Consider the following 57,671-nt stretch of genomic DNA (forward strand, 5'->3'; position numbering starts at 1 on the left):
AAAGCTGCAGGTGGATTGACCAATACATTCCGTTACAAAGCATTTGAACTGACTGTAGGGCTTGCATTCAACCTCGGAGCCAAAGCGCTGGTACAACCATTCTACGAAAACAGCTACAACAGAGGTCTCAACACCAACAGGGAAATCCTGAACAGATGGACACCAAAGAATCCAAAATCACAAATGCCTGGGCTGTTGTTCAACGAAGGTGATTTCACACCAGAACAAATGGCGATGTATGGCTGGTTCAATACCACACCAAGCGATTACCGTGGCCTGGATCTCTTTGTACGCGATGCAAGTTACATGCGAGTACGCAATATCAGATTTGCCTGGAACCTCCCTCAGAAATTCGTTTCAGGAATCGGCATCAACAATGCACGATTCGCACTCGAAGCACGTAATCTCTTCGTATTTGCGAAGAACTACGATGGTTACTTCGATCCGGAATCACTGGGTTCTTTAAGCGTACAACCCATTCCAAGATCAGTAACAGCAACCATCAGCATCGGGTTCCGCTAAACCAGATTCATAGCTATTCAAAAAGAACATCATGAAATCAACTTCCATCAATATCAAAAATATCATGAACGCATGGCGTCTCTCGCAGCTCGCCTTCGTACTGATCGCAATAGCATTGCTTCCGGGATGCAAAAAATACCTGGACATCACTCCCGTAGGAAGAGTAATGCCGCAAACACTGAAAGATTACCGGGCCATCATGACCGAGGCCTATGCAAGCGCCAACAAAGAGCGAAGCATCACAGCATATCGTTCAGATGAAATACAGGTTGATAACCCGGACAGCTACGATCTGGAAATGATCAACAATCCGTTCACCTGGAACGAAAACGGGATTGAATTCAATTCCACTCAGCACGACTGGCGCGGCATGTACAAGATCATTTTCTATTCCAACGTTGTTATCCGCGATGGAATAAATGCCAAAGAAGGATCAAAAACTGATATCAATCAGCTCGTAGGCGAAGCCTATTTACTGAGAGCATATACTTATTTCCTGCTGGTGAATATCTATGGCGCTCCTTACAATGCAGCCACTGCCGCATCAGACAAGGCAGTACCGCTGGTAACTGCCATCGATCTGGAAAAAGTATCGGAAAGAAATACCGTGAAGGAAATCTATGATTTCATTCTTTCAGATATCAGCGAAGGAAAGAAATTGCTGAACCTGGATTCTTACGAGAACAAATACAGTTATCGATTCACTACTGTTGCAGGTGATGCACTCGAAGCACGAGTACAACTGTATATGAAGAACTATCAGGCATCGCTGGATGCAGCTAAAAGAGTGCTCGCAAAAAAATCTGCACTGGTAGACCTGAATGCAGCCAACAGTCTGCTTCCCAACGATTACACTTCATCGGAGAATATCCTTGCACTGGAAAAACTCTTCCCTTCCGGCCTCAACAATCCTATGCGTGTATCAGAAGAGCTGAAAGCACTCTATGGTGCAACTGATTTGCGAAAAGCGGCTTACTACACGCCAGCAGGCAGTTTCCTGAGCGTGAAAAAAGTTGCCAACGACAAATACCGCAGCAGCATCAGAACAGGCGAGATCTATCTCATTGCATCGGAAGCAAGTGCAGGAGTGAATAACTACGCAGCAGCAAAAACATACCTGAATCAACTGAAGAAAGTAAGATTCACACCGGATGGATATACAGCCGAAGAAAGCAGAATCAACCAATTGCCCGATGCAGAACTCGCTGCCGAAATAGCCAATGAGCGCGCACGCGAACTGGCATTCGAGGGCCATCGCTGGTTCGATCTGAGAAGAACAACACAACCACGCATTGTTCACAAGCTGGGAGCAAAAGAATATGTATTGAATGCAGGAGACAGCAGATACACCATCCTCATTCCACGTGATGCAATTCAGAACAACAGCCTGTTGCTGAAGTAAAACATTCATCACCCCTGCACCATTTTTTTCAGGACCTATTTAACAGAACAATGAACAGACAATTGAATTGGAGTACAAAAGGAAAGCGCAGTTTAATCATCGGAACCTGTCTGGCACTCTGCCTCACCAGTGCAACTGCAAATGCACAGAAAGGCGGACCATTCGGATTGTTCAAAAAGAAAGCGCCGGCCGCTGATACCGTAAAGCCGGTGAAACCGGTTGATAAGAACGGCCTCAAACCATATAGCGAAGTGATCACCAGTGCCGCCATTACCCAGAAAGGAGTAATTACGGTACATCGCGTGAAGAACGATTATTTTTTTGAAGTGCCTCTTCGCCTGATGGGCAGACAATTTCTGGTTGTAAACAAACTGTCTAAAGTTGCTGAGAAACTGAATGAGGCAGGGGTGAATAAAGGAATGAACTTCGACAACCTGGTAATATCCTTTGAGCTGGATACTGCTCTGGGAAAGGTTTTCCTGAGAAAAGACAATCCTTTCTACACTGCACCTGCAGGCGATGCCATCGCAGCATCAGTTGCAGACAACTTCCTTCCTGCCCTGATCGACAATTTCAAGATCGAAGCATGGAGCAAGGATAGTTCAGCAGTAGTGCTGAAAGTGAACAAAACTTTCGACGGCACCAGCAGCAGCCTCAACAAAGTGTTCGACGCACTCAGCCTGATGTCCAGTGCAGACAAGGAGCTTTCACGCATCGTGAACATGAAGTCGTTCGAGAATAACCTGGTGATCAAATCAGAACTTACAACCAAGGTTACTGGTGTAGAGTTGTCGCTGGAAGTTACTTCAAACATCGTATTGCTTTCACCAAACCCAATGACACCGCGCTTCTCCGATACAAGAGTTGGTTTCTTCTCCACACCCCGCTGGTACTTCTCCGATAAACAGCAGGAGCTGGAAAAACGCGAGCTGGTAACAAGATGGAAGCTCGAACCCAAAGCATCAGAAAGAGAAAAATATTTCAGAGGCGAGCTGGTGGAGCCGGAGAAACCAATCATTTATTATATCGATCCTGCCACTCCACCACAATGGCGTACATGGATCAAAAAAGGAATTGAAGACTGGCAAGTTGCATTTGAAGCAGCTGGTTTCAAAAATGCCATCATCGCGAAAGATGCGCCTACCAATGATCCTAACTTCGATCCGGACAACACTTCTTATTCGGTGGTTACCTATGCAGCATCAGCTCAGGCCAATGCCATGGGACCATCAGTGGTAGATCCGAGATCGGGTGAGATCATTGAAGCAGACATCATCTGGTGGCATAATGTTATGACGATCATCCAAAGCTGGATGCGCGTACAGACAGGCATTATCGATCCTTCAGCCAGAGGCAATGTATTCAGTGATGAACTGATGGGAAGCGCTATCAGATTTGTATCGTCTCACGAAGTAGGGCATACACTGGGACTGAAACACAATATGGCTGCTTCTTATTCCTTCCCTGTAGATTCACTTCGTTCACCATCTTTCACCAGTCGTATGGGTGGTACTGCGCCTTCCATTATGGACTATGCACGATTCAATTACATCGCGCAGCCGGGAGATGGCGTAACACAAATCACTCCTGTAATCGGAGAATACGACAAGTACGCTATTGCATGGGCTTACCGCTATCTCGGTAAGGACGATCCACGTGAAGAATTGAAAACATTGAACGAATGGATACTCAGCAAATCGAACAACCCCATCTATCGTTATGGTGAGCAGCAGGAAATGAGAAACGGAATCGATCCTTCTGCGCAATCTGAAGATCTCGGTGATGATGCCATGAAGGCTGGAAAGTACGGCATCATGAATCTGAAACGCATCATGCCTCTGATCACCAAATGGACGCAGGAAGAAGGTACATCCTACCGTCAGGCAGGCAGATTGTATTCAGCTGTGGTGAACCAATGGTATATGTACAACTATCATGTGCTCACCAATGTTGGCGGCATCTATCTCAATCAGGTGGTATTCGGAGAGAACAAAGACTCTTACCGTCATGTTGAAAAAGAAAAGCAGCAACGTGCCGTTCAGTACCTGATCAATGAAGCATTCAAAACACCGGAATGGCTTTTCAAGGACACTCTCATCCGTAAGGCGTATCTGGTGAAGGAAAGTCCGGTTGGACCAATGGAGTACACTTCTATCGCTATGCTCACCGGATCGCAGTCATACATCTATTACGATCTGCTGCGCGAAGAGCGGATGAACAGAATGGCGGAGAACGAAGCCATCAACGGAGTTAAGAATGCTTATACCATTTCAGAATTGCTGAACGATCTTCAGCACGGGGTATTCGCAACTACGCTTGCACATAAGCTTCCGGATATCAACGATCGCAATAGTCAGAAAGGATATGTCGATGCGCTTATCGTCAGCATTCAGAAAGTAACGGAGAACAGCAGTTCGAAGAAATCTGATATGCTGCTGCCAACTTCGCCTTTGTCGGTGCTTTGCGGACATGAGCATGCAGCTGCAAGCGGCGACAGATCATTCGGAGATCGCAATATGGTGTTCAACCAGGTGAAAAGAGTATCGGATGGTATCTCTGCAAAACGCGGAGCATTGAAGCGAATCATGCAGCTGCTGCAGACTGCGATCCCATCAACAAAAGATCAGATGGTGAAAGATCATTACGCTGATCTGGTGATGAGGATCAAAGATGCATTGAATGAAAAATAAACCAGCATTAATCGCTGAGTGATCAGCGACAAAAATAACCGGGGCCTGAAAGAGCGAAAATCGTTTCGTTCTTTCAGGCCCCGAACTTTTAAGCAGAGGCTGCTATTTTTTGAACATCAAAAATCTCAATCAGCCATCGACTGGATTCTTGTTATTTTGATACCATTAAAGCAGTCGTCGGCGCAACTCAGTTCCCTGTAACCACAGGTGGAGATCATGCCATTATTTTTAGCTTCAAAAGTAATTTCAGTATTGTCCCGTCGGATCAGCCAATCTTTTTGAGCCTTGTCGTATACCTCATCGAGCGTAATTGCGGCAGCGCCCTTGTTCTTGTGAGAATTGATTTCATTTTCATTTTCGATCCATTCCATTTCAGAAGGTGGGATATACATGGTTGATCCTATTTGGGTTACTTTGTAATGGCGTTGAATAACTTTACTATTCCTCACCCAGATAACCGTTTTACTCGCGAAGCCTGTCCAAGAACTGGTCTCAACATCATATTTGTAATGATCTCCTGATGTTTTCTTGAACGATAACCAGCTCGAGTAGCTCTTCCTGAATTCAATATCGTTTTGACTTTCTTTTTTACAGGCAAAAAGTGCTACCGCCAATAGTAGCAGAAAGAAACTTTGTTTCATTACAGCAATTGTTTGGAATGATATTAAAAAATGAAGGCTGGTACAGTATGACCATTAATTTTTTCACACCGTTGCACAGACGTAAAATTTCATATCTATCGATTCCGATTGCCAGAAATAAGAAAAGGCAAACCCAATGGAGGCTTGCCTTTTCTTATCACAGTTAACCGATGTGAGGAATTATTTTAAGATTGGAAATCTGCAAAATCCAGCAAGGATTGTTTTTTCCGTACCTACGCGTCGATCAGTGAGAAAGTTTTTTAACGGCCTGCCTGGCAATGAGTTTCCAACCGGTTTCAGCTTTGCTCCAAACGAGCAGTACGTATAGGTGGGCTTCACCTGCTTTGCCTTCGTCGTTGGTTTTTGCATCGAGTTCGTGACGAACGATCGCAAAATTACCTGTCTCTGTGATGGTTTGGGCAGTCAGCTCCATTGTAAGGAAACTGTAAGTGCCATCACTGATTTTGTCGATAAAATCGTTTTTTCCTTCTACATGCCCATCGGAATGGCCATAGCTCAATTCATCGGCTAACAACTCCCGGAGTTGCGGGGCGTCAGATTCGAGAACTGCGTTTCTAAATTGCTGTACTGTTGTGGTGATGTTTTGCATATATGATTGTACCAGAATAATTAATGTTCCAAAGTACAAAATTTTCCCGCAACCGGTTGGCAGAAAGAAAACTTACCGGGCAATCACTGCAGAATGTCAATAAAGGTTGTTGAGTAATTTCCTGAACAAGAGTAAATAACTGATCCTTTATTTGTTATAAAAAAGAACATATAACAATTATGTATAGGTGCATTTTTTTATTTCCATTCAATGACGGGACCGTTGATTTTTTTGTTTGCAGAAACAACTATTGATTTGCTAAGAGTTACTACCTAAATTTCAGAATACGATCTGTGTATTTTTTTCCACACTTTATTTTTTCGACGAAACCCGCACCTGCATTCACTTCCACCAACTCCTAAACAACTATGTATGATCTGTTTAGATTGAATTGTTTTTGCATTAAGGAAAGCGTTCATGTAAATATATGATGAGGTAACAGTGCAACACATGCGAATTTCATTCTACCACTGAAGCAGCTATTTCGCTCTCCCGGTTGCCTGATTATTGTTATTTATCAAACATAATGCTAACTTTAAAAAAGGCCACGAAGGAGCGTTTAGTACAGATCAGTGCAGCCTTTCAACACCCTCTCACCCTTTCTCCGGAGCAGACCCCGACATAAGTACCCTGGTAAACAGGCTTTAGCTTTTACGACACCAATTTGACTATACCTGAACAGGTTGGCAATCATTTCTTTATTTCTTCATTACAAAAACTAACACATGAGACAATCATTGAGGGCACGTCATTGCCTGCTATTGCTACTATTGAGTCTTCTATTTTCGGGTACCATCTTCGCCCAATCCAGAAACGTTTCAGGAAAAATCAGCGACAAAAACGGAAAAGCAGTCCCCTTTGCATCGATTCAGATCAAAGGAAAAGGAACCGGCGTATCGGCCGGAGACGATGGCAGTTTTTCCATCATGGCAGCAAAAGGCGACGTGCTGGTAGTTTCTGCCATGGGTTTCACTACACAAGAGTTAACAGTAACAGATGCAAATGCTTATACCATCACACTTAGTTTGGGAGATGGTGCACTGAGCGAAGTGGTGGTCACCGCTCTGGGTATTTCACGCGAAAAAAAATCATTGGGTTATGCTTCTCAACAGGTAACAGGCGCCGAGCTTAACTCCCGGCCTACCAACAACTTCCTGAACAACCTCTCCGGTAAAGTAGCCGGCCTGGATATCAAAACCAATTCGAACTTTGGAGGTTCTACCAACATTATCCTTCGTGGTACAAAAAGTATTTCGTACAACAACCAGGCGCTGATTGTTATCGATGGCGTGGCCATCAGTAACATTAACCTGAACAATAACTTAACTACCAATGGAACGGATGGTGTCGACTTCGGTAACTCTGCCGCCGATATCGATCCCAATAACATTGAATCCATCAACGTACTGAAAGGTGCTGCTGCAACAGCGCTGTATGGCAGCCAGGCATCGAATGGCGCCCTGATCATTACCACTAAAAAAGGAAAGAGAAATCAGAAAACAAGTGTTACACTCAACTCAACAACTTCCGTTGGTGCCATCGACAAAAAAACATTCCCTACTTACCAGAAAGAGTATGGCGGCGGTTATGGTGAACTCGGAACAGAAGATGTTGATGGAGATGGCACACCAGATCTCGTGGCGCCATTTGGTGATGATGCTTCTTACGGTACCAAATTCGATCCCAACAAACTGGTTTATCAGTGGAATGCATTTGCTCCCGGAAATCCAAACTTCGGCAAAGCAACTCCATGGGTAGGTGCAAAAAATGATCCCAGCACATTTTTCAAGAAAGCATTCAGTGCTGTGAACAGTGTAAACATCAACGGCGGTGATGATAAGAATTCTTTCAACTTCACTTACACCAACCACTACGAAACAGGGGTATTTCCCAATTCCCGCATCACAAAGAATACATTGAACGGAAGCTTTTCCAGAAATATCAACGACGACCTGAAAGCCACTGCCTTTGCGATGTACATGAATCAGGGAACCATCGGCAGAAATACTGTTGGTTACAACAATAACATCTTAACCGGTTTCCGTCAATGGTGGGCAACAAGTGTAGACATTCAGGAGCTGAAAAGAGAATACTTCAGAAACCGTGAGAATATCACCTGGAATATGAACGATCCTATCAATGGTGATCTGTCTCCTGCATACTGGAACAATCCATACTGGTCTGTATACGAGAACTTTCCTTCAGATCAAAGAACCAGAGTGCTTACCGGAGCAAATCTCAGCTGGGATATCGCACCGGGCTTGAATCTTTTAGGACGCGTTACCGTTGATTATACCGATGCCAAATTAGAACAGAAACTGGCTAAGGGAAGTCACGCAGAATCGTTTGGTCTCGCACAATTGAATGAAAGCTCCGGTTACTGGTTAGTTACGAATAAACTGATGCAACAAACCTACGATCTCATCGCAACTTACAGATGGAAGGTTAGTCCTGATTTCTCCGCCAACTTCCTCGCTGGTGGAACTTTCATCAAATCACAACAACAGGGTATTGAAGCATCAACAACCGGAGGCCTGCTCGAACCGAAGAAATACACACTCACCAACTCTGCAGGATATTTTCCTCCAACAACAACCGATATAGATTTTGAAAAAACCGGATTCTATGCACAGGCTGCCGGTGATTACAAAAAACTGATATTCCTCGAACTCACAGGAAGAAGAGATGAATCTTCAGCGCTTCCCAAGAACAACAGAGATTATTTCTATTACTCCATCAGTTCGAGCTTTGCATTCTCCGAGTTGCTGAAAAAAAGCACTTCATGGGACTGGCTCGACAATGCCAAATTTCGTGTGAGCTATGCTGAAGTAGGTAACGATTTGCCAGCAGGAAGATTGGGATTTCTTCAGGCCACAGGCATCATCAATGGTGTGCACATGATTGGAAATACCAATACCTATGTTGATTTCAATTCACTGAAACCCGAAAGGCAAAAAAGCTGGGAAGCAGGTCTGGAAGCCAGTTTCCTGAACCGCAGGATCACCCTGGACCTTTCCGTTTACAAAACCAATGTACAGGATCTTCTGTTCAACATTCCGCAATCACCTGCTTCGGGATATAGCTTTGGACTGGCCAATGCAGGTGAAACAGAAAACAAAGGTATAGAAGTAGCGCTGGGAGTAACACCGGTAAGAACCAACGACTTTGAATGGAGTGTAAACCTTAACTGGGCGAAAAACAGAAACAATGTAATAGCACTTAATGAAGGACGTGAGAACCTTCAGCTTGCCCGCTTCGGTACAGGTGTTACCCTCAATGCAACCAAAGGTCAGCCTTATGGTACCTTCAGAGGATTAGGATATGTATACAAAGACGGACAACCAGTATTGAAAGATGGAGAATACCTCAACGAATCGGATAAAGTAATCGGAAACATTCAACCCGATTGGATCGGCGGTATCAACAACAAGCTTAGCTATAAGAACTTCTCTTTAAGTTTCCTCGTGGATATCAAACAAGGCGGAGACCTGTTCTCACTCGATCAGGCATATGGCCAGAACTCAGGTATCTACCCTATCACAGCCGGACTCAATGATTTGGGCAACCCCAAAAGAAATCCGCTCGATCAGGGTGGTGGCATCATTCGCCCAGGTGTAACAGAAGATGGCAAACCCAACACTTTCAGAACTGATGTAAGCGAACATGGAGCTACCGGTTATGAAGGTTATCCTTCTCAGGAATTCATCTATGATGCGTCGTACGTTAAGTTGAGAGAAGCAAGTGTTTCATATACCGTTCCTGACAAATGGCTTAAAGGAGGTAAAAACATTTTGAAAGGACTCACATTAAGTGTAGTAGGGAACAACCTGTGGATCATTCATAAAAATGTTCCGTTCTCTGACCCGGAAGCTGGTTTATCATCCGGCAACGTGCAGGGATATCAAACAGGTGTAATGCCAACAGTAAGAGTATTTTCTTTCAACGCTAAATTCAACTTCTAAATCGAAATACTATGAAATCGATTCATAATAAATATATCGCCATTGTTCTCCTGACGGTAGTGCTGGGCACTTCGTCCTGTTTAAAAGATTCCGCAGACCTGAACGACGACAAAGGCAAAGTGTATGATGGTTCACCTGAGTTCTTCCTGAACACAGCTCAGGGCAAACTGGCAGATAAGATGTCGACCATTGAAGTGAACTTCGGTGCGTTCTTTTTTCTGCAACATTATCTGACGATGACCACCTATGCTTCGGATGCCAGATTTGATTTCAACAAAAGAGTGGTGCCAGACAATCACTGGCTTCGTCTTTACACCGAAATAATCGGGAACCTTACTTCAGGAAAAGCTGCCATATCCAAATTGCAAAAGCCTGCAAGCATCTCTCAACAGGCCTGGGATAAACAGCAAGGCAATAAGACTGCCATCCTCGATGTGCTGCAGGTATATGCGTTTCAGGTTCTCGTAGATTGCTTTGGTGATGTTCCTTATACAGATGCACTTCCAACAGTTGCGCTTCCTAAATACGACGATGATGCAGCCATATATCCAAAATTATTAGAACGAATGGATAAGAATATTGCACAGTTGGATGCTGACTACCCTGCATTTGATGGTAATGGAGATTATATGCTGAAAAGCAATGTAGCCAAATGGAAACTGTTTGCAGCTTCCTTAAAACTGAAAATAGCCATCAACCTTGCCGATGCAAATCCTTCACTGGCCAAATCGGCAGCAGAGTCTGCTTACAACGCCGGTGTAATTACACAAAACACGCAGAATATCTCTTACAAGTACAGCACTATTGCCCCGGCATTCAGTCCTATGTACTCAGTGATCAATACCATCGGAAGCGGACGGAGAGATTATATCGTCGAAGAAACCATTATCAACATGATGAATGGCCTCGCAGATCCCCGTCGCGAAAAATTCTTTACTCCAATAGAAGGCGGAACCTATCGTGGTGCAGTGTTAGGTAAAGGCGGTCAGGTGTTTGCCGACTTCTCTCATGTGGCGGATGCATTGATCACTCCGGACGCGACATTCCAATATGCAACAGCAGCTGAAGTGAATTTCTATCTCGCAGAAGCAGCGGCCAGAGGATATTCCGTAGGTAAATCAGCAGAAGAATACTACAAAGCTGCTATCACTGCATCTTTTGATCTGGCGGGAATACCAGAAAAAGCAGCTGCATATCTGGCGCAGCCTAATGTGGCTTATGCATCAGCAGCTGGTGACTGGAAACAGAAGATAGGTCGTCAGGCATATATTGCGATGTTCCAGCAGCCGTTTGAAGGATGGAATTTTTCAAGGAGACTGGATTATCCGGTAATGCCTTCGCCATATGCGGTGGCAGCTGCGGAAGGGAAAACGCCGACAAGGTTAACGTATCCGATCAATGAGCAGACTGTGAATGGAGCGAATTGGAGAGCGGCGAGCAGTACGATTGGTGGAGATAAGCTTACGACGAGGGTTTTCTGGGATAAGCAATAACTAAGAATAGATTGATATGATAGATGGGGTATGTTTCTGAGGAGGCATGCCCCATTCTTTGTCCATAAATGATTGTTTCATTAGAACACGAAAAGCAAAACTCATTTTAGGCTATCAATGAAACGTGAAAAGGTGCTATCAGCAATTTCGCCAGAAAAATTAAGATTATGAACATATAAAAAATGTCTATCCAAACCAAGATGTTTATTAATTACAAATTTGGTATTCTGTATTGAAATATTCTTTTGTCCCGAAAGTGATCCACAAGATTCCATGAACAAAATTACTCCCATACAATTAGGAAATTTTTCAAGGGTATCCATAATTGCAAATATTGTTTCCTTAATATCCATCATAAAGAAATAAAGAAAAGAAACAGATAAATAAATCACTCCAGGCTGACCAACAGGCAATTGTTTAATCTTCTTTGCAATCTTATTATTATCAACCAGTCGGTAGGTATCATTAAAATTCTGGGGCAAGCCCAACATTGAGTTTATCTGAATATCTTTTGATTCACACCACATTTCCAGGTCCTCAGCTTTTGAGGGATGTGACGTAGCCATCACGATAAAATCATCCTCATAACTAATGAACTGTTCATTAACGATTGCCGTTTCCTTTATTGCCCGAATTTGTTGTATTATTCTTTTTACACCAGATTCATCCAGGTATTGAAGTTGTTTAAATGAGCAGGGTAAACATAATCCCTCAAACATAAAGGCATTCGCTATCCTCCTGTGTTGAGATTGAATATCTGATTGTTTACTACTCATTGTCAATTGACTTACTTCAACATAAATGTAATTGCCAGTTTCTGGATCATTCAAACAAACATCCGGACTTTTCTCATTTGACAACGGTTCAAGAAATTTCACATCAAAACCTCCTCTTGAAAAAGTGCGCAATACATCGGTAAATGGTATACCTTCTGCCTGACATTTCAGTCGGGGCTTGATTTTCTGCAATAGAATATTGTAACTCTTTAAGTCTTTATTTTTTAGGTATTTAAGATTATTAACAAAATCAATCAAATCCTCATCGAGGTGGATATTAGTAGTCAGTTTCAAATTTATGGGATGCTCAGATCCGCAATTATTAAAGAATGAGGTTCCTAGCTCTTGCCTTAAAAATTCAATACTTGCCTCCCAATTAGCTTTTATGCTTGTATTTACATGACGGTTTCTTTTTAGAATATCGTTCCACGAATGTGATACTACTCCTACAGGAGTGAGGTTGTAAAATAATGGATCCATGATAGGTTAATTTACAAAACGCGAACTAAGTTATTTGGGCTAACGAGAAGAAGTTAAGTAGTATGAGTAAGTACAGATTTAGAGAATTACATGAGCAAACAAAGGGAAGTGCGGGCCTTGGCAGTTACGACAAGTCAGGTATTCAAAAAAAAATATTTTTCGGATAAATGAATATTTAAGCAAGCTGGTCTTTCATAATTAATCCTTGAATATCTCTTTCTAATTCGTTTTTAATCCTATACACACTCTCAATATCAAATTCTCCATCCAGCAGTTTTTTTGTTGTTCGCTTAACAAAAAATTCTTCTAAAACATCCTCAATAACACTAGAAGCAAGATCATTCTTATAATGCAACTTTAACTCACTGCTTACGAAAGACCTGGAAGGAGTACCAGAAAATGTAACCGCGCCTTCAAGATTACAGGATTTAAATAATGAAAAAATATTTTTATCCTGTGTGATCAAATAGGTTTTATGATCGATATCAGGGTTGATATCTGATAAATGTAACATTCTCATGTGAAAGAAATCCCAGGCTGTACCCCAAATAGTCTGCAATACACCATTAACAGACGCTGTTTTTTTATCAAGATCAACCATTCTTCTAAATTCTGAAACACCACCAAATATCCTTGTTGCAAGTAAAATTTCTGAAGCCATTGAAGTATTAAGTTCATACTCGCACCAATGACAAAATCGTTCTAAATTCTGACGAATATTGGCTTCCCGAGGATTGTTTTCTTTACAAATAATATAAAGTTCGAGAAGGGTTACGTAGCTAATAAGTAGTAAGGGATAGAATGCATTAAAGGATAGAATGTCCATTTGATTAACCTCCACAGTGTATGGGGGATTCCATTCTTTTAGTTTTTCAGAGCGACTTAAGGGCTTATCGAAAACATAAGTAATTTTGTTAACAATATCCTGATACTTGTTCAGGTCAAGCGTCTTTAATTCCCTGTTTGTGCTCAATTCCATTGCTCCAAATTTTGGCACTACGCTAATTTTATAGTGTTGACAAAAGAAAATGAGGGTCTCAACATTAGTAATTTTGTCATCCATCAAACCTGCTCCATTAAAATAATTTAGGAGATCAAGACATACGTTTGCGTCTAAATACAGCATTGAATCTTTTCTTCGATTATGTGTTATTTTTTGCTGCATTGAATCTGGCAAAACAGATTCGCCTTCAGACGTAAGGACAAAAAAAGTTGGCAGAGAAATCATGGCAATCAAATTTAGTAATTGAGGGAAAATAATGACTAGTCTCTCACTTCCCGAAACAGAAAGTTATAAGAAACGTAAGATGTGGAATTGGTAGTATTTCGTAACAGGTAAGGAACACTTATCAAATAAAAGGTGGGAATTAAGGGCCCTTTCTACACTCTATACCAGCGTCACTTTAGGAAATAATAATGTATCAGGTTTAAGATTTAAGCTATCCATATAGCCTTTATATAAATTATTACCCATTGAGGTTTGTTCTGAGTTTAACCAAAATTCAAATTCCGGCTCTTGATCTACTTGAACCAAACAAAGTATATCTCCTTTTTCAAAAACAGTGCTTCGAAAATTAAGTGGCTCTTCCATTTCCAGCCTCAATCGTGTTCTCATGTGGTGCTTTTCTAAGATGAATGTCACATACGGTTGAATTATTTTCTGATAAACTTCAGACAGATGAACCCAAGCGACAGCATGTGTGTGCAAGATCACAGTCGGCATAGTATCAAGTCCATCAATCGCAAACCGAAGCATATTTGCAATTTCAACTAAAATCTTAATTGCTTGTATCTCATCGATCTGACAATTGAATATAGGAATCGGGGAAAGGGATGTATGCTTGAATCTTATTTCTTCTCCAAAATGCCTATCGTGAAAAATTTCATTTCTGAACTGGCAAAGCTCATCAAGCTGTGGGATGATTTTGTTTTTATTAAAGTCCTTTCTATCAATTTCCAAAAATTGAAGAAGTGAACTTAACCTGCCGGGCAAGGTTTGCCTCTTATAATGTCCAAAATCTTCATTCTTTTTTACGCAGCATAACTTAATCAAGGCATTTATATAAGATTCAAGCGTCAAAAACCAAAGGCTAATTGCAGTGTGCGATTCCACGCCTGTATGTACAGTATCTTTAGCATTTTCTAACTTAGCCAGATCGTTCATTGTATAGCGAAACGCCAGTTGCAGGTGATGCTGGTAGGGCATAAATATTTTCAGATCGGGCTTTGATGTGAATAGAAAATGGGAGCCTCCAATGTTATTGTATCGGTAATCTTCCAGATAAGGCGGGTTTTCTCTTAACTCTTCCATTCTTATCACCTCTTTCTCGCGTCTTTCCTGTTCAAGCTGCATCAAATAGTTTATCGTTTTTCCCTGCTCCAACCAATGTAATATTTCAAGCAATTCCCGTTGTGATTTCAATCTAAGGCTAAAACCTGGAGTTAGTTTGTCAAAAACTATAGTGCGAACCTCATCTGAATCTTGCTCCAGGGAAAGAATAACATCTTTATTTTTCCATTGAGTTATAATTTGCGCACGGTTAAATTCTGATTTCTCGAAAGATTCAGGTTCAAGTTGGATAAAACCATGCACTTTTAGATGTTCATCAGATGGCATAAACACATGACTCATCATTTTTCAATTTTTGCTAGTAATTAGGTGAATTCTCGATTTTAGTTGAAGTGGATACGAATAATCCCCTTCAGGCTTTTGCTTTATTTGATTTCTCAGCTTATAATATCGCTTTGCGCAGGCATCAGAACAGCATTGTGTAACGCTTGTCTTAGATATGAATTCCTTTTTTGCAAGATTTTCAAACTTGTAAGAATCTCATATTACTACTCATTGTTTCGCTTATTGTGTTTGGAATTCTTAAGACAAATCACAATAGACAACTTCCTAGTTTCTGTTTTGAATAAAACGAATTCTGATATATATTTCCGAATGTTTAAGAACCTAGCGCCCATTTTTTACATGACTCCTTTTGGTTTTATTCTTGCGTCTTTCGTTTATTCAGGCAATGATAAGAAAGACCCAATCGCTTTATTCCACCTACGACAATCCCTTGGTATATACATCACCTGTATATTTTTCTATATTATTTTCAAACTTTTCGATTCGGATTTATTCTATGGGGAAACTTCCTCAATGATGGTACTAATCCCGCTCCTTCTTTTATGGATTTTCGGGGTGAAAACTGCAATTGACAACAAAGAAACTCCGATACCTCTTGTTGGACGTATATATCAAAAGCTTTTTTTTCATTTCTTTGTAAGAGTATTGACAGATGAGCAAGCTAACGGTATCATTGGGTATCATACCGTATCAATTTTTCAGAGTAGTGAACATAAACTTCCTGTAAATTCCAGGTAGTAACTTAACAACTACAATAAGGCTAAAAAAGGCAGAGAAGGGCAATGAAAGGCAAATAGAATCCTTTCATTATCAGCGTAAATCGCTTGAAAGACGCATCACCAGTACATGCAGTCTACTTCCCGATACAAAACTTACTAAATATATAATCCAACCTATCCTCATTCGAGATCTCTCCCGTAATCTCACCCAGATAATGCAAACACCTTCTTATATCCAGCGCCAGCAAATCACCCGGTATCTTATCATCCAATCCCCTATGTATATCCGACAACGAAGACGCTACCTGTTGCAGCGCATGCTGATGTCTTGCATTCGTTACCACAGTACCTTCTGTCTGCACCGATCCATGCAATACCATCTCCACTAATTTTTCTTTCAACTCATCCACATTCCACTCCGATTTTGCAGATATGAAAGTGATATGTTCAAATCCTAAAAATTTCTCTTCGAGTAAAGTCTCATCAGACTTATCTGCTTTATTTCCTGCAAGCAGGAACTGAATGCTCTGCTCCTGCATATTTGCAGCAACTTCACTCAATTCATTTACACTTGTTTCATTCGCGTCGAAGAGATAGATCACCACATCTGCCTGCCGCATTTTTTCGAGGCTTTTTTCTACTCCGATGCTTTCTATCACATCGCTCGTATGCTGACGAATACCTGCAGTATCAACCAACCTGAACAATATCCCATCAATGTTAAGTGTCTCTTCGATTGTATCTCTTGTAGTTCCTGCTATATCACTTACGATAGCGCGGTTCTCATTGAGGAGTGTATTGAGAAGCGTTGATTTTCCGGCATTAGGTTTTCCGATTATGGCTACCTGTACGCCATTCTTGATCACATTACCCAACTGGAATGACTGCAACAGGTGTTGCACTGTTCTTTCTGCTTCGTTGATCAGACTGAAGAATTGACTGCGATCTGCGAATTCAACATCTTCCTGTGCGAAATCGAGTTCGAGTTCGATGAGTGCGGAGAATTGCAGCATACGGTCGCGAAGTTGCTGCAGCACGGCGGAGAATCCGCCACGGATATTATGCAATGCCGCTTTGCGGGATGCTTCTGTGTTGCTGGCGATGAGATCAGCCACCGCCTCTGCCTGAACCAGATCAAGTTTGCCATGGAGAAAGGCACGTTGAGTAAACTCTCCGGGTTTGGCCAGCCTCGCGCCGCGGCTTACGCAGGATTGAATTACCTGCTGTTGAATGTAGGGCGAACCATGGCAGGAAACCTCCACTACATCTTCACCGGTATATGAGCGGGGACCTTTGAAGAGGGCCACCACTACTTCGTCCAGCACCTGATCGCCATCTTTGAGAAATCCTACGTGCAGCGTATGGCTGGGCTGCGCCTGCAGATCTTTGGAAGGGAAGAGCTCATTCACCACTCTGAAGGCATCTGAACCGCTTAGCCTGATCACACCGATTGCCCCGATACCTGTGGGGGTAGCGAGTGCAACAATTGTATCATCCCATCCTGACAGCTTTCCCAGCATACGATTTGTATTTCGGCAAAAGTAAGACGGAAGGCGTAAAAAAATCCTTTCTGCCTTTTACCGGCAGAAAGGATCGGAAAGGTTAGCGATTAGAATATGCTATTCGATGTTCAGTTTAAACCCGATCGGCTGGCGTTTGTATGATTTTACCTTGTTTTTGTTTTGAACGGCCGGAATCCATTTACCGCTTTTTCTGATCACGCGAACAGCTTCTGCACGCAATTCTTCGGGGCCACTGATGGCTTCTACATCAGAGACATTGCCTTCTTTGTCCACGATGAACTGAACCATTACAGTACCCTGAATTTCACTATCCTGTGCATCCTGCGGGTAGCGGATGTTTTTGTACAGGTATCGCTGCCAGGCAGCGGTTCCGCCGGGGTATTCAGACTCGATCTCTACTTTCATGAAAGGCTCGTCTGATTCTACTTTTTGGGGAGCTTCGATAATTCCTTTGCCTATTGCATCGGCCTGGGGAGGAGGTACAATATTGTCGTCTTTTACGCCATCCTGGTTGGTGTTGCCGATTTTTACGTCTTCCAGTTCAGCTACTTCGGGTGGTTTTTCATCTGGCTTCACCTGATCGTCTGGCTTGATGATAGGGGCAACAAACTGCTTCATCTCGATCTGCTTTGGCGGCTCTGGCGGCTTGGGGGGAGGTGGGGGCGGAAGTTTTTCCGGTTCTTCAATTTTGGCGAGTTTCTGATCGTCGGGGATAACGATCATTTTTATCTGGTGTTCACCGGGTCGGTTGCCGAGCAACATCGAACCAACAAAGAGGAGAATGATGGTACCGGTGGCGGCGAGGCTAAGGAGCATGCGGCGTTTATAAGTTTTGCGTAACTCATAAGCTCCGTAAGTTTTGTTCCTGCCTTCGAACACGATGTCCAGTACATCTGCGGTTAGAATTTTAGCAAGTTCCATGGCAATATGATTTGTCTATAAGACGCACCAGTACTGCATTTCCACAGATTTTGAATCAATTTTCGAATATACTTCGACGTAATAAAAAAACCCTTTCGCTTACACGAAAGGGTTTTGAATATGCTTTACTTTTTCAGTCTTAACCTTCAGTTTCGAGACGGAAGACGATCGGTTGCTTCTTGTAGGATTTCACCTTACGACCGTTCTGTACAGCAGGTTCCCATTTACCGCTCTTCTTGATTACGCGGATGGCTTCTGCTCTCAGTTCTTCGGGGCCGCTGATGGCTTCCACTTCTGATACCATACCTTCTTTGTCTACGATGAACTGGATTACCACTGTACCCTGAACCTCGTTATCGATAGCTTCCTGAGGATAACGGAGTGTTTTGTTCAGGTAACGTTGCCAGGCTGCAGCACCGCCGGGATATTCTGATTCGATCTCCACTTTGGTGAAGGTCTTATCCCAGTCTTCTTCAACTTTTTTGGGTGCTTCAACCACACCTTTACCGGCATCTTCTACCGGGGGTGCAACGATACCTTCATCTTTCACACCTTCCTGATTCACGGTACCGATTTTGGTTTCTTCCAGTTTTTCTACTTCTGGTGGCTTTTCATCTTCCTTTACTTCCTCATCTTTTACGATTTTGGGAGGAGTGAATTTAGCCATTTCAACCTTAGGTGGTTCTGGTGGTTTTGGGGGAGGCGGAGGTGGCGGTTCTTCCCGCTTTTCTTCCTGTTTGATCTCCTCCAACTGCACGTCCTGCACCACCATCTCCTTAGCGTCGTCCTTCTTATTGAAGGAGTTGGCAAGGATGTAACCTGCGAACAGCAGGATACAAACCGATGCTGTACTGATAAGCGCGATACTCAGGCGCTTATTGTACGATTTACGCAGTTGATAAGCACCATAATCCTTGTTTCGTCCGTCGAAGACGATATCAAGAATATCAGCGCTTAATATTTTATTGGTTTCCATACTTGTTCTTTGTTAAAAGATGCAATGAATGTTCGATTCCATATGAAACTCACCACTATTTGCCGGCATTTTCAGTTGCCTTCATCAGTTGGAGCTCCACATCAACGATATCCACCAATGCATAGCGTTTTACCTCGTTGATCGCCATCTCGTCCAGAATATCTACTGTGTTTTTGTAAGTAGATTCAGGACCTGCCTTGATCACAACAACGAAGTCTTCCGGATTGGTGCTTTTCTTCTTGGTGATGATTTCCTGGCGGATATCTTTAAAGCCGGAGCTTTTGAAGTTTGATCCGTCTGGGAGAAGTTCACCTTCGTAGTAGAACACACCATTGTCTTTTCCAAGCATGATGGTGAGTGCACCGGACGACTTAACCTTGTTCTGATCTTCAGGTTTTTCCGTGTCTTTCGGCAGGAAAAGCCTCATAGCAGTAGGTTCGCTCATGGTAGTCGTGAAAATGAAGAACGTAATCAGGAGAAAACCCAGGTCCACCATGGGAGTAAGGTCTACTCTTGTAGAGAGCTTCTTCCCTTTCTTGACGCCTGGCCCCTTCTTATGTCCCCCACCCGACGAGGTATCCATTTCTGCCATATCGCAATATTTTTAAATTAATAATAGATTTACTCAGCGTCTGTGGCCTTACCAGGATTGCGCTGGTTAGTTTTCCAGAGATCAGTTCCTTCCGGTACGCCCTGAGGGTCGGTTACCATAGAGAATTTGAAGATCTCATTCTTTTTCAACGCCGTCATAATTCCTTTGAATACAGGATATTTTGCGTCGTTGTCTCCTTTCAGCAACAGATTCATTTTCTTTCCCTGATAAGCGCTTTGCACTGCTCTAACCCACATTTCCATCTCGTTATTGGCAGTATCCGTTACCGGAATACCTGGAGATTTAAAGTTTTTAACCTGGTCTGGGGTCAGTTGCAGGAAGGACTTCAGTTGAGAAAACGGTACACCAATGTAAGATGAAGGCGCCAGCCATGACTTCTTTTCTGCGGCAGTGAGACTCAGCCCTTTCCACTGATCGATCAGATCAATGACAGCTTCTTTCTCATCCTTGTCTTCATCCCCTAAAGAAATATAAGCCTTGCCTTCTTTATCCATGGTGATCAACACCACATTCTTGTTATCCACAACCTTGGTGGATACAGATTTAGGCGTTGTAACAGCCAGAGCATCAGATGCTTTGAACTTAGTTGTAAGGATGAAAAACGACAGCAAAAGAAAAGCCACGTCGCACATAGCGGTCATATCTACAGAGGTGCTCTTCCGTGGGACTTTAACTCTTGGCATGATGTAATAGTTTCAATTTGTTTTAAGATGCTTATTCAGCCAATTTCCATATCACCATTTCCGTAGGGTCTGATTTTTTTTACGGTTTGAAGGCAAAAAGAGATGCAGACAGATAGAACAGGTGATGCTCGTTCTCCTTATTTATAGAGAGAAGCGAAGCTTTGGGTTAAAGTGAAACCAGACTCATCGATACCGTAAGTGATTGCGTCGATTCTTGTAGTAAAGATGTTGTAGAAGATGATCGCCACAGCTGAAGTACCGATACCCAGTGCTGTGTTATACAGAGCCTCAGAGATACCGCGTGACAGTTCAGCAGCTGCTGCACCACCACCTTCAGTACCGAGGGCAGAGAATGAAGTGATCATACCAATTACAGTACCAAGCAGACCTACGAGGGTAGCTACTGATGCAATTGTAGAAAGGAACACGAGGTTCTTCTCGAGCATTGGCAGTTCCAGTGCAGTTGCTTCTTCAACTTCTTTCTGAATAGCCAGTACTTTCTGCTCAGTGTCAAGCTCAGTGTTAGACATCATTTCTTTGTACTTGCGGAGGCCGGCTTTCATTACATTACCAACACTTCCTTTTTGTTTGTCGCACTCAGAAATAGCCTGATCAACATTTTTGTTAGCCAGGTGATATTGTACTTTGCGGATGAACTCAGCAATGTTACCTGAACCGGTAGCTTTTGTGATGGTCAGCGCGCGCTCGATTACGAATGTTACTACGATGAGGAACAGGGCGATCAGGAAAGGCACGATGATACCACCTTCATACATTTTTACAATGCCACTCTTTGGTCCTTGGTGATGAGGCCAGAATCCGCCATTAGGGTCGGGTTTAGCAAAGTTACCGTCAGCACCCAGAACAAATCTCCAGATTACATAACCAGCGATGATACAAATCACCGGAGCCAGCCAGGAAATAGAGTTGCTTCTCTTTTTGGGTTGAACCGATGTACTACTCTTCACGGGAGTGGCAGTTGGTTTTGTCTCAGCCATGATTGTTTGTTTTTTTTAGTGTTTGAAAAAAATTTAAGTCTATCTGTAGTTAAAATTCGGCCCACAATTCTAACGAAATCTAATTTTTTTCCAACATTTTAATTGGAAAATATTTTCGTCAAAGGCTCACAAGATAAGGAATTTAGTGTATGAGGTGCTAAAAATAAGGCAATTGGTTGAATAAAACCGCGTGCTTTCTGATCTTAATTTAAAAAGCATTTAACCCAACAATCTTTTTTGACCATTGGTGTAATCCATCGCGCCGTTAAGAAGCTGCTTTCATTAACTTCAGTTCTTTAAAACTAATTCAAACATGAGAAGAAACCGCTGCTTGTCCAAAGCAATGTTGCTGGTTGCTGCCGGCTGCATCGCTATTTCAGCCGCTGCACAGGACAAAAAACAGGCGCCCCCCACAGCTCCCCCTGCTGCCCCGCCTGCTCCCCAAAAACCCGGACCAAAACCTTTTAAAGAGGTGATCACCGATAAGGCCATCACCCGTAAAGGACTTTTTTCCGTTCATAAAGTGGACGATAAATGGTTCTTCGAGATGCCGGATTCCCTTATCGGAAGAGATATCCTCGTTGTAAACAGAATCTCCAAAGCGCCCATCGACACCCGCAGCGGATTCATGGGTTTTGCCGGAGACGAAATCAATGAGAACGTTATCCGCTTCGAGAAAGGCCCCAACAACAAGATCTTCCTGCGCAATATCTCCTATTCGGTGTATGCAAAGGATTCTACCAAACCCATGTACAAAACGGTTCAGATCAATAACATTCAGCCCATCGCTGCATCCTTCGATGTGAAAGCCGTTTCAAAAGACAGCGCAGGCGCCGTTTTCGAGATCACCGACTTCATTTCCGGCGACAACGACATCTTCTTCTTCGCTCCCTATATCAAAACTGCCTTACGCCTCGGTGGCATGCAGCCCGATAAATCGTACATCGTTGATGTGAGATCTTATCCCATCAACACAGAAATCAAAACCGTAAAAACATATTCCAAAGCTCCTCCCCCACCAATGATGCCAGGCATGCCGTCTGCAGCCAGCGGAGGCAATGCTACTTTCGAGCTGAACACCTCGCTGGTGCTGCTTCCTAAAGTGCCGATGAAACCTCGCTATTACGACGACAGAGTAGCGTATTTCACCACTGAATACACCGACTTCGACGCAGATCCGCAGGGCGTGAAAGACATCAGCCTCATCACCCGCTGGAGACTCGAACCAAAGAATGCAGAAGATGCTGAAAAACTCAAACGCGGCGAACTGGTTGAACCAGCAAAACCCATCATCTACTACATCGATCCCAACACGCCTGCAAAATGGGTGCCTTACCTCATTCAGGGTGTGAACGACTGGCAGAAAGCTTTCGAGAAAGCAGGTTTCAAAAATGCCATCATGGCCAAAGTGGCGCCTACTCCACAGCAGGACAGCACCTGGAGCCTCGAAGACGCACGCTTCTCAGCCATCGTATACAAACCTTCTACAATCCCCAATGCGAGCGGCCCTCACGTGCATGACCCACGCAGCGGCGAGATCATCGAGTCGCATATCAACTGGTATCATAACGTAATGAACCTGCTCCGCAACTGGTACCTTGTGCAGGCATCACCCAGCGATCCCAAAGCACGCAAAGCAAACTTTGATGATGAACTGATGGGACAGCTCATCCGCTTCGTTTCTTCTCACGAGGTAGGCCATACGCTGGGACTTCCGCATAACATGGGATCTTCTGCCGCCACTCCGGTGGAGAAACTCCGCGACAAAGCCTGGGTAGAAGCAAACGGACATACTTCGAGTATCATGGACTATGCCCGTTTCAACTACGTGGCACAGCCGGAAGATAATATCAGTCAGGTTGGACTTTTCCCACGCATCGGCGAATACGACCTCTGGTCTATCGAATGGGGATACAAACCCGTTTTCGGTAAAACCGAAAACGAAGAAAAAGAGATCCTCAACGAATGGGTAAAAACCCGCTATGCCAATCCCAGCCTACGTTTCATCCATCAGGATGGAATCGATCCACGCGCTCAGACCGAAGTGCTTGGCGACAATAACATGAAGGCCAACGAATACGGTATCAAGAACCTGAAATGGATCCTCCCTAAATTACAGGGATGGTTAAACGAAAAAGGCGAAGACTACACCACACTCAGTGATGTGTACAACGATCTCTTCAGCCAGTTCAGCCGTTACATGGGCCATGCCGTTACCTATATCGGAGGTGTTTACACCGATTCAAAAACCACCGATCAGCCCGGCAACGTATACACCGTAGTTCCTAAAGCATTGCAGAAAGAGGCCGTTGCATTCCTGCAGAAGCAGGTGCTCGAAACACCCACATGGCTGCTCGAAAAAACTGTGCTTGACAGAATCGCATCTCCTGCAGGTACCGACAAACTCTCTTCACTTCAGGATAACGTTCTGGGTTCCATGCTAAGTGCCGGACGTCTGCAAAGACTCATCGGCTCTGCCAACCGCGAAGCCACTGCCTACAGAGCAGACGAATATATGGATGATGTAAAAAAAGCAGTGTTCTCCGAGCTCGCTGCACGCAAGCCGGTAGACAACTATCGCCGCAATCTGCAGAAATCTTATGTAGAAAGATTGGGAGCAATTCTCAATCCTCCTCCTGCAACGGGTCTCGTGCTGAACTTTCCCGGAATGAACACAACAGACACTAAAAAATCTGATGTGTCCTCACTCGCAAAAGGAACCCTGCGCGCATTGAAAGCAGAGATCGCAGCAGCCATACCTGCTTACACAGATAAGATGACTAAATATCATTTGCAGGATCTGAACGACAGAATTGAAAAGATGCTGAATCCTAAGAACTAGATCTTCTGCAACATATTACTGAAAGCAGAGCCGCTCCCTTTGGGGCGGCTCTTTTTGTTGAAATTATTTGAGGCAGGCGGGTCATCCATTCATGGCGAAAAATATGCCGGCCAGAGTGGTGACTCCGATTGAGCTATAGTAGGTAGGATAGAACTGTAGTACTATTCCAAACTTCCGTGCAACATATTTTAATGCCCTGAATGGATGACCCGCCTGCCTCCGGCTCGCTGAAGGTGAAGCAATAAAGAAACCGCCCGATTGAGCAGAAAAGCAGAAGTGAGGATACTGCATTGATAAAATCGATCAGCTCCTCTTATAGAAACTTTGAAGTAAACAATAGATCAGTGGGGTTATTATGCCGCGCGCATGCAGGAAGATGAACCGTATAAACGATGCACTCTCTCGCACATCCAGCGGACCTCATGCCGGAGGGGTATATGCGAAACCGGTATCAAAATATGTTGCACGAAAGATGGGAATAGTACAAAAAGCTTAATCCTCCCTGATATTAGCCCACCGGAGCCACCACTCTGGCCGGCATATTTTGCACCGTGTTTTGCATAAACCACGGAGGCGTTTACTCGTAACGCAGCGCTTCTATCGGATTCAATCTCGAAGCTTTTCTTGCAGGATAAAGCCCTGCTACCAATCCCACAAGTGTACAAATCACAATACCAGCGATGGTCCAGCCCCATGGAATTACAAAGCCTGTATTCAGATACATGGAGAAGAGGTTTCCTACGAGCACCCCAAGTATGATTCCGATGATCGCACCGAATATACTGATGATGGTAGACTCGAAGAGAAACTGCCAGCGTACATTCGCAGCCTTGCCTCCAATCGCTTTCACCAACCCAATCTCTTTGGTTCGTTCAGTTACAGCTACCAGCATGATGTTGGTGAGACCAATCGCTGCACCCAGCAACGTAATAAATCCGATCACCAATGCAGATATGGTAAGACTGCTCAGCAGTCCCAGCAGCATCGATGCAAAGCTGTCGCTTTTGTCTATCGCGAAATTATCGTCTTCTGTTGTGGTGAGTTTGCGGATGGGTCTGAAAGTAGAGATGGCTTCGCCCGTTGCCGCATCCATCAGCTGAATATTGGGCACTTTCACCTGTATGCTGAAACTCGCATTGGGATTGGAGTTGAAGAACCTGCGCACGTTGTTGTAAGAAGTGATCACCACATTATCGAGACTCATGCCGAGCGTAGATCCTTTTGCATTCAGGGTTCCCACCACACGGAATGGAATATTGTTGATCTTGATAGTTTTGTCTACCGCACGTTCCAGATCATCTCCGAAAAATTTCTTTACTATATCTGCTCCTATCAGGCAAACGTTGCGGCCGGTTGAAAGATCGAGCTGATTGAGATTGCGGCCATAAGCCACTTTGAATCCGTTCTGATCGAGGTAGTTTTCATCTCCGCCGTATACACGTGTGTTGGGGTTCGACTTCTTGCCTCCGGAAGAAACAACGGCATCCTGCGCGCCGAACAAATTGAGACTTATCTGTGCGGGAAACTTGAAATTCTCTTTGAAGAGTTCGGCCTGTATCTTGGTGATAGGCTTGCCGATATTCGATTTCTTTTCCTTCTTCTCTCCTTTCTTTTCTTTCTTCAGTTCGTCGCCGCCTCCGAAACGGAAACGAGGCTCACGGTAACGCACTGTAAAGCCCGTAGCGCCCATCGCGGAGAAGCTTTCCACGAACTTCTGTTCCATGGCAGTAATGGCTGTTCTGATGCCCACAAGGGCCATGATGCCGAAGGCAATAATAGCCACGGTGAGTCCTGTACGCAGTTTATTGCCTCTAACGGTTCGGAAGGCCAGTGCAAAAGTGTCCCGGAGTTTCATATATCTATATGTCTTACTAATGTAAGAAATATTACGGGATCAGCTTAGAAACTGCGCCGGAATGGTACCAGCGGTCGGAATGCTACAGCAAATGAATTAGGAAAAGAAAGTATATAACTGGTTCAGCAGCCATTGCGGCTGGATACCGATGAAGATCACAAATGCAGCCATCAGTACCAGCAATCCCTTATGGAAGCTGCTTGTTTCCAGTTCCTGTGCGTCTCCTTCTTTGAAGTACATCGCCTGGATAACACGGAAATAATAGTATACGCTGATAGCGGCGCAGATGATGCCGATGATCACCAGCCACATTACATGACCATTTTGAATGGCTGCAGACAGCATATAGAATTTACCCATGAAACCCGCAGTGGCAGGGATACCAGCCAAAGACAGCAGGAAGATGGAAGTAACGGCGGCCAGCACCGGCTGGTGTTTGGCGAGTCCGTTGAAGCCTTCGAATGTATAATCTTTCATACGCACCAGAATGGCGAAGATGCCGATCGTTGGGATGCTGTATGCGAGTGTGTAATAAAGAAGACCTTCTCTTCCCATTCCGTTCAATGCAACCAGTGAGAAGAGCATAAAGCCCGCCTGCGCGATACTGGAGTAAGCCAGCATACGCTTCACGCTCTGCTGAAACACCGCAGTGAGGTTTCCGATGATGAGGGTAGCCGCTGTGATAATAGCAATCAGTGTCTGCCATTGTCCGTGCAGCTCTCCGAAGGCATCACCAAACAGTTTGATGAAGGCGATGAAGAGACCGGCTTTCACAATGGTAGCCATGAAAGAGGTGAATACGGTGGGAGCACCATCGTATACATCGGGCGTCCAGAAATGGAAAGGTGCAGCAGATACTTTGAAAGCGAGGGAGAACATCAGCAGCAGCAAACCTGCGCCCACCATTGGTGTGAGGGTGCCGTCGCCCAATGCAATCTGTTCGATGCTGAAAGATCCTTTTGCACCGAAGATGAGGCAGATACCCATCAGCATGATGCCGGTGGAGAATGCACCCATCAGAAAATATTTCAAGCTGGCCTCGTTGCTTTTGAGATTGCGTTTATCCGCGCCAGTGAGAATGTACAGCGGAATGGAAATGATCTCGATAGCGAGGAAGAGCATCAGCAGTGAACTGAAACTCGATGCAATGCTGATACCGCAAAGCACAAAGAAAATGAGTGCATAATACTCGGCTACATGCAGCCCTACTTTTTCCATATCGCGGCCATTCAGCAGAAAGTACACCGCGGTAGATCCGATGGCGATGGCGTTAAAGAGCAATCCGAAACTATCGAATTGCAGCATGCCTTTGGTATCTACAGTGAACAGATGGGTTCCATACAGTTCCAGCAGGTTCACCACAAACAGCAGTGCTATTCCAACAATGGATAATGCACGCACCGTTTTGAGGTTCTTGCTGAACGCTCCGCTAAACATCATTATCACTCCCCAGATAGCCGATATTACTATTGCATTCATAACTTAAATCTATGCTTTCGCTTAAATTGGATGTTTCGTGATCATTTTACTCATGATGGCTTCCACAGTGCCCTGTGTCAGTTCCAGGAAAGGTTTGGGATATACTCCCACAACCAGAATGGCTACTACCAGAATGCCCAGCACAATCTTTTCGTTTGAACGGATATCATGTGCAGATGCTGTAAGCTGGTTGGTGTTGCCAAAAAACACCCTTTGTATCATATTCAGTGTATACACGGCAGACAGGATGATGCTCAAACCCGCTACTGCAGTGAATACTGGACCCATTTTAGAAACTGTAGAAGTGAATACGCCTGTAAACAACAGGAACTCTCCGATAAAGGCATTGGTAAGCGGCAATGCTACGTTGGCCAGTGACACCACTACCAGCAGTATAGCCAGTGCAGGTGCTTTCTGCGCGAGACCTCCCAGTTCTGAGATCTTTCTTGTTCCGAACTGACGTTCGATCAGTTCTACCACAATCCACAATCCAATTACGTTGATGCCGTGATTGAACATCTGGATCATCACACCCTGCATGCCTTTTTCAGATGTTACGAATATTGCGAGACACATCAGTCCTACGTGCGCGATGGAAGAGTAAGCGATCAGTCGTTTCAGATCATCCTGCTGAATGGCAAGGATCGAAGCGTAGATCATTCCAATCACACAGAGCAGACCTACTGTATCACCGTTCTGCCATGTAGCCATGGGAAGAACAGGGGCCAGCCAGCGGATCACACCCAGCAATCCCATCTTCACCATCACACCACTCAGTACCATGGTTACAGCGGTGGGCGATTGTTCGTATGTATCGGGCTGCCATGTGTGCAGCGGGAATATCGGCATCTTGATGGCAAAGGCTACAAAGAACAACCAGAACAACCAGTTCTGTTCTTTGGGGCTCAGTGCTGCGCTATAGAAACTTTCGATGGAGAAATTCTGTCCGGCATGGAAGTACACATAGATAATTCCGATGAGCATGAACAGTGATCCCACAAAGGTGTAGATGAAGAACTTCATGGTAACGGCGATCCTTCTTTCTCCACCCCACTGAGAGCAGAGGAAGTATGCAGGGATCAGCGCCAGTTCCCAGAAGAAGTAGAACAGCAATGCATCGTGTGCGAGAAATGCGCCCATCAGGCCGGCCTGACCAAGCAGCATCAGTGCGTAGAAGCTTTTTGCATTCTTATATGATGCGTTCCAGGTTGCGAGGAAGATCATGGGGAAAGCCACTGCTGTAAGAAGGCAGAGGATCTGTCCCATTCCGTCGAGTGTTACTGAAAAGCTGCTGCCGAGCATGGGTAACCATTCGAGATTGGCAGACAGGGCGGCTTTATCTTTCACCATGGTTATGCCGATAACGGAAACAACCAGTGTGATCAGTGAAGCCAGCAAAGACCATGTCTTCGCTCCCTTTTCCTGTTTGATGAGAAAAGTAGCCAATCCACTCAGCAACGGAATTACAATCAGTAAAACAGGTATCATTTAAATTATAATTATTTCTTCAGGAAAAACTGGATCACAAAGAATACCAGTATGCTTAATACCATCAATAATACATAGCTGCCCACCTGTCCGCTTTGTACCAGACGAACCTGACGGCTCAGGTAGTTCACGGAACGGCCTACTCCATTCACTACCCAGTCGATCAATCCTTTCTCGATGTAGGTGTTCAGGAATTTGCCCAACCAGTTGAGCGGGCGAACGATGATTCCGTTATAGAATTCATCTACATACCATTTATCAGCGAGCACTTTGCCGAAGCCGGTGGCTTCCTGCAGATCGGGCTTTCTGGTGAAACGGAAAATCGCATATATGATGGCGATAGCTGCACCAATAACTGAAACAGCCATCAGCACATACTCTGTGCTATGATCGAGGTGATGCGCATGTGCATGTTTAGCACTGTCAGCAAAGATCGGTGCGAGGAATTCGCCCAATGCATGTGAGTTTGGCATCAGCACTTCCGGCACTCCTACAAAACCTGCAAGCGCAGCGAGGATAGCCAGCACAATCAGCGGGAAGGTCATAGAGAGCGGGCTCTCATGCAGGTGATGTTTCTGCTCTTCCGTTCCGCGGAATTGTCCGAGGAAGGTAGTAGCATAGAGACGGAACATATAGAAAGCCGTCATCAATGCACCTGCAACACCCAGGTACCAGTAAATCGGATTGTTGGCATAGGCAGCCGCCAGAATTTCATCTTTGGAGAAGAAACCTGAGAACGGAGGAATACCTGCAATGGCGATACATCCGATGAGGAAGGTGAGATGCGTGATAGGCAGTTTCTTTTTCAGTCCACCCATGTTGCGGATATCCTGCTCATGATGCATAGCGTGGATCACAGAACCGGCACCAAGGAACAACAGGGCTTTGAAGAAAGCGTGCGTCATTACGTGGAATACCGCTCCGGTGTAAGCGCCTACACCTAAGCCGAGGAACATATATCCGAGCTGGCTCACAGTTGAATAAGCCAGTACTTTTTTGATGTCGTTTTGTTTCAGTGCGATGGTTGCTGCGAGCAATGCTGTAGCGAGACCGATCACTGCTACCACTGTTTGTGTAACGGGAGCGAGTGTGTACAAGATATTGCTTCTTGCGATCATGTAGATACCTGCTGTTACCATCGTTGCGGCGTGGATCAGTGCTGATACCGGAGTAGGACCAGCCATCGCATCGGGCAACCAGGTGTAAAGAGGAATCTGAGCACTCTTACCGGTAGCGCCTACGAAGAGCAGGAGCGTAATGCCGGTAATATCAAAAGTTGACAATTTTGAAACCAAATCGAACACACCGGTGTTATCTCCTGTGTGATAAGTAACGGTTCCGAGTTTCAGGACCATCCAGAAAATGGCGAGCAGAAAACCGAGGTCACCGATACGGTTCATGATAAAAGCTTTCTTGGCAGCGTTTCCGTACTCGTTGTTCTTGAACCAGAATCCGATGAGGAGGTAAGAACAGAGACCCACGCCTTCCCAACCGATGAACATGATAACGAAGTTGGCGCCAAGGATCAGCAACAGCATGGAGAACACAAAGAGGTTCAGATAAGCGAAGTAGCGCGCATAATGCTGCGGCTCTTCATCTTTCATGTATGCTGTAGAATATAAATGGATGAGAAAACCAACACCGGTTACCACCAGCAGCCAGAGCGCAGACAACTGATCGGCCTGAAAGGCAAATGGAATATGGAGTTTACCCACACTAATAAAATCGAAATAGTTCACTACGCCCGTATGACCATTCTTTACATCCAGGAAGATGAGGACGCTGATCACAAAGGAGCTCAGTACAGACAAGCAGCCAACGAGGCTGACCAATGGTTTGGAAAGCTGTTTGCGGAACAGTCCGTTGATCAGAAAACCGATCAGCGGAAGTACAGGCACCATCCAGACTAATTGCAAAATGTTCTTCATAAATCGGGCATCAATGTTTCAACCTGTTCAAAAAATTAACATCAACTGAATGCGTATTCCGGTACATCATCACAATGATGGCAAGTCCCACACTCACTTCAGCAGCTGCAACCACCATGATGAAGAATACAAAGAGCTGACCGTCGATGCCGGCCATTGCTACATTCTTTGCACCTTCAGCAACATGGTGCATCTTGGAGAATGCAACCAGCAATAAATTCACTGCGTTCAGCATCAGCTCAATGCACATAAAGATGATGATGGCATTGCGGCGTGTGAGTACACCGGCAATTCCGATGCAGAACAACGCGAGTGACAATACGATGTAATATTCGATCTTCATACAACTGTTTGAAATGGGATTAGTCGCCTTTCTTTCCTATCACTACGGTACCTACCATGGCGCTGAGGAACAGCACACTGGCTATTTCAAAAGGAACTACAAAATCTGTGAACAATGCTTTACCGAGATTGGCGATGAGACCGATATCTCCGTCTTTCATCTGAACCAGCTGGCCTTTCACTTCGGCTGATTTGAGGGCAGCTACCATTACCAGCAGCAGACATCCTCCGGAAACCACACCGGCCAGTTTGAGCCATTTGTTCTTCTTCGGTTCAGAATCTGCATTCATGTTCATCAACATGATCACGAAGAGGAAGAGTACCATGATGGCTCCTGCATACACGATCAGGTTTACGATACCGATGAACTGTGCGTTCATCAGAATATAGTGACCGGAGATGGCAAAGAATGTTGCGATCAGCCACAATACACTGTGAACCGGGTTACGGCTGACAACCACCATAATTGCACTACCGAGTGCCAGCACACTGAGAAAATAAAATAAAAAAACTGTTGCGCTCATTAGTGTATGGTTTAGTTCGCCTTTTCTTGTTGTTTTTTCCTGATGCCTACGGCTTTCTTGTATTCCTCTGGTTCTGTAACAGGATTGGGGATGAGCAGATCTTCTTTCGGATAGATCAGTCCTTTACGCTGATAATTGCTCGGCGCAAATGTTTCACTGAGATAGATGGCATCTTTGGGGCATGCTTCTTCGCAGAGTCCGCAGAAGATGCAACGCAGCATATTGATCTCATATTTGGCTGCATATTTTTCTTCGCGATAGAGATTTTCTTCTCCGGGCAGGCGCTCGGCAGCTTCCATGGTGATGGCTTCTGCAGGGCAGGCTACGGCACAGAGTCCGCATGCAGTGCAGCGTTCGCGGCCTTCTTCATCACGGTTCAGTACATGCAGTCCGCGGAATACCGGGCTGAACTCACGTTTCTGATCGGGGTACTGAATAGTTGCTTTCCTTTTGAAGAAGTGCTTCAGCGTGATCATCATGCCCTTGAAGATCTCCCATACGTAGATCCTCTCCAGAAAGGTCATGGGCTTTCTGTCCACCTGTTTCGCTCTGCTCGTTAATGATTGCATATAACTACTATTACTTGTGTTCTGTTATTTTTTTAACCATAATACCACGGCGGCTGTGATCAGCATGTTAGCAAGCGCCAAAGGTATCATTCTTTTCCAGCAGAGGTTCATCAGCTGGTCGTAGCGGAAACGCGGGATGGTCCAGCGAACCCACATGAAGAGGAAGATAAAGCCTGCGGTTTTCGCAAACAATGTCAGCCCCTGCAACAATGCAGTCCAGTTTTGTCCGATGCTCTCTACCAGATTATGATCACTTACAAACGGAATGTCGTATCCTCCGAAGAAGAGCGTCGACATAAGCACGCTGCTGATGAACATATTGATGTATTCTGCAAAAAGATAGAAACCGAGTTTCATGGAAGAGTACTCCTGGTGGTACCCGAAGTTCAGTTCGTTCTCTGCTTCAGGAAGGTCGAATGGAGTACGGTTACATTCTGCGAAAGCACAAACGAGGAAAAGGAAAAAGCCGAGCGGCTGATACACCACGTTGTAAATGCTGTCGAGCTGTCCGCCTACGATGGTGCTCATTTTGAGCGAACCTGTTACCATCAGCAATGCGATCAGTGCGAGGCCCATGGGCAGTTCGTAGCTGATCACCTGCGATGCGCCGCGCAGTGCGGCGAGCAGAGAGAATTTATTGTTGGATGCCCATCCACCGATCATGATGCCATATACGCCCATGCTCACTACACCGAAGATGTAGAGGATGCCGATATTGATATCTGTGATCTGCAGCGGCACTTGTCTGCCGAAGAAATCGATGGTTCCGCCCCATGGAATTACTGCGGATGTCATCATTGCTGTGAGCATCGCGAGGCAGGGACCGAGAATGAAGAGCATTCTGTTCGATGTGTTGGGAATGATCTCTTCTTTCATGAACAGCTTCATACCATCCGCCAGTGGCTGGAGAATACCGAATGGGCCAGCTCTGTTAGGACCGATACGATCCTGAATGAAGGCTGCCACTTTACGTTCGGCATAAGTCTCATACATCGCAATAACGAGAGATACCGATACAATGCCGATGATCAACACCAACTTTTCAATGAGAAAAAACCAATCAAATGCTAACAAAGAATACTGCATCGTGCGTTATTATGATTGCTTGGGAAAATCTGTGCTATGTGCAGGCCCCGGCAGTTGGCTGAGGTCTACATCTGGTCTGTTCACTCCACTTACATCGTGGATATCCATCAGCAGTCTTGGCTGACGGCCACCCATCACTTCGGGCATGGTTTCTTTGGGCATTACCAGTTTCTCGTAATGGCCTTGTGAGATCACAGACTGACGGCTGATATGTGCAGGTCCTTCGATGATCCAGTCGGAAGTTTTCTTCTTCTCGAAACGGCATTCGTTACAGATCCAGTCTTCCACTTCACCCCACTGATCTTTGCGTGCAGTAACACGGAACACTTCTTCACCGCGGTACCAGAGGGTTACATTTCCTTTACACTTTGTACACTCGCAATGAGCGTTCACCGGTTTCAGGAACCATACGCGGTTCTTGAATCGAAATGTTTTATCGGTAAGGGCTCCAACAGGACAAACATCGATTACGTTTCCGATGAAATCGTTGTCGAGCGATTTTTCGATATAGGTAGCGATCTCTGCGTGGTCGCCTCTGTCGAGAACGCCATGCACGCGCTTGTTGGTGAGCTGATCTGCAGTGAACACGCAGCGGTAGCAGAGAATGCAACGCGTCATGTGCAGCTGGATGTATGGTCCCAGATCGTGCTTCTTGAAAGTACGGCGCTGGAATTCGTAGCGGGTACCCTCTTTACCGTGATCGTAGCTGAGATCCTGCAAGTGACATTCGCCGGCCTGATCGCACACAGGGCAATCGAGCGGGTGATTGATCAGCAGAAACTCTACCACACCATTGCGTGCATCCACCACACGTTCGCTGGTGATATTCTTCACCACCATTCCGTCCATTACATTGGTACGGCAGCTGGCTACCAGCTTAGGCATGGGACGCGGATCTGCTGTAGAGCCTGCGGCTACTTCAACCAGACAGGTACGGCATTTACCTCCGCTGCCTTTCAGTTTGCTGTAGTAGCACATGGCTGGTGGAGCAACATCACCTCCAATCATACGGGCAGCAGTGAGAATGCTTGTTCCCGGCTCAACATCAATGGTGATATTGTCTATCGTAACCTTAAATAATTTCTTTTCCTCGGCCATATAATTCGGTTCGATGTGATTACGCTGTTACTGGTACAGGAAGCGGGTCTGCATAATGAGCAAGACCAAAATTCCTGTGCTGGCTTTCAACGGGGTTATTAACGTGCCATTCAAATTCGTCGCGGAAGTGGCGGATGGCTGCGGCAACAGGCCATGCAGCGGCATCACCGAGCGGGCAGATGGTATTGCCTTCGATCTTGCGCTGGATATCCCAGAGCAGATCGATGTCGCTCATCTTTCCTTTTCCGGTTTCGATGTTCTTCAGGATCTTCTCCATCCATCCTGTTCCTTCGCGGCATGGGCTGCATTGTCCGCAGCTTTCGTGACGGTAGAAACGGGCGAGCGTGAGTGTGTTGCGAACCACGCACTGGTCTTCGTCCAGTACAATAAATCCGCCTGATCCCATCATTGAACCGGTTGCAAACCCGCCATCAGACAGGCTTTCGTAGTTCATCATGCGTTGCTCACCCTTTGCTGTTTTCAGCAGCAGGTTGGCAGGAAGGATGGGAACGGAAGAACCTCCGGGGATACAGGCTTTGAGCCTTTTTCCGTTGGCGATGCCTCCGCAGTATTCGTCGCTGTAAATGAATTCTTCTACTGAGATGGTCATGTCGATCTCGTATACGCCGGGCTTGTTGATATTGCCACAGGCAGAGATCAGTTTGGTTCCGGTAGATTTGCCTACGCCGATCTTCGCATACTCTTCGCCACCCATATCGATAATGGGCACTACTGCTGCGAGCGTTTCAACGTTGTTCACCACTGTAGGGCAATCCCAGAGACCTTTCACCGCGGGGAACGGTGGTTTGATGCGGGGGTTACCGCGCTTTCCTTCGAGTGATTCGATGAGCGCCGTTTCTTCTCCGCAGATATAAGCGCCGGCTCCGCGCTGCACATAGATCTGGCAGTTGAAGCCCGTGCCTAAAATGTTCTTTCCGAGGAAGCCATTGGCATTTGCTTCTGCAATGGCATGCTCCAGAATGTCTACGATCCAGGCATATTCGCCACGGATATAGATGTATGTTCTTTCTGAACCGAGGGCGTAAGAAGCTACAATGAGGCCTTCGATGAGCAGGTGCGGAAGAAACTCCATCAGGTAGCGGTCTTTGAAAGTACCGGGCTCCGATTCGTCGGCATTGCACACAAGATAACGGGGTACTCCTTCGGGTTTAGCGAGAAAGCTCCATTTCATCCCGGCAGGGAAACCTGCGCCGCCACGGCCACGCAGTCCGCTCTTCTTCACTTCTTCGGTCACCTGATCGGGGCTCATGGTTTTCAGTGCTTTTTCAACACTGCGGTAGCCACCTTCTCTGCGGTACACCTCGTAGGTACGAATGCCTTCTACGTGCGCTTTTTCTAATAATAACTTGCGTCCCATTGATTCAGTTAAGATGTTAGAAGAATGAGGGAGGTGGAAACTCCCCCACTTTTCCGTTTTACTATTTTTTTGTCAGCATGTACTTGTCGGCCAGTGCACCTGTGATCTCCTTCCCTTCCTGGTCGAGCAACCAGATGCGTCCTTCGCCGGCTTTGTACTGCACCCTGCGGTCTTGCAATTCTTTGTCGAACTGCAGGGTGATGGTATTCTGATTAACAACCCATTTTCCTTTCGAATCGAATTTCATCGGATCTTTTTTACCGAGGTACTCTTCGCTGAGAGTAAACTGATTGTCTTTGTTCAGTGTCAGTGTTGTTTTAATTCCTTCACAATCGGCGCAGGGTAATGTTCCTTCATACTTTCCATCGAGGTCGAGAGCGTTCTCTGCATTGTGCATATCAACTTCTTTCTTCGCTGCGCTGGTGTCTGTTGTTGCGCCGTCTGTGGTGGTTGGCTCTTTTTTTCCGGCATCATTGCAGGCAACAAATGCTACGGAGGTTATCAGGGCCAGCAAAACAAGCGTTCTTTTCATATACCTGGTTTTGGTGAACGTGGTTAGTTGCCTGCCTTTGCTCTCAACTCTGCCACGATGCCATCTACCTTTTCTTTGGTGAGATGTTCGCGGAAGTGTTTTCCTAATTGCATCATGGGCGCGTATCCACATGCACCAAGACATTCAACGGTCTTGAGTGTAAAGAGACCATCGGCAGTGGTTTCATTAACACCAATACCGAGTGTTGTTTTGATATGATCGACAATATCGTCACTTCCCTTTACCATGCACGGCCCTGTCTGGCAGACTTCAAAAACATAACGTCCTACGGGTTTCAGGTTGTACATGGAGTAGAAAGTAGCTACTTCGTATACTTCGATGGGTTCGATTTTCAGGAGGGAGGCCACATAGTCCAGTGATTCTGCACTGAGCCATCCTCCAAAAGTTTCCTGCGCGAGGTGCAATACGGGGATGAGCGCGCTCTTCTGTTTTCCATCAGGATAGCGCTCTACTATTTCCTGCACCTTCTTTAACTGTTCGTCTGAAAACTGTACCATAAAAAAATTCTGAATTTATGCGTCCATCTCTCCTGCGATCAGGTTGAGTGAACTCAATACAATGACAGCATCGCTGAGCATAGCTCCTTTAGTGATCTCTTCGAATGCCTGATAATAGATAAAGCAGGGTCTGCGGAAATGCAGTCTGTACGGTGTGCGGCCGCCATCGCTGATGAGGTAGTATCCCAACTCACCATTGGCGCCTTCCACAGGGAAGTACAGTTCTCCTTTCGGAATATCTATTTCACCCATCACGATCTTAAAGTGCCAGATCAGGGCTTCCATCTTCGTATATACATCGCCTTTAGAAGGCAGATAATATTCGGGAACATCTGCGTGATAGATCTCGGCTTCTGCACCTTTGAACGCTTTTACTTTTTCGTAAGCCTGTTCGATGATGCTGAGAGACTGCCACATTTCCTGATTGCGAACGAGGAAACGATCGTAACAGTCGCCGGTTGTACCAACGGGAATATCAAATTGAAAATCTTCGTAGCTGCTGTATGGGGTATGTACACGTACATCGTAGTCTACACCTGCTGCGCGGAGGTTAGGTCCGGTGAAGCCGTAGTTCAGCGCTCTTTCGGCACTGATGGGACCTGCACCGATGAGGCGCTCCATGAAGATGCGGTTGCGTGTGAAGAGGTTTTCAAACTCTTTCAGCACTTTCGGATACTCGGCCATGAATTTCTCCAGCAGCTGGAATGCTTTTGGAGTGAAGTTTCTTTCGAATCCGCCAACACGACCGATATTGGTAGTGAGACGGCTTCCGCATACTTCTTCATAGATCTCATAGATGAGCTCTCGGTATTGCATCACGTAGAGGAACCCGGTAAATGCGCCGGTATCCACGCCTACGATGGAGTTGCAGATGAGGTGGTCTGAGATACGCGCCAGCTCCATGATGATCACGCGGAGATAGTCTACACGCTTGGGAGTTTGCACGCCCAGTAGTTTCTCGCAGGTGAGGTGCCATCCCATGTTGTTGATGGGGGCGGAGCAATAATTGAGGCGGTCTGTAAGTGGAGTGATCTGGTAGAGCGGTCTTCTTTCGGCCAGCTTTTCAAAAGCGCGGTGGATATAGCCTACAGTAGATTCTGAAGAGAGGATGCGCTCTCCGTCCAGTTCCAGGATATTTTGGAATACACCGTGCGTGGCGGGGTGTGTGGGACCAAGGTTCAGCGTAGTAGTTGTCTTCTCGATGGACCCTTCCGGCAGCCGGATATTCTTATGATGTATTACGTCAGACATATATTAATGTCAGCCCAATGGGCCAGTTTATTTCTAAGTTTCGAATTGAACGCAGTGTGATCACACCGGCTTAGTAGCTTTTGCCACGGCCGAACATATCATCGTCTTTATCGGTTCTGGTCTGATCTTCCAATGGGAATTCTTTCCTCATCGGGAAGTAGTCCATTTCATCCACGTTCAGAATGCGTTTCAGGTTGGGGTGGCCTACGAAGTTCACACCAAAGAAGTCGTAGGTTTCTCTTTCCATCCAGTTGGCAGACATAAACAGGGCGGTAGCGCTGAATACATCAGGTTTGGAAATATCGGTGTACACTTTAAAACGGATGCGTACATTGGCCTGGAGGTTATGGAGGTGGTAAACCACTGCCAGTTCCCTTCCTGTATTATCGGGGTAGTGAACAGCCTGCAGATCGGTGAGAAAGCGGAACTGCAAAGTTTCGTCGTCGAAGAGAAACTGCAGCACTTTCAGGTTGATCTCTTTTGGAGCTTCGAAAGTGAGCATGTTAAAAGGCTCTTCGAAGTTGGTAACCTGTTCGCCGAATTTTTCTGCCAGCCGCTGTTTGATATAGTCGTTGTTCAACATGCTTATTGGATTCCGTAGCTTTCCATTAATTCTTTGTAACGCTCGCCATTTCTTCTTCTGAGGCTTTCTTTACCTACCAGATCCTGAATGCGCATAAATCCGTCGATCACTGCTTCGGGGCGTGGAGGGCAACCGGGGATGTACACATCCACGGGAATGATCTGATCGATACCCTGCAAAACGCTGTAAGTATCGAAAATACCACCTGAAGAAGCGCAGGCTCCCATGGCAATTACCCAGCGTGGCTCAGCCATCTGCAGGTAAACCTGTTTTACAACAGGGGCCATTTTTTTGGCGATGGTACCCATCACCATCATCAGGTCGCACTGGCGGGGAGAGAATCCAACACGTTCCGCACCGAAACGGGCGAAATCGTAGTGAGATCCCATGGTTGCCATGAACTCGATGCCGCAGCAAGAAGTTGCAAATGGCATTGGCCAGAGTGAATTCTTACGGCCCAGACCTACCACTTTATCGAGTGTGGTAGTGAAGAAACCTTCTCCCTGGTAACCTTCGGGGGCGTCAACCAGCTTGATGTCTGTTTGGCCACCAATATTATATTGAACGGGACGTGCCATAATCTGAGTTTTTTACTTTTTTACTGCATTACTTCATTCACAAGCGATCAATCTTCCCATTTGAGGGCTCCCTTTTTGAGGATGTAGGTAAATCCGCAGAGGAAGAAGCCAACAAACATCAGTACAGCAAAGAAGCCATTCCAGCCCAGCTCTCTGAAATTAACGGCGTAGGGGTAGAAAAAGATCACTTCGACATCGAATAATACAAACAGGATGGCTACAAGGAAGTACTTGATGGCCATCGGGTGCCGGGCATCTCCATGACTTTTGATACCACTGGCAAAGTTCTCTAATTTGTCGGATGTTTTGCGTTTAGGGCCTAACAGATGCGATGCCCCCATCATAACTACAATAATTGCGATTGCAATGAGTAGTTGAACACCTACGGGAAAAAACCAGAAGGCACTATCAGGATTTTGGGCAACGGTGGAGGCTTGCAACAGGTACATGTTCATAACCCGTTAAGTTTATCGGCAAAAATAAGGTAGCATCTAACAAATTCCAATTTCAAGTTAAAAATCAGCAAAATAAAAATCCCTGCAAGAGACCTGCAGGGATTGATATTTAAACTTTATGTTAAGCTATGGTTATGAACCACTGCTGGCTTTTGCTCCTGTTCCACCGGCGGCACTGCCGTTTCCGGTTTTAGGCTTGGGCTGCGAACCTCCCGGTTTCAGCTGCTTTTCAAAGATTCCTTTGAATTTGAGCGCAGTTTCATTGGTAGGATCGATTTCCAACACTTTGTTCAGATACAGCAGGGCTGTTTCCTTGTCTTTTTTAACGTCATTATAATACTGAATGAGGTACCAGTATGATGTCAACGCCTGTCCTTTGAATTTGGCAGAGTCGATCTGCAGTGATTTTTCGGCCAGCAGCTTGTACGCATCTACTGCCAGTCCTTTCGGTGCGGTAGAATCATCCAAAGCTACTTTTGAACGGGCACACCAGAGGTAACCATAGATCTGATCAGGATATTTAGACTGATACACTCCGCAGAAGATACTGTCTGATGTCTGATAGTTTCCTGCAGAATACTCCGCATATCCCCAGTTGTACAGATCCGTCTGTGATGGATTGGGATCTACTTTGTAAGCGATGCCAGACCATTTGGCTACTGCTGCTTTGTTGCCGAGTTTCTTGGCAAGTGCAGTAGCTTTATTGATATAGTCAACTTTGTTCTTTGCTAATGTATCGAGTGCAACTGCTTTTTCTAAATTGGCGAATGCATTGCTTTCAGCACCGGGTGTTTTTGAATCGATGGTAGCCAGCAGCACGTAATCCTGAGGTACCACATCTTCTGCATCCACTTTGCTGAAATAAGTGTCCATTGCTTTTTTTGCACCGGCTACATTACCCAATGTGTCTTCGGCATAGGCCACCATTTTATACATACGTGGTTTCACTTTATCTCCATACTGCTGAATCAGCTGTTCAGCTTTTGCTTTTGCTCCGGCAGGATCACCTTTAGACCAGATCATATCTGTTTTGAGATACTCTACTTCCGGACCAGCATCTGTATTGGCTGCATATTTTTCCAGATTGGCAGCAGCAGTGTTTACGTTTCTGTTGTACCAGTAAATAAAGAGTTCATTATAGGTAGGTGCATAAGCAGGATCCGCTGCGATAGCTTCTTCGAAAGCAGGTAGGAAGAAGTCGGGGTTGTTCTGCGTCATGTACACTTTGGCAATCTTGTGTTTTGCAGAAGCCAGTTTGTTGTCGAGCTGGAAAGCCTTGTTATAGGCCTGAACCGCTTCGCCACCCTGGATCAGCTTTCTGTGTGCATCACCCATCAGGATATAGGTTTCAGGATCTTTGAACCCTTTCACCTGAGTAGCCAGATTGAGTTTTTCGAGTGCATAGTTGGCATCCCCTTTTTTAGCATTGATATTGGCCCTTCCGATTGCATTGAGCACATCGATATCTTTGCCTTTGGTTGTAGTTACTGCCATTTCGAAACGCTGACGGGCATCATTTACTTTGCCTTCCATCAGTTCGAGCTGACCCATACCTACCAGCACCAAAGGTGCATTACCATTCTGCTCCAATAATTTTTTGTAGAGATTTTTGGCTCCCACAGAATCTTTCTGTGCAAGCAATGTTTGCCCCAACCAATAAACAGCATCAATGTTATTGGGATTGGCGGACAGCACACTTTCCAGCGCTTCTTTAGCACTTTTGTACCGCTCATAGTAAAAGAACTTTTTGCCTTGCTCTACGCTCTGGGCAAAAAGCAGAGTGCTTCCCATGACAAACGCTACTAATAGAAAAAGGGATCGTTTCATCATTGTCACTTGCTGTTTTGAATGAATGTTTGTGTGTTATGATCTGAAAAGAATTTCTGCTACTCCAGTTTGGTTGTTCTTACGTCGAACCTCATCCTTGCCGGCAATAAATAAGCCCTGCTGAATATCCTTTGTCCTTTATCTGGATTGATGAGAAAATTGGTAAAACCGTTCCCCAATCCGTCATAATTTTCTTTTAAAATATACCATATCGGCCTGTACATCGGGTACCTCGCCGTAGCGATATTGTATTGTACAGGTGCAACATACGTGCCATTACAACCTGTGCACTCAATATCGGCAATTTTTACCTTTTTGAGAAAGCTCAGTTGTGTGGTATCTTCCCTGTTTCCCACCCAGCTCACTCCTACCAGTCCGATAGCATCGTTGTTCTTTGCTACATAATCGATTACGCCTTCGCTGCTGTTAGCTGCCACCACGTTTTTGCTCATAGGCTGGCCGGCAAGCAGAGAGTCGGTTACATATCGTACGGTGCTGGTGCTGGTGGTTCCATCGAGCAGCACTTTGTATTTGTATCCGCTGTTTCCTTTTACCATGCCACGGATGTCCTGCATGGTGAAAGTGGTATCCTTGCTTTTGGAATTCACTAAAACAGCAATGGCATCATAGGCTAGCAGTCCCCATCCGGGCTTGAACGATAATTTTTCAGTCAGCGTTTTGGATTCGTTTTCAGTTAGCCCGCGGGTTACAATTACCATTCTGATACTGTCTACATTCAAATCGCGCAGACATTCTGCTTCGGGTTTGTAATGCACAATGATCTTCGCATCTGGCCTTTGTGATTCAAAAACCTGTATCTGAGAGTCTATCACAGGTTTGAATGATTCATCTACACTTATATGGATAGTGCCTGACGTAGTGGTATCTGTTGGGCCGTTCGGATTTTTGTTACTGCTGCAACTGCTGAAGAGCAGCAGGGCAGGACTAAGAACAACCAACCACTTCCTGTTCAGGTATCGGAAAAATCTGCTTTTCATTTGTTTTTCTAAGGCTAGTGATAATAATTTTTTCGGATGCCTCTGTATATTCTGAACCCTCCATACAGCAAGCACAATCCACCAAATATGTAGGAAAAAGGCGGAGCCGGGAACTCAAGGTTATATCCCAGTTGCTGACTGAATCCCAAAATGCATCCGATCGCAGCATAAATTAACCCCATTCCAATATCCATTATGGATCTCCGGGTGATATATGCTTTCATTTTTTTATCGTCAAAATCTTGTGCCATCCTTAGTTAAGTGGGTTCGGGCAAGATAAGAAATAGTCAGCAAAACAAGACCGCCTAAGTTAATTTACTCAAAATTTAATGGATTGCGCCTGCCTTGATTTTCAATCAGCTGATACATTACATATCAGTTACTTCGAATACTACCGGTATGCTGAAATACACCGGAACAGGTTTTCCATGCTGCGATCCGGGTATCCAGTCGGGCATCTTTTTCAATACCCTCCGGATCTCCGATTTATATTCCTCATCTGCATTTTCTGTGAACTGAATATCTATGAGTTTTCCTTCTTTGCTTACAATGAATTTAACGGGAACGCGCATCCTCTCCCCTGATTCGAGTTTTCCTTCGGGCACTCTGAGATGTTTGCCGAGAAATCTGATCAGTGCAGGAGTACCTCCGGGAAACTGAGGCATCACTTCTGCCAGCTCCAGTACTGCCGGCTCTTTCACAGGTTCCGGAATGGGTTGCGTGGGTGCATTGCCGGTGCCACCGGTAACACCTTCGCCGGTTCCGTTTACAGTACCGGAGCGGTCTCCGTCTGTTGTTTTATTTCCGATCTGCACATCATCGATAATTGCATCCGGCATGGGAATGATATCTTCTTTGGGAGGATCCTTTACAATAACCGGGGCTGTGAATTTTATAGTAGCAGGCTGAACGCGTGGAGCTTTCGGCGCAGCAGCCGGCGGCGGCTGAGGCGGCTCAATGGGAATCGTGCAAATGATAACATCTACGCTATCCTTGCCAGACAGAAAGATACTATTTGAGTTCGGCTTGTTTCTGTTATTATAAAAGTTCCATGAAGCGAAGAGAACTACCAACGAAATCATGCCTGTGAGCGACAAAACCATTCTTCTGTCGTAGCCTCTGCGCAAGGCATAGGCACCATACTGCTTGTTTCTGTTCTCGAATAATATGTCGAGCATGTCGCTTTGTAAAACTATGTCCGGTTTCATCGTGCATCATTTTAGGGGTGATGGGAATTTTGTTTGCACGCGCGTGCCTCTATGATGCACACACTCAGCTTTTTCCATATCACATCCATAAGTGCCCACCGCACAGTATCTTTGCACTCATGAAAATCCTGATGGTTTGTCTGGGAAATATCTGCCGAAGCCCGCTGGCCGAAGGCATTCTGCAACATAAAGTGCAGGAGGCAGGTCTTAACTGGACCGTAGACAGCGCCGGCACCAACGGCTATCACGTTGGCGAAACTCCGCACCGGCTCTCGCAGAAAGTGGCGTTACATAATGGTATCGATATCAGTCAGCAGCGCGCCAGACGGTTCACCGCAGCCGACTTTCAGCAGTTCGATCATATCTATGCCATGGCCGAAGATGTGATCGACGACATGAAACGCATCGCAGGAAAACAGTACAATCCCGCCAAAGTACAATTGCTGATGGACGTACTGCATCCCGGAAAACAAATGGATGTGCCCGATCCCTGGTACGGACCAGAACCCGGCTATCATGAAGTATTCGCAATGATAGACGAAGCATGTGACGAGATCATTCAGCAATTTGCACCCGTTCAAAGCAATCAGAAACAACAGCAACAATGACAAAAGCATCCATCCCGCAGGGAACAAGAGATTTTACACCGGAAGTAGTTCGCAAAAGACAATTCATCTTCAATACCATCCGTAACGTTTTTGAGCTCTATGGCTTCCAGCCACTGGAAACACCCGCCATGGAGAATATCGATACCCTCATGGGAAAATATGGAGAAGAAGGTGACAAACTCATCTTCAAGATCCTCAACAACGGACTCGACAATAAAGAAAAGGAAGAGAAATCACGCGCCGCGTTTGAAAAGGTTTTGCAAGGCAAGAATACTGCTGATCTCACCGAACGCGCACTCAAATACGACCTCACCATTCCTTTCGCAAGGTTTGTGGCCATGAACCATAACAAACTCACTTTCCCTTTCAAGCGCTATCAGATTCAACCGGTATGGAGAGCTGATAAACCACAACGTGGCCGTTACCGCGAGTTCACGCAGTGTGATGCAGATGTGGTAGGAAGCAGATCATTGCTCAATGAAGTGGAACTGGTAAATATCTATCACACTGTTTTCACCAATCTCGGACTGACAGCATACGAACTCCGAATCAACAGCCGCAAGATTCTCACTGCACTGGCTGAACGCTGTGGCGGCGCCGATCAGATGATGAACATCACCATCGCTATCGATAAGCTCGATAAGATCGGAATTGAAAAAGTAAATGCAGAACTGCAGCAACGCGGACTGAATGATGCACAGATCAGCATCATCGGACAATACCTCAATATCGGCGGAAGCAACGAAGAGAAGCTCAGCGCCATCGAAACTTTGCTCGGAGAAATCAGCACCGGAAAAGAGGGGATCGAAGAACTTCGTCTCGTAACCGAAGCGGCAGCCAACTCTAATCTCATTGTCGACTTCACGCTCGCACGCGGATTGAATTACTACACCGGCATCATCTTCGAAGCCAAAGCTCCGGCAACCGTGAAGATGGGAAGCATCGGCGGTGGCGGTCGTTACGACGATCTCACCGGATTATTCGGTGTACCGAATATTCCCGGCGTAGGCATCAGCTTTGGAGTGGACAGAATCTTCGACGTACTCGAAGAGCTGCAACTCTTCCCCGATGCTGTACAAACCGGCACACAGGTACTTTTCTTCAACCTCGGAGATGCAGAAAGCAAAGCGGCTTACAAAGTAATGCAGCAGCTTCGCGCGGCAGGTGTACGCAGCGAGATCTTCCATGAGAATACCAAATTCGACAAGCAATTCAAATATGCCGAGAACAAGAATATCCCGTATGTGGTGATCATCGGCAGTCAGGAACTGGCAGACGGCAATTGTGTGGTGAAAGACCTTCGTGCCAGAAAGCAGGATACTGTAAAGATGACCGACATCACTGGTTACACATTCGCATAACCGATAAGCAACATAAAGGAGAAGGGCTGATCATTGTGATCAGCCCTTCTCCTTTATGCGTTGTACAAATCTGCAGACACTTATCCAACCAGTTTCTCCAATTCAGGATAAACCGTATAGAGTCCATCCATCTGATCTTTCCCTACATTTCCGAGTTCCTTGTATTTTTTTGTAAGCTCTGCTGCTTTTGATTTTTCATTATTGTCCATGTAGAAGAAGATGAGCTCAAGCACACCTGCAGCGAACTCAGGTTTGCCGGCAACGAGTCGTTCAAAATATAAACGCTGACCTTCAACATCCTCATCCATCTTGCAAACGAGTCCACGGTAATAATCGAGGAAGGCATCTTTATTGATCAGCGAATCGAGCTGATTGATCGACTTCAATGCGCCTTTGTAATCTTTTTTGAGAATGTATGCATCGATCTTCATCAGAAACATATTCGGTGCATTTGGATATGCCTTCTCCAGTTCTTCCATGGCAATTGCATACGATTCGTTACTTAATCCGGAAGCAATTTCTACACGGATAACTCTGAACATTTTTTGCGATTTCAACACCTCAGGGAGTTTCTCATACAGATCGTCGGCAGCTTCGTATTTGCCTGCATTCAGTAATTTTCTGATGCTTTTGATATTGCCGATCTGTTCTTTTTCTTCTTTGCTCATGCCATCGTAATGATCGCCCATCAGCGCAAGAGCTTGTGCCAATGTGGTGCTGAGGTTTTCTCCGGAGAGATACACAAACATATCGGCGATCTTTATCTGGTCTTTCTTTTTTACCAGTTCGAGATCGTGGTAATTCACCTTTCCATCTTCACCGAAGAGGCGGAAAATGAGGTGTTGTTTATTATCTTTCTCGTATTGCTTTACCAGTTCGTAGGAACCGCCTTTGCCCATGGAGTTGATCAGTTCGGTGCCCATTTGACCTTTTTTCACACCTTCGGCCACGCCTCTGGCGAGTACTATTTTGACCTTGCCTGCTTTGGAAACGCGATCTGCGAGCGCATCTGCATCAAAAGCTTCATTGAATTTAGCAGCGCTTCTTCTTTTGAGGCTGCCTTCCAGGCTGCGTGCCATTTGAAGGGCTTCGTCTTTGGTAACCGATTTTTCCTGTTCTCCACAGGCGGCGAGGGCCAGCACAAACAGGAAGCAAATGAATTTTCTCAGGGATAATAATTGCATAGGGGTATTGATTTGAAAAATAAAAGTACAATAATTGTTATGAACGTTCAATCAGGTTATTACGTATGCATATTGGACATTTACGTTCCTGCTCATTGTTCTTTCCGGCAGTATGCGTATTTTTTTCAATTGAATACTTTTTGCGATCAAACGCATTAAAGTTGGTTCCATCAAAATTATGTCAATGATTTTTCAAGTGTAATGCAATTATATACAACTCTAAAATACAATCTGAAAATTATTGCGGTTACTACTAGCAATTGTTCCATTTAATTTCAGCAAATTGTACACTAAGAAAGTAGAGTATCTAACCTCACAAGCCAATTAAAGCGCGCTCTTCAACCACTTTTAGCGGGACAGCCCAAATATCCCATGGCTAATGGTTTGTACCAATTGGAGTATGTGAGATGCTTTTCCTGAACTCCCAAATTACAACACTTATGCTGTCTCACACCGAGCCTACAGTAAGGGCTGTTATTGCTTTTCTGAAACTACAGAATGTAAAGGTCAACAAACAAACGGTGAATGATACATTGATGGAACATCCGGATTGGCCGGGCCTTCTATCGATCAGCGATTCACTTCAAAAATGGAAAGTGCCCAATGCAGCTGGAAAAACAACACCTGACCGGCTGGATGACCTGCCTGTTCCGTTTATCATTTACAGCAGAAATTACGATCATCCGGTTGAAATTGTTACTGCAGTAAAACCAGACAGTGTAGAAGTGCTTGCCGAGCCATATAGCAAAATAACAGTAAAGACCAGAGACAGTTTTCTGCAGCAATGGGATGGCGTATATCTCATATCGGAATCCAATGAGTTTTCAGGTGAGCCGGATTATACTGCCAGAAAAAATAAGTATCGCATTCAGCAACTGGTACCGATCATTACGCTGACTTTGATACTGGCCCTTTCATTTATAACATTTCTTCAGCATCTGCAGGTAACAATTCCATCAGCTGTATACTTTTTGTATATCCAGTTTGCATTACTGGTTGCAGGTGTAAGCATCACCTCTTTATTGCTCTGGTATGAGATCGACAAGAACAATCCGTTTTAAAAAAGGTCTGTACAGGCATTTCAAAGGGCAACTGCAATGCAATACTTACCAGCAAAGCTGCAAAAGTATTCAGCTGGCTGAGCTGGAGTGAAACAGGATTCTTCTATTTTGCCGGTAGTCTGCTGGTATTGTGCATTCCATCTACTAGCGGACACCACACAGTGCAATTATTAGGCTGGCTCAATCTGCTGGTACTTCCTTATACAATTTACTCGGTGTACTATCAATGGCGGATTGCCAGACAATGGTGTATTCTTTGTCTCGGAGTACAGGCAGTAATTGTTTCTGCAGCCATCAACAGTTTCTTTAACTTTCCCCCTTTTGCCCTGCTGCAGACCTCTACACAATTTCTGCTTATCTCGATACTTCTTTTTATGGTACCTGCTGCTGTATGGTTCAGCATAAAACCTGTAATCAAAAAGCTGCAGGAGCATGTAACTACCAAACGGGATTATCTCCGTATCAAATTCAACAATCAGGTATTCTACAATCTCCTGCGGAAAGAAAAGCAGATTATTGAAGAGCCTGAAGGTTTGGGTATCGACATCGGAAACCCGGATGCAAAATTTACGCTGATCAAAATCTGCAACCCTTATTGTGGTCCCTGTGCCGAAGCACACCCCAGGCTGGAAAAAGTATTGGAAGAAGTGCCGCAACTAAAACTGAAGATCATTTTTGTGGCTCCCAATAATCCGCGGAATCTGGCCTTTCAGGTAGTACGCCATTTCATGGCTATTGCGAATGAATACACACCTGAGCAAACAAAACTGGCATTGCGAAGCTGGTATACAGATGATAAAAAAGAATATGAAAAGTTTGCAGCAACCTGGCCTGTACGTGAAGACCTGAATAAACCCAGCACCTCCATCGAAGCCATGTACAGCTGGTGCAGAAAAAACAACACCAATTATACTCCATCGTATTATCTGAACGGGCATCAGTTGCCCGCTGCATACAGCATTGCAGACCTGCAATACTTCCTTTCAGAATAGTTCCCTGAAAGGAAAGCCTGCGGAACTATACTGTATCCGGATGCAGTAGCAGGCAGCCGACGCCTTTGATGCTAAAAGCCAGGGCAATCATTTTTCACTTTTAAAGTACTAACTGATGAATGCAAAAACAATCAACCTTGCGAATGTTCAGGGCCGTATGTCAAGAAATGAAATGAAAGCCATTATGGCCGGCGATGGACAGGATCCTATCGATGCTCCTTGTTACGCCTGGCCCTGTGGCGGAGGCGGCTCCGGTACATGCAAAACTGTTCTTAATCCGGATAAAGGCGGATTAGGCTGTAAATGTTCTGTAGATACCGGCGGCAGTTGTGAATAATTAACAACAATTACAAATCATTAAACCTTTTATCATGAATGCTAAGAGAATAAGCCTTGATAACATTCAGGGGCGTATGTCCAGAAATGAAATGAAAGCCATCATCGCCGGAAACGGCCAGCAGAACGCACAATTCGGCTGCTACCCCTGGGCATGTGGTCCTCAACGCGAAGGCACCTGCCGGAATGTTTATGATCCCGAGCAGGGAGGTTTTGGATGCAGATGCTCCGTAGATCCTGGTACGGCATGTGAATAAGATTCCCAAAACAGTGATGCGATCGCGACATGCCATAAATATGGTAATTTCAGATCGCATCACATTTCTAAATAACTCTCAGATGAAAACGTTTTTCCTGTGCCTTATCCTTGCTGTTATAAGTGTACAAGCCTTCACGCAACAGTCGGGCATTGTTGCACAGTCCGGCACCATCGGATACGAGTATACTCCTCCACCAAGATTGGCGTTACCCACAAATATTTTTGCATCATTGGTTTATAAGGTGGGAGAAGAACATTATTTCGTCAGGAAGCCTTTGCTCAGGAAAAAAGAGAAATATGTGTTCGACTTTTCTCCTCCCGATTCCGTCCGCGCATTTGTATTAAGCATCACTGATAGCAAACATCAGAACATCGACAATAATCTTGATTCGGGGTATACCGTATTGCGTAAACAATATCTAAATGATAAAGCCGCTGCCAACGAAGAAGCAGCCTGGTTGCTCAGCTACTTCGCTCCTGCAACACTTGACCTAAACCGCCGGATATTGCCTGCAAAAATGGTAGCGCTGTATGATGAAGCATTTCAATTATCTCCCGCCATCAAAGAAGACTATAAGACCTACCGCTATTATTTATTTCTGTTGAACCAGCTTAAAGGGGACAGTATACAAGCTCAACTGCTTGAGTATGCTGCTAAAATGGAAGCCGGCAATGATGAAATATCGTTGGGAACAGCCTTGTACATTCAAAGATTTCTCCGGCAGGATTCCGGTGTCAGCAGAATTGAAAATAAAAGTATTGCCCTTTTCCCTTCGGGGGAAGTAGCCCGCGAAAAATACATCAACGCTTTTTATGAGAAGAGAGAACAAACAGCCACTGCCATTCTGCAGGACGCAAATGAATACGTCCGTTTGTTTGGCGATACATCTTCCCGGATGAAGTATACTTTTTATTCTACCCTTATTGAGTTGTTGCTGATCAAAAACCAATTTGATCAGATTGACAAATACGAACCTTACTTAAAAAACAGCATAAACCTCTCCACTCTGTATCATGGGAAGGCCAGACAACTCATCAAAGGAAAAACACCCACGGACAGCGCACTGATTACCGCGAGGTGGCTTATCCAAAAAACACTCACCATACTCGACTCAAAGAAATCTCTTCTCCATTCTGCACCGGATGACCTCACTTTTGTGAAAAGCTGGAACAGAGCAGCAGAAACATATGCCAGAATATTCTTTCTTCAAAACCAATACGATTCTGCTTTTAAATATCAGTCTTTAGTAGTTAGTCAACCCATCGACCCTGCAACTGCTGATGCATCTGTACAGACTTTGATAACCTATGCATCGAAAGCTAAAGGTGATCAATATGCGAGAAAACTGGCAATTGAATTATTGAAATCTGCCAATGCATCCTCTGGCATCCGGGAGGAGCTGAAAATATTAAACACAAAACTTGGCTACGCCGAGACTGCTGAGTTGGAAGCTTCCGGCAAAAGTTCCGATCTTTCAGAGAGCAAGATGGCACATGCCATCAGGAAACGATTCGGGTCATCCGGTTTCAGAAACTTTTCACTCACTGATCTTTCCGGTAAAACCATTTCGCTTTCCTCTTTTTCAAACAAAGTAGTGGTGCTCGATTTCTGGGCTACCTGGTGCGGGCCCTGCCTTGCATCATTTCCACGTATGCAGGAGGTTATCGGGAAATACAAACAGGATAGCTCCGTAGTATTTCTTTTCATCGACACATGGGAAGACAAATCATTGGAGAAGATGAAAATCGATGCAGCAAAGCTGATGAAGGAACGCAAATACGATTTTCAGATATTGCTCGACGATAAGAATGCAGCCAATAACGCCTACAAAGTAGATGTTATTCCCGAAACCTTTATCATTAACAAAGCGGGTAAGATAGTTTACATGGGCATCGACAATGAAAACATCATCGCTGAAATTGAAAACGCCAAACTGCTGGCCCATTAAAGAAAGTTCATTGAACGGAGGTAATCGACAGAGATAGAATTTCTACTCTCCGAATATCTGCCGCATATGATGATCCATATGATCTGCATAATCATCGATCCAGAATCCCAGAGTTTTCGTTTCTCCGCTCGGAATGATCACTTCCCAGCTCAATTTTTCTGAAGGTATGTTCGCAATCACATACAGAATCTGCTGATTCAATGATACCCACAACTGCAGAATATGATCGAATGGCAACTGCTGATATTGGTTCAGCTTCACCAGATGATCCTGCTGATAGGGCATTATCATATATGGTTGCGGAAGATATTGTGCATCGGTAAAGCGCTTGAGGTTGTTGATGGCAGAATCCACCAGGTGGCCCAGTATCTCAATCTTCGACCATTTTGCGGGATTAGGTTTATCCAGCCACTCATCGATCGACAAATCACGCGCACGCAATGGCATATCCAGCACATGACTGGTTAACCGCGTAACGGTGGTAGCAACAGCGGGAGTTAATAGTCCTTCCTGCATAACAACAAAATTTATTGGACGTACAAGTTACTGAATATTTATGGTAAGGTAAGCAAGGATCTTGCCAATACATGCTTGCTGAACACCCTCCTTTATTGCAGTTTCAGCACCACAGTTCCGTGTCTGGGAATGATGAAGTTTCTGCTGCTGCCTAATTCGCCCAGATCTTTGTGCAACCAGAGATCGCGCAGTTTACCTTTTTTAGGAAGCCCCAATTTCTCCGCCTGCAGCACAAATGGTTTTGCAGACTCTCCCCGGTTCATGATTGCGATAGCTTTGCTTTTTCCATCCACTCCCAATGGTTTTACCCATACTTCAATATTGCCTTGCTTCAGTACGCGTTGGGCCTGAACAAAACCAGCATCCTGATTCAATGCTATGATTTCTTTATTGGTGAGTATGCCGATGGTTTGTTGGGTCATGGTATGCAGGTCGTTTCCGGCGAGCAATGGAGAATTCAGCATGCACCACATGGAGAAATGGGTTTTGTCCTCTTCGTAAGTCATGCCACGGCCTACCTGCAGCATGTCCATATCGTTGTAGTGGCCGGCCGAAGCGTATTTATGCAGATCAACATTGAGATCGATAATGCTGAGGATCGATTTGAATGTGGCATCTATATCGGCTGACATCCGCCATGAATCTGCTTTTTTGATCACCCACTCTCCGGGGAACTGCCAGCGGCAGACATTGATCACATTGTTGCTGTCGATGGCCTTTACTGCGTTGATGATCTTTGTATATTCGGTTTCTTCATCGAGTTTCAGTTTTTCTCCGCCACACCAGTCCACTTTCAGAAAATCGTATCCCCATTCTTTGAAGAAAAGATTGCAGTCCGCTTCGATATGGCCATATAATCCCACACCTACTCCCAATGGATCATTGTCCCAAACATGCGCGCAGGTATTGCTTCCTGCATCTGTGTAAATGCCGGCTTTCAATCCTTTGCTGTGAATGTAATCGGCAATTGCCTTCATGCCCGAAGGGAATTTTGCAGGATCAGGGATGAGCTTTCCCGAACTGTCTCGCCCCCCGAAGTATCCATCATCGATATTGATGAACCTGTACCCTGCGTCGTACATGCCGGATGAAATGAGTGCATCGGCCTGTTGTTTGATCAGTTTCTCGTCGATCCTTACCCGAAAATGATTCCAGCTGCTCCATCCCATGATGGGTGGCTTTGCGTTTTGAGAAAATGCAACAGATGTAACCAGCAATAACGATAAAAATAATTTCAGGGGCTTGCAATTCATAAGGAAGCTCAGTTTGTTTTTTTCTGCGCTAAAACTATTCTAATAAAAGTTCAAAACCGCAATCAATCGTTTGTGCAATTTTTGAAGATCAACTGCACATGGAAATGGCTGCCCGAAAGCAGCCACTCCAACTTATTTAACTATCGGTAACCGAACCGGCATCTGTTGCCGCGACACGGTTTTATTTCTTCTCTTACATTTTCTCATACACAATCGCAGCGCCCTGCCCTACTCCTACGCACATGGTAGCGAGGCCATAGCGCATATCTCTCCGTTGCATTTCGTGCACCAGTGTAGTGGTGATGCGCACTCCGCTGCATCCCAAAGGATGTCCGATTGCAATGGCTCCGCCATTCACATTGATCTTGCTTTGATCGAGACCAAGCTCCTGAATGCAGGCGAGCGCCTGCGATGCAAATGCCTCATTCAGTTCAATGAGATCGAGATCTTTGGCAGTAATGCCTGCACGTTGCAATGCTTTCTGTGTTGCCGGAACCGGACCAATGCCCATCACTGCCGGATCTACACCAGCCACGCCCATCGACACCACACGCGCCATTGGAGTGAGATTGTATTTCTTCAGCGCTTCTTCACTCGCCAGCAGCACAGCAGCCGCACCGTCGTTGATGCCGGATGAATTACCCGCTGTAACCGTACCATCTTTTGCAAATGCAGGTCTCAGCGTTTTCAGTTTATCGAGTGTTGATTTGCGCGGATGTTCATCCTGCTCGAAATAGATCTTTTCATTTTTGCCTCCTAGGATCTCTACGCCTGCAATCTCCTTGCTCCAGATACCACGTTCGAGGGCAGCGAAATATTTATCCTGACTGGCGAGAGCGAACTCATCCTGCGCCTCTCTGCCGATCTTCCAGCGATTGGCTACATTCTCTGCCGTTTCGCCCATGGAGTATGGATAGTGCATTTCTGCGAGTTTCTTATTGGTGAACCTCCATCCGATGGTAGTATCCACCATCTCAGGGGTACGGTTCCAGGCGCCGGATGATTTAGCCATCACAAACGGAGCGCGCGTCATGCTTTCAACACCGCCTGCCAGATAGAGTTCTCCTTCTCCGCACATGATGGCGCGGGAAGCGTCCATGATAGCCTGCAATCCGGATGCACAAAGGCGGTTCACGGTATTGCCTGCAACAGAAACAGGAAGTCCGGCCAGCAATGCAGCCATACGCGCCACATCGCGGTTATCTTCTCCGGCCTGATTGGCATCACCTGCAATCACATCTTCAATGGCATTCACATCTACGGAACCATTGCGCTGGATAAGAGATCTGAGCACATGCGCCAGTAGGTCGTCGGGTCTGATGCTGCTGAGCGCTCCACCATATTTTCCGATGGGAGTTCTCACAGCATCAACGATATATACTTTCTTCATATAGCTGATTAAGGGAGCAAATATAGCAGATTGCCCCCTTTCGGAGATAGCTACAACCCATTACCATAATTCATGCTATCTTTGCAGGATGGCAAACACAGGGAAGAAGAACATAAGGCATTTGAGCCTGAGTGAGTTAGAGCAGTATTTTGAAGAGCTCGGTGAAAAAAAGTTCCGCACTAAACAAGTGTACGAATGGCTTTGGCAGAAACATGCCCATAGCTTTGATGCCATGACCAACCTGAGCAAGGAGCTCAGGGCCAAGCTCGAAGAAAACTTCACGCTCCCTGCCCTCACAGTCGGCGCCACTCAGTATTCCGCTGACGGCACCGTGAAATCCAGGTTCAAAACCGTGGAAGGCCATGCCGTAGAAGGTGTGCTGATCCCTACCGATGATCGCAAAACAGCCTGTGTAAGCTCTCAGATCGGATGTTCACTCAGCTGCAAATTCTGCGCTACCGGTTACATCGAACGCAAGCGCAATCTCAACTTCGACGAGATCTACGACGAAGTGGTACTCATCAACCAGCAATCGGAACGCGTTTACAACAAGAAGCTCACCAATATCGTATTCATGGGCATGGGCGAGCCCCTGCTCAATTACAAGAATGTGCTGAAGGCCATCGAAAAGATCACTTCGCCCGAAGGGCTGGGCATGAGTCCACGCCGTATCACCGTGTCAACTGCCGGTGTTGCCAAGATGATCCATCAGCTCGGAGACGATCAGGTTCGTTTCAAACTGGCACTGTCGCTTCACGCTGCCAACGATGCCAAAAGAAATGAGATCATGCCCATCAACGAGACCAACAATCTCAAGGCACTGATCGATGCCATGAATCATTTCTACAAACAAACCGGCAACGAAATCACATTCGAATACATCCTCTTCAAAGATTTCAATGATTCTCTGAAAGACGCAGATGAACTGATCAGGATCTACCGGCAGGTTCCGGCCGATCTGGTGAACATCATTGAATACAACCCCATCGATATGGCCACCTTCCGCAAACCAGATGAGAAGGTAACGGAAGCCTTTATGCAGTATCTCGAAAAGAACCGCGTAAATGCAAGGCTCCGCCGCAGCCGTGGAAAAGACATCGACGCAGCATGCGGACAGCTGGCCAACAAAGAGGCGCAGGTAGATTAAGACTGCTCAATATATTTTTTACTAATTACTGTTGAAAAACAGCAATGCATCATTTATGAAAAAACAATCACAAGGCTTCGGCAAATTCATTCAATCCGAAGTAAAAGGATCGAAACTCAAAGAACAGATCCGTCAGGAAAAGAAAGCGCAGCGTAAAGAAACGCAGGCTTATTTTGCGCAGAAGAAAGAAGAAGCGCGCGCAGCCAGAACGGCCGGTGCACCTGAACCAGGTAAACCTAAACCTGCCAGCAACCAGAAATGGGGCAACAGAGGAAATGAAAGCGCCGTAAAACGTAAATCAGCCAACACATCGGAAGATGGTAACGAACGCGGCAAACGCCCATCCAAAGGCGCGGCACGCGGAGGCTTCAAAAAACCCAAGGGCCTCGGTCCACGTGCATTCAAGAAAGCAGGCGGATACAAAGGACTCGAAAAGAAAGCACGCGAAAAAGAGCAGCTCAACAAAACCGAAAAAGGTTTTGCGAAGAATGAAGGCAATAACGAAGCAGGACATCCCGAACATACTTCCCGATTCAAGAATTCAAGATTCAGCAATACAGACCGTAAACCTGCCTTCAAAAAATCCGAAGGCGGTTCATTCAATAAATCAGACAGCAAACCTGCTTTCAAAAAGAGCAGCGACGCAGGTGCAAACAAAGCAGCTAAACCAGCAGCTAAATCCTTTGCAGGCCGCATCATGGGCGCCGGTCCCCAGGAGCCCACTCATAAGAAATCTGTTTCCAAACCAATTCAGAAAAAAGGCGAAGAGAAAGAGGTGGCTGAAAAACCTGCCATCGTGAACACCGGCGATATGCCGCTGAACAAATTCATTGCACACGCAGGTATCTGCTCGCGCAGAGATGCAGCCAATGTAGTGAAATCCGGAAAAGTAGTGGTGAACGGAACAGTGATCACCGAACCCGGACACAAAGTATCCGGCAAAGACGAGATCAAGGTAAATGGCAAGAAGATCGCCGTAAGAAGAAATCTCGTGTACATCCTTCTCAATAAACCCAAGGATTACATCACTACCACCGAAGATCCGCAGGGAAGAAAAACCGTGCTCGACATCATCCGCAACGCCACCACCGAAAGAGTGTATCCCATCGGAAGACTCGACCGCAATACTACCGGCGTTCTACTCCTCACCAACGACGGAGAGCTGGCTCAGAAACTTTCTCACCCCAGCTATGAGGTGAAGAAGATCTATGAAGTAACACTCGATAAACCACTCGTGAAAAAAGACTTCGACGCTGTAATGGCTGGTCTCAATCTCGAAGATGGCTTTGTTCAACCCGACGCACTCGCTTACGCAGATTCAAAAGATAAAAGCATTGTAGGTATCGAGATCCACAGCGGACGCAACCGTATTGTTCGCCGCATTTTCGAACACCTTGGCTACGACGTTCGCAACCTCGATCGCGTGATGTAT

General features: G+C 45.4%; 49 protein-coding genes and 1 pseudogene (2 of these 50 cut by a window edge). 16 read left to right on the forward strand and 34 right to left on the reverse strand.

Annotated elements, in window-relative coordinates; translation table 11 throughout:
• The 3 genes in view from HHL16_RS00180 to HHL16_RS00190 are tightly spaced (at most 50 nt apart) and all read left to right on the forward strand, a layout consistent with a single transcriptional unit that may run on beyond the window.
• On the forward strand, nt 1–522 hold the 3' portion of the coding sequence (locus HHL16_RS00180) for a SusC/RagA family TonB-linked outer membrane protein (protein ID WP_169423130.1). The gene continues 3,075 nt to the left of window position 1, outside the view; 522 of the gene's 3,597 nt are visible here — the last part of the coding sequence; its start codon lies off the left edge, out of view; its stop codon occupies nt 520–522.
• A 31-nt stretch (nt 523–553) separates the two neighbouring features.
• The gene (locus tag HHL16_RS00185) at nt 554–1,924 is read left to right on the forward strand and encodes a RagB/SusD family nutrient uptake outer membrane protein (protein WP_169423131.1); all 1,371 of its coding nucleotides are present in this window, start codon (nt 554–556) and stop codon (nt 1,922–1,924) included.
• A 50-nt stretch (nt 1,925–1,974) separates the two neighbouring features.
• Nucleotides 1,975–4,614 carry a zinc-dependent metalloprotease gene (locus tag HHL16_RS00190; protein ID WP_169423132.1) on the forward strand — a complete coding sequence of 880 codons (2,640 nt, stop codon included), beginning with the start codon at nt 1,975–1,977 and terminating at the stop codon, nt 4,612–4,614.
• Nucleotides 4,615–4,739: 125 nt separating this feature from the next.
• On the opposite strand, the gene HHL16_RS00195 is transcribed toward HHL16_RS00190, so the two are convergent.
• The gene (locus tag HHL16_RS00195) at nt 4,740–5,255 is read right to left on the reverse strand and encodes a hypothetical protein (protein ID WP_169423133.1); all 516 of its coding nucleotides are present in this window, start codon (nt 5,253–5,255) and stop codon (nt 4,740–4,742) included.
• 244 nt (nt 5,256–5,499) lie between these two features.
• Complete coding sequence (locus HHL16_RS00200) at nt 5,500–5,865, reverse strand: nuclear transport factor 2 family protein (protein WP_169423134.1); 366 nt, start codon at nt 5,863–5,865, stop codon at nt 5,500–5,502.
• Between the two features lie 725 nt (nt 5,866–6,590).
• Here HHL16_RS00200 and HHL16_RS00205 point away from each other — a divergent pair.
• Nucleotides 6,591–9,827, forward strand: coding sequence for a SusC/RagA family TonB-linked outer membrane protein (locus HHL16_RS00205; RefSeq protein WP_169423135.1), 3,237 nt, complete (start codon nt 6,591–6,593; stop codon nt 9,825–9,827).
• An 11-nt stretch (nt 9,828–9,838) separates the two neighbouring features.
• Complete coding sequence (locus tag HHL16_RS00210; RefSeq protein WP_169423136.1) at nt 9,839–11,320, forward strand: SusD/RagB family nutrient-binding outer membrane lipoprotein; 1,482 nt, start codon at nt 9,839–9,841, stop codon at nt 11,318–11,320.
• Between the two features lie 101 nt (nt 11,321–11,421).
• Here HHL16_RS00210 and HHL16_RS00215 read toward each other — a convergent pair whose 3' ends face one another.
• The 9 genes from HHL16_RS00215 to HHL16_RS00255 form a co-directional block, all read right to left on the reverse strand.
• Nucleotides 11,422–12,576 (reverse strand): hypothetical protein, encoded by a 1,155-nt coding sequence (locus tag HHL16_RS00215; protein WP_169423137.1) that lies wholly within the window; start codon nt 12,574–12,576, stop codon nt 11,422–11,424.
• A gap of 175 nt (nt 12,577–12,751) precedes the next feature.
• Nucleotides 12,752–13,813, reverse strand: a complete 1,062-nt coding sequence (locus HHL16_RS00220) for a hypothetical protein (RefSeq protein ID WP_169423138.1) — start codon at nt 13,811–13,813, stop codon at nt 12,752–12,754.
• Between the two features lie 150 nt (nt 13,814–13,963).
• Nucleotides 13,964–15,211, reverse strand: coding sequence for a hypothetical protein (locus tag HHL16_RS00225; protein WP_169423139.1), 1,248 nt, complete (start codon nt 15,209–15,211; stop codon nt 13,964–13,966).
• Nucleotides 15,212–16,064: 853 nt separating this feature from the next.
• On the reverse strand, nt 16,065–17,450 hold the full coding sequence (gene mnmE, locus HHL16_RS00230) for a tRNA uridine-5-carboxymethylaminomethyl(34) synthesis GTPase MnmE (protein WP_169423140.1): 1,386 nt from the start codon (nt 17,448–17,450) through the stop codon (nt 16,065–16,067).
• A gap of 99 nt (nt 17,451–17,549) precedes the next feature.
• Nucleotides 17,550–18,374: an energy transducer TonB gene (locus HHL16_RS00235; RefSeq protein WP_169423141.1), complete on the reverse strand. Its 825-nt coding sequence runs from the start codon at nt 18,372–18,374 to the stop codon at nt 17,550–17,552.
• 139 nt (nt 18,375–18,513) lie between these two features.
• On the reverse strand, nt 18,514–19,350 hold the full coding sequence (locus HHL16_RS00240) for an energy transducer TonB (RefSeq protein ID WP_169423142.1): 837 nt from the start codon (nt 19,348–19,350) through the stop codon (nt 18,514–18,516).
• Between the two features lie 55 nt (nt 19,351–19,405).
• Nucleotides 19,406–19,942 (reverse strand): biopolymer transporter ExbD, encoded by a 537-nt coding sequence (locus HHL16_RS00245; RefSeq protein ID WP_169423143.1) that lies wholly within the window; start codon nt 19,940–19,942, stop codon nt 19,406–19,408.
• 29 nt (nt 19,943–19,971) lie between these two features.
• Nucleotides 19,972–20,646, reverse strand: coding sequence for a biopolymer transporter ExbD (locus tag HHL16_RS00250; protein ID WP_169423144.1), 675 nt, complete (start codon nt 20,644–20,646; stop codon nt 19,972–19,974).
• A gap of 137 nt (nt 20,647–20,783) precedes the next feature.
• Nucleotides 20,784–21,644 (reverse strand): MotA/TolQ/ExbB proton channel family protein, encoded by an 861-nt coding sequence (locus tag HHL16_RS00255; RefSeq protein WP_169423145.1) that lies wholly within the window; start codon nt 21,642–21,644, stop codon nt 20,784–20,786.
• 313 nt (nt 21,645–21,957) lie between these two features.
• Here HHL16_RS00255 and HHL16_RS00260 point away from each other — a divergent pair, with 313 nt between their 5' ends.
• The gene (locus HHL16_RS00260) at nt 21,958–24,486 is read left to right on the forward strand and encodes a zinc-dependent metalloprotease (protein ID WP_206022189.1); all 2,529 of its coding nucleotides are present in this window, start codon (nt 21,958–21,960) and stop codon (nt 24,484–24,486) included.
• Between the two features lie 577 nt (nt 24,487–25,063).
• Here HHL16_RS00260 and HHL16_RS00265 read toward each other — a convergent pair.
• The 19 genes from HHL16_RS00265 to HHL16_RS00355 form a co-directional block, all read right to left on the reverse strand.
• Nucleotides 25,064–26,341: an ABC transporter permease gene (locus tag HHL16_RS00265; protein ID WP_169423146.1), complete on the reverse strand. Its 1,278-nt coding sequence runs from the start codon at nt 26,339–26,341 to the stop codon at nt 25,064–25,066.
• A 96-nt stretch (nt 26,342–26,437) separates the two neighbouring features.
• Nucleotides 26,438–27,820 carry an NADH-quinone oxidoreductase subunit N gene (locus HHL16_RS00270; RefSeq protein ID WP_169423147.1) on the reverse strand — a complete coding sequence of 461 codons (1,383 nt, stop codon included), beginning with the start codon at nt 27,818–27,820 and terminating at the stop codon, nt 26,438–26,440.
• 21 nt (nt 27,821–27,841) lie between these two features.
• Entirely contained in the window at nt 27,842–29,308 is a 1,467-nt protein-coding gene (locus tag HHL16_RS00275; protein WP_169423148.1) for an NADH-quinone oxidoreductase subunit M, read from the reverse strand.
• A gap of 11 nt (nt 29,309–29,319) precedes the next feature.
• On the reverse strand, nt 29,320–31,236 hold the full coding sequence (gene nuoL / locus HHL16_RS00280; RefSeq protein WP_206022191.1) for an NADH-quinone oxidoreductase subunit L: 1,917 nt from the start codon (nt 31,234–31,236) through the stop codon (nt 29,320–29,322).
• A 10-nt stretch (nt 31,237–31,246) separates the two neighbouring features.
• On the reverse strand, nt 31,247–31,579 hold the full coding sequence (gene nuoK / locus HHL16_RS00285; RefSeq protein WP_169423149.1) for an NADH-quinone oxidoreductase subunit NuoK: 333 nt from the start codon (nt 31,577–31,579) through the stop codon (nt 31,247–31,249).
• 19 nt (nt 31,580–31,598) lie between these two features.
• Nucleotides 31,599–32,102 (reverse strand): NADH-quinone oxidoreductase subunit J, encoded by a 504-nt coding sequence (locus HHL16_RS00290; RefSeq protein WP_169423150.1) that lies wholly within the window; start codon nt 32,100–32,102, stop codon nt 31,599–31,601.
• Between the two features lie 11 nt (nt 32,103–32,113).
• Nucleotides 32,114–32,671: an NADH-quinone oxidoreductase subunit NuoI gene (gene nuoI, locus HHL16_RS00295; RefSeq protein ID WP_169423151.1), complete on the reverse strand. Its 558-nt coding sequence runs from the start codon at nt 32,669–32,671 to the stop codon at nt 32,114–32,116.
• A 24-nt stretch (nt 32,672–32,695) separates the two neighbouring features.
• The gene (gene nuoH, locus HHL16_RS00300; RefSeq protein WP_169423152.1) at nt 32,696–33,757 is read right to left on the reverse strand and encodes an NADH-quinone oxidoreductase subunit NuoH; all 1,062 of its coding nucleotides are present in this window, start codon (nt 33,755–33,757) and stop codon (nt 32,696–32,698) included.
• 9 nt (nt 33,758–33,766) lie between these two features.
• Nucleotides 33,767–34,855 carry a 2Fe-2S iron-sulfur cluster-binding protein gene (locus tag HHL16_RS00305; RefSeq protein WP_169423153.1) on the reverse strand — a complete coding sequence of 363 codons (1,089 nt, stop codon included), beginning with the start codon at nt 34,853–34,855 and terminating at the stop codon, nt 33,767–33,769.
• Between the two features lie 19 nt (nt 34,856–34,874).
• Entirely contained in the window at nt 34,875–36,233 is a 1,359-nt protein-coding gene (gene nuoF, locus HHL16_RS00310; protein WP_169423154.1) for an NADH-quinone oxidoreductase subunit NuoF, read from the reverse strand.
• Between the two features lie 61 nt (nt 36,234–36,294).
• The gene (locus tag HHL16_RS00315; protein ID WP_169423155.1) at nt 36,295–36,765 is read right to left on the reverse strand and encodes a copper resistance protein NlpE; all 471 of its coding nucleotides are present in this window, start codon (nt 36,763–36,765) and stop codon (nt 36,295–36,297) included.
• Nucleotides 36,766–36,788: 23 nt separating this feature from the next.
• On the reverse strand, nt 36,789–37,283 hold the full coding sequence (locus tag HHL16_RS00320; protein ID WP_169423156.1) for an NAD(P)H-dependent oxidoreductase subunit E: 495 nt from the start codon (nt 37,281–37,283) through the stop codon (nt 36,789–36,791).
• A 15-nt stretch (nt 37,284–37,298) separates the two neighbouring features.
• Nucleotides 37,299–38,534, reverse strand: coding sequence for an NADH-quinone oxidoreductase subunit D (locus HHL16_RS00325; RefSeq protein WP_169423157.1), 1,236 nt, complete (start codon nt 38,532–38,534; stop codon nt 37,299–37,301).
• A 70-nt stretch (nt 38,535–38,604) separates the two neighbouring features.
• Nucleotides 38,605–39,117, reverse strand: a complete 513-nt coding sequence (locus HHL16_RS00330; RefSeq protein ID WP_169423158.1) for an NADH-quinone oxidoreductase subunit C — start codon at nt 39,115–39,117, stop codon at nt 38,605–38,607.
• Between the two features lie 2 nt (nt 39,118–39,119).
• Nucleotides 39,120–39,695 carry an NADH-quinone oxidoreductase subunit B gene (locus HHL16_RS00335; RefSeq protein WP_169423159.1) on the reverse strand — a complete coding sequence of 192 codons (576 nt, stop codon included), beginning with the start codon at nt 39,693–39,695 and terminating at the stop codon, nt 39,120–39,122.
• Nucleotides 39,696–39,742: 47 nt separating this feature from the next.
• Nucleotides 39,743–40,150: an NADH-quinone oxidoreductase subunit A gene (gene ndhC / locus HHL16_RS00340; protein WP_240965693.1), complete on the reverse strand. Its 408-nt coding sequence runs from the start codon at nt 40,148–40,150 to the stop codon at nt 39,743–39,745.
• A gap of 132 nt (nt 40,151–40,282) precedes the next feature.
• Complete coding sequence (locus HHL16_RS00345) at nt 40,283–41,941, reverse strand: tetratricopeptide repeat protein (RefSeq protein WP_169423160.1); 1,659 nt, start codon at nt 41,939–41,941, stop codon at nt 40,283–40,285.
• Between the two features lie 95 nt (nt 41,942–42,036).
• Nucleotides 42,037–42,975, reverse strand: a complete 939-nt coding sequence (locus HHL16_RS00350; protein WP_169423161.1) for a substrate-binding domain-containing protein — start codon at nt 42,973–42,975, stop codon at nt 42,037–42,039.
• Between the two features lie 368 nt (nt 42,976–43,343).
• Nucleotides 43,344–44,183 (reverse strand): energy transducer TonB, encoded by an 840-nt coding sequence (locus HHL16_RS00355; protein WP_169423162.1) that lies wholly within the window; start codon nt 44,181–44,183, stop codon nt 43,344–43,346.
• A gap of 119 nt (nt 44,184–44,302) precedes the next feature.
• Here HHL16_RS00355 and HHL16_RS00360 point away from each other — a divergent pair, with 119 nt between their 5' ends.
• Nucleotides 44,303–44,791 (forward strand): low molecular weight protein-tyrosine-phosphatase, encoded by a 489-nt coding sequence (locus HHL16_RS00360; RefSeq protein WP_169423163.1) that lies wholly within the window; start codon nt 44,303–44,305, stop codon nt 44,789–44,791.
• A complete protein-coding gene (hisS, locus tag HHL16_RS00365; protein WP_169423164.1) occupies nt 44,788–46,152 on the forward strand; it encodes a histidine--tRNA ligase in 1,365 nt (454 codons plus the stop codon). Before HHL16_RS00360 ends, hisS begins: the two co-directional genes overlap by 4 nt.
• An 80-nt stretch (nt 46,153–46,232) precedes the next feature.
• Here hisS and HHL16_RS00370 read toward each other — a convergent pair whose 3' ends face one another.
• A complete protein-coding gene (locus tag HHL16_RS00370) occupies nt 46,233–47,336 on the reverse strand; it encodes a hypothetical protein (protein ID WP_169423165.1) in 1,104 nt (367 codons plus the stop codon).
• A gap of 440 nt (nt 47,337–47,776) precedes the next feature.
• Between HHL16_RS00370 and HHL16_RS00375 the strand changes: the two genes are divergently transcribed.
• The 6 genes and pseudogenes from HHL16_RS00375 (at nt 47,777) to HHL16_RS00395 (ending at nt 51,933) form a co-directional block, all read left to right on the forward strand.
• Entirely contained in the window at nt 47,777–48,397 is a 621-nt protein-coding gene (locus tag HHL16_RS00375) for a cysteine peptidase family C39 domain-containing protein (RefSeq protein ID WP_169423166.1), read from the forward strand.
• Nucleotides 48,398–48,408: 11 nt separating this feature from the next.
• Nucleotides 48,409–48,681 (forward strand): annotated as a pseudogene (locus tag HHL16_RS25155) (vitamin K epoxide reductase family protein); the annotation flags it as partial.
• A 45-nt stretch (nt 48,682–48,726) separates the two neighbouring features.
• Nucleotides 48,727–49,389 (forward strand): thioredoxin domain-containing protein, encoded by a 663-nt coding sequence (locus tag HHL16_RS00380; protein ID WP_346766831.1) that lies wholly within the window; start codon nt 48,727–48,729, stop codon nt 49,387–49,389.
• A gap of 115 nt (nt 49,390–49,504) precedes the next feature.
• Nucleotides 49,505–49,726, forward strand: a complete 222-nt coding sequence (locus tag HHL16_RS00385; protein WP_169423168.1) for a hypothetical protein — start codon at nt 49,505–49,507, stop codon at nt 49,724–49,726.
• Nucleotides 49,727–49,802: 76 nt separating this feature from the next.
• The gene (locus HHL16_RS00390) at nt 49,803–49,982 is read left to right on the forward strand and encodes a hypothetical protein (protein WP_169423169.1); all 180 of its coding nucleotides are present in this window, start codon (nt 49,803–49,805) and stop codon (nt 49,980–49,982) included.
• Nucleotides 49,983–50,064: 82 nt separating this feature from the next.
• The gene (locus tag HHL16_RS00395) at nt 50,065–51,933 is read left to right on the forward strand and encodes a TlpA disulfide reductase family protein (protein ID WP_169423170.1); all 1,869 of its coding nucleotides are present in this window, start codon (nt 50,065–50,067) and stop codon (nt 51,931–51,933) included.
• A gap of 42 nt (nt 51,934–51,975) precedes the next feature.
• On the opposite strand, the gene HHL16_RS00400 is transcribed toward HHL16_RS00395, so the two are convergent.
• The 3 genes from HHL16_RS00400 to HHL16_RS00410 all read right to left on the reverse strand — a co-directional run bounded on the left by HHL16_RS00400 (nt 51,976) and on the right by HHL16_RS00410 (nt 55,092).
• Nucleotides 51,976–52,449 (reverse strand): DinB family protein, encoded by a 474-nt coding sequence (locus tag HHL16_RS00400; protein ID WP_169423171.1) that lies wholly within the window; start codon nt 52,447–52,449, stop codon nt 51,976–51,978.
• Between the two features lie 92 nt (nt 52,450–52,541).
• On the reverse strand, nt 52,542–53,702 hold the full coding sequence (locus tag HHL16_RS00405; protein ID WP_169423172.1) for a glycoside hydrolase family 27 protein: 1,161 nt from the start codon (nt 53,700–53,702) through the stop codon (nt 52,542–52,544).
• Between the two features lie 193 nt (nt 53,703–53,895).
• Nucleotides 53,896–55,092 (reverse strand): acetyl-CoA C-acyltransferase, encoded by a 1,197-nt coding sequence (locus HHL16_RS00410; RefSeq protein ID WP_169423173.1) that lies wholly within the window; start codon nt 55,090–55,092, stop codon nt 53,896–53,898.
• Between the two features lie 88 nt (nt 55,093–55,180).
• On the opposite strand from HHL16_RS00410, the gene rlmN reads away from it, so the two are divergent.
• Together rlmN and HHL16_RS24895 are read left to right on the forward strand one after the other, a co-directional pair.
• The gene (rlmN, locus tag HHL16_RS00415) at nt 55,181–56,239 is read left to right on the forward strand and encodes a 23S rRNA (adenine(2503)-C(2))-methyltransferase RlmN (RefSeq protein WP_169423174.1); all 1,059 of its coding nucleotides are present in this window, start codon (nt 55,181–55,183) and stop codon (nt 56,237–56,239) included.
• 55 nt (nt 56,240–56,294) lie between these two features.
• Nucleotides 56,295–57,671, forward strand: the 5' portion of a protein-coding gene (locus HHL16_RS24895; protein WP_240965694.1) for a pseudouridine synthase. It continues 126 nt past the right edge of the window; only the first 1,377 of its 1,503 coding nucleotides appear in the window; it begins with the start codon at nt 56,295–56,297; its stop codon lies off the right edge, out of view.

The organism is Pseudoflavitalea sp. G-6-1-2, from assembly GCF_012927185.1.
Classification (GTDB): Bacteria; Bacteroidota; Bacteroidia; order Chitinophagales; family Chitinophagaceae; genus Pseudobacter.

What these genes read in the sequence shown, in the direction of transcription:
- nuoI (WP_169423151.1), bottom strand. Translation starts at nt 32,671, where the DNA reads ATGCAATCATTAACGAGCAGAGCGAAACAGGTGGACAGAAAGCCCATG.
- rlmN (WP_169423174.1), top strand. Translation starts at nt 55,181, where the DNA reads ATGGCAAACACAGGGAAGAAGAACATAAGGCATTTGAGCCTGAGTGAG.
- HHL16_RS00335 (WP_169423159.1), bottom strand. Translation starts at nt 39,695, where the DNA reads ATGGCACGTCCCGTTCAATATAATATTGGTGGCCAAACAGACATCAAG.
- HHL16_RS00405 (WP_169423172.1), bottom strand. Translation starts at nt 53,702, where the DNA reads ATGAATTGCAAGCCCCTGAAATTATTTTTATCGTTATTGCTGGTTACA.
- HHL16_RS00185 (WP_169423131.1), top strand. Translation starts at nt 554, where the DNA reads ATGAAATCAACTTCCATCAATATCAAAAATATCATGAACGCATGGCGT.
- HHL16_RS00200 (WP_169423134.1), bottom strand. Translation starts at nt 5,865, where the DNA reads ATGCAAAACATCACCACAACAGTACAGCAATTTAGAAACGCAGTTCTC.
- ndhC (WP_240965693.1), bottom strand. Translation starts at nt 40,150, where the DNA reads ATGAACATGTACCTGTTGCAAGCCTCCACCGTTGCCCAAAATCCTGAT.
- nuoL (WP_206022191.1), bottom strand. Translation starts at nt 31,236, where the DNA reads ATGAAGAACATTTTGCAATTAGTCTGGATGGTGCCTGTACTTCCGCTG.
- HHL16_RS00345 (WP_169423160.1), bottom strand. Translation starts at nt 41,941, where the DNA reads ATGGGAAGCACTCTGCTTTTTGCCCAGAGCGTAGAGCAAGGCAAAAAG.
- hisS (WP_169423164.1), top strand. Translation starts at nt 44,788, where the DNA reads ATGACAAAAGCATCCATCCCGCAGGGAACAAGAGATTTTACACCGGAA.
- HHL16_RS00205 (WP_169423135.1), top strand. Translation starts at nt 6,591, where the DNA reads ATGAGACAATCATTGAGGGCACGTCATTGCCTGCTATTGCTACTATTG.
- HHL16_RS00330 (WP_169423158.1), bottom strand. Translation starts at nt 39,117, where the DNA reads ATGTTGAACAACGACTATATCAAACAGCGGCTGGCAGAAAAATTCGGC.
- HHL16_RS00410 (WP_169423173.1), bottom strand. Translation starts at nt 55,092, where the DNA reads ATGAAGAAAGTATATATCGTTGATGCTGTGAGAACTCCCATCGGAAAA.
- mnmE (WP_169423140.1), bottom strand. Translation starts at nt 17,450, where the DNA reads ATGCTGGGAAAGCTGTCAGGATGGGATGATACAATTGTTGCACTCGCT.
- HHL16_RS00375 (WP_169423166.1), top strand. Translation starts at nt 47,777, where the DNA reads ATGCTGTCTCACACCGAGCCTACAGTAAGGGCTGTTATTGCTTTTCTG.
- HHL16_RS00265 (WP_169423146.1), bottom strand. Translation starts at nt 26,341, where the DNA reads ATGAAACTCCGGGACACTTTTGCACTGGCCTTCCGAACCGTTAGAGGC.
- HHL16_RS00195 (WP_169423133.1), bottom strand. Translation starts at nt 5,255, where the DNA reads ATGAAACAAAGTTTCTTTCTGCTACTATTGGCGGTAGCACTTTTTGCC.
- nuoF (WP_169423154.1), bottom strand. Translation starts at nt 36,233, where the DNA reads ATGGGACGCAAGTTATTATTAGAAAAAGCGCACGTAGAAGGCATTCGT.
- HHL16_RS00290 (WP_169423150.1), bottom strand. Translation starts at nt 32,102, where the DNA reads ATGAGCGCAACAGTTTTTTTATTTTATTTTCTCAGTGTGCTGGCACTC.
- HHL16_RS00235 (WP_169423141.1), bottom strand. Translation starts at nt 18,374, where the DNA reads ATGGAACTTGCTAAAATTCTAACCGCAGATGTACTGGACATCGTGTTC.
- HHL16_RS00350 (WP_169423161.1), bottom strand. Translation starts at nt 42,975, where the DNA reads ATGAAAAGCAGATTTTTCCGATACCTGAACAGGAAGTGGTTGGTTGTT.
- HHL16_RS00305 (WP_169423153.1), bottom strand. Translation starts at nt 34,855, where the DNA reads ATGGCCGAGGAAAAGAAATTATTTAAGGTTACGATAGACAATATCACC.
- HHL16_RS00400 (WP_169423171.1), bottom strand. Translation starts at nt 52,449, where the DNA reads ATGCAGGAAGGACTATTAACTCCCGCTGTTGCTACCACCGTTACGCGG.
- HHL16_RS00315 (WP_169423155.1), bottom strand. Translation starts at nt 36,765, where the DNA reads ATGAAAAGAACGCTTGTTTTGCTGGCCCTGATAACCTCCGTAGCATTT.
- HHL16_RS00250 (WP_169423144.1), bottom strand. Translation starts at nt 20,646, where the DNA reads ATGCCAAGAGTTAAAGTCCCACGGAAGAGCACCTCTGTAGATATGACC.
- HHL16_RS00275 (WP_169423148.1), bottom strand. Translation starts at nt 29,308, where the DNA reads ATGATACCTGTTTTACTGATTGTAATTCCGTTGCTGAGTGGATTGGCT.
- HHL16_RS00370 (WP_169423165.1), bottom strand. Translation starts at nt 47,336, where the DNA reads ATGCAATTATTATCCCTGAGAAAATTCATTTGCTTCCTGTTTGTGCTG.
- HHL16_RS00255 (WP_169423145.1), bottom strand. Translation starts at nt 21,644, where the DNA reads ATGGCTGAGACAAAACCAACTGCCACTCCCGTGAAGAGTAGTACATCG.
- HHL16_RS00395 (WP_169423170.1), top strand. Translation starts at nt 50,065, where the DNA reads ATGAAAACGTTTTTCCTGTGCCTTATCCTTGCTGTTATAAGTGTACAA.
- HHL16_RS00325 (WP_169423157.1), bottom strand. Translation starts at nt 38,534, where the DNA reads ATGTCTGACGTAATACATCATAAGAATATCCGGCTGCCGGAAGGGTCC.
- nuoH (WP_169423152.1), bottom strand. Translation starts at nt 33,757, where the DNA reads ATGCAGTATTCTTTGTTAGCATTTGATTGGTTTTTTCTCATTGAAAAG.
- HHL16_RS00320 (WP_169423156.1), bottom strand. Translation starts at nt 37,283, where the DNA reads ATGGTACAGTTTTCAGACGAACAGTTAAAGAAGGTGCAGGAAATAGTA.
- HHL16_RS00385 (WP_169423168.1), top strand. Translation starts at nt 49,505, where the DNA reads ATGAATGCAAAAACAATCAACCTTGCGAATGTTCAGGGCCGTATGTCA.
- HHL16_RS00390 (WP_169423169.1), top strand. Translation starts at nt 49,803, where the DNA reads ATGTCCAGAAATGAAATGAAAGCCATCATCGCCGGAAACGGCCAGCAG.
- HHL16_RS00190 (WP_169423132.1), top strand. Translation starts at nt 1,975, where the DNA reads ATGAACAGACAATTGAATTGGAGTACAAAAGGAAAGCGCAGTTTAATC.
- HHL16_RS00215 (WP_169423137.1), bottom strand. Translation starts at nt 12,576, where the DNA reads ATGGATCCATTATTTTACAACCTCACTCCTGTAGGAGTAGTATCACAT.
- HHL16_RS00270 (WP_169423147.1), bottom strand. Translation starts at nt 27,820, where the DNA reads ATGAATGCAATAGTAATATCGGCTATCTGGGGAGTGATAATGATGTTT.
- nuoK (WP_169423149.1), bottom strand. Translation starts at nt 31,579, where the DNA reads ATGAAGATCGAATATTACATCGTATTGTCACTCGCGTTGTTCTGCATC.
- HHL16_RS00260 (WP_206022189.1), top strand. Translation starts at nt 21,958, where the DNA reads ATGAGAAGAAACCGCTGCTTGTCCAAAGCAATGTTGCTGGTTGCTGCC.
- HHL16_RS00225 (WP_169423139.1), bottom strand. Translation starts at nt 15,211, where the DNA reads ATGATGAGTCATGTGTTTATGCCATCTGATGAACATCTAAAAGTGCAT.
- HHL16_RS00360 (WP_169423163.1), top strand. Translation starts at nt 44,303, where the DNA reads ATGAAAATCCTGATGGTTTGTCTGGGAAATATCTGCCGAAGCCCGCTG.
- HHL16_RS00240 (WP_169423142.1), bottom strand. Translation starts at nt 19,350, where the DNA reads ATGGAAACCAATAAAATATTAAGCGCTGATATTCTTGATATCGTCTTC.
- HHL16_RS00210 (WP_169423136.1), top strand. Translation starts at nt 9,839, where the DNA reads ATGAAATCGATTCATAATAAATATATCGCCATTGTTCTCCTGACGGTA.
- HHL16_RS00355 (WP_169423162.1), bottom strand. Translation starts at nt 44,183, where the DNA reads ATGAAACCGGACATAGTTTTACAAAGCGACATGCTCGACATATTATTC.
- HHL16_RS00245 (WP_169423143.1), bottom strand. Translation starts at nt 19,942, where the DNA reads ATGGCAGAAATGGATACCTCGTCGGGTGGGGGACATAAGAAGGGGCCA.